Origin of the sequence: Pseudorhizobium flavum (assembly GCF_044142885.1) — a bacterium.
Taxonomy (GTDB): domain Bacteria; phylum Pseudomonadota; class Alphaproteobacteria; order Rhizobiales; family Rhizobiaceae; genus Neorhizobium; species Neorhizobium flavum.
On the sequence record NZ_JBIOKZ010000005.1, the window covers coordinates 1 to 56,040 of the forward strand.

The window sequence follows — 56,040 nt, forward strand, 5'->3', positions numbered from 1 at the left end:
AAGCGCAGCTTTTCTTCCATCGCGATCGGAACGATCAGCTCGACGTCAACCGTGACGTTGTCGCCAGGCATGACCATTTCCGTGCCTTCCGGAAGCGTCACGATGCCCGTCACATCCGTCGTGCGGAAGTAGAACTGCGGACGGTAGTTCGTGAAGAACGGCGTATGACGGCCGCCCTCTTCCTTCGTCAGGATGTAGGCTTCTGCCTTGAACTTCTTGTGCGGCTTGACCGTACCGGGCTTGCAGAGAACCTGGCCACGCTCGATGCCGTTACGGTCGACACCGCGAAGCAGCGCGCCGATGTTGTCGCCGGCCTGGCCCTGGTCGAGCAGCTTGCGGAACATTTCAACGCCCGTGCAGGTCGTCTTCGTCGTCGGACGGATGCCGACGATCTCGATTTCCTCACCGACCTTGATGACGCCGCGCTCGACGCGACCCGTGGCAACCGTGCCGCGGCCCGAGATCGAGAACACGTCTTCGACCGGCATCAGGAAGGGCTGGTCGATCGGACGCTCAGGCGTCGGGATGTAGGCGTCGACAGCGGCCATCAGCTCGCGGATCGCGTCTTCACCGATCTTCTTGTCCGAATCTTCCAGGGCAGCAAGAGCCGAACCCTTGACGACCGGAATGTCGTCGCCCGGGAAGTCGTAGGACGACAGGAGTTCGCGCACTTCCAGCTCGACGAGCTCGAGAAGTTCTGCGTCGTCGACCTGGTCGACCTTGTTGAGGAACACGACGATCGCCGGAACGCCAACCTGACGGGCAAGCAGGATGTGCTCGCGGGTCTGCGGCATCGGGCCGTCGGCAGCCGAGCAGACCAGGATCGCGCCGTCCATCTGGGCAGCACCGGTGATCATGTTCTTCACGTAGTCGGCGTGGCCGGGGCAGTCGACGTGCGCATAGTGACGGTTGGCCGTCTCGTACTCGACGTGGGCCGTCGAAATCGTGATGCCGCGCGCCTTCTCTTCAGGAGCGGCGTCGATCTGGTCATACGCCTTGAACTCGCCGAAGTACTTCGTGATCGCTGCCGTCAGCGACGTCTTGCCATGGTCAACGTGACCAATCGTGCCAATGTTGACGTGCGGCTTCGTCCGCTCAAACTTGCTCTTTGCCATTTCCGGCTCTCCGTTCTTTAGCCCCTTGCGGGAGAATGTTCTATGGGTTCAGAGGGATACCCCGGTCACTTCTGACCGGAGTACTTTGCCTGGATTTCCGTTGCCACGTTGGACGGGACCGGAGCGTAGTGGTCGAACACCATCGAGTACTGCGCGCGGCCCTGGCTCATGGAGCGCAGGCTGTCGACGTACTTGAACATGTTCGCAAGCGGCACGTGCGCGTTGATGACAATCGCAATGCCGCGCTGTTCCTGGCCCTGGATCTGGCCACGACGGGAGTTCAGGTCGCCAATCACGTCGCCGACGTAATCTTCCGGCGTGACAACCTCAACCTTCATCATCGGCTCGAGAAGCTGGGCACCAGCCTTCTTGGCTGCTTCACGGAAGCAGGCACGCGAGGCGATTTCGAAGGCGAGGACCGAGGAGTCGACGTCGTGGAAGGCGCCATCGATGAGGGTCGCCTTGACGCCGAGCATCGGGAAGCCAGCCAGCGGACCGGAGGACAGGACGCTCTCGATACCCTTCTGGACACCGGGGATGTATTCCTTCGGAACGGCACCACCGACGATCTTGGATTCGAAGACGAAATCTTCGCCATCCGGGTTCGGTTCGAAGACGATCTTGACGCGGGCGAACTGACCGGTACCACCGGACTGCTTCTTGTGCGTGTAGTCTTCTTCCGTCTGGCGTGTGATCGTTTCGCGATAGGCAACCTGCGGAGCACCGACGTTGGCTTCTACCTTGAACTCACGACGCATGCGGTCGACGAGAATGTCGAGGTGAAGCTCACCCATGCCGGCGATGATCGTCTGCCCGGATTCCTGATCGGTCTTGACGCGGAACGATGGGTCTTCAGCTGCCAGACGGTTGAGCGCGAGGCCCATCTTTTCCTGGTCGCCCTTGGACTTCGGCTCGATCGCGATCTGGATGACCGGCTCGGGGAACTCCATGCGCTCGAGGATAACCGGCTTCAGGGGATCGCAAAGCGTGTCGCCCGTCGTCGTTTCCTTGAGACCAGCCAAGGCAACGATGTCGCCTGCAAAGGCTTCTTCGATGTCTTCACGGCTGTTGGAGTGCATCTGCAGCATGCGGCCGACGCGCTCGCGCTTGTCCTTGACCGTGTTGAGAACCGAAGAGCCCTTCTCGAGCTTGCCGGAGTAGACTCGGGTGAAGGTCAGCGAGCCGACGAAGGGGTCGTTCATGATCTTGAACGCCAGCATCGAAAGCGGCTCGGAGTCGTCAGCGTGACGCTCGATCTCGGCTTCGGTCTTGAAGTCGATGCCCTTGATCGCAGGAATGTCGAGCGGCGACGGCAGGTAGTCGACAACCGCGTCGAGGAGCGGCTGAACGCCCTTGTTCTTGAACGCGGTACCGCAGAACATCGGGTGGAACTTCACGTCGATCGTGCCACGGCGAACGAGTTCGCGGATCTTGTCGTTGTCCGGCATGTCGCCGTTCAGGTAGGCTTCCATCGCTTCTTCGTCGATCTCGACAACCGTCTCGATCAGCTTCTCGCGATATTCCTCGGCCTTTTCCTTCATGTCGTCCGGGATCTCGACGACATCCCAGGCAGCGCCCAGGGACTCGTCGCGCCAGACGAGCGCGTTCATCTCGATCAGGTCGACAACGCCCTTGAAGTCGCTTTCAGCGCCGATCGGCAGCTGCATGACGACAGCAGTCGCGCCGAGGCGGGTCTTGATCATCTCGACCGAGCGGTAGAAGTCGGCGCCGGTCTTGTCCATCTTGTTGCAGAAGATCATGCGCGGAACATGATACTTCTCGGCCTGGCGCCAGACGGTCTCCGTCTGCGGCTCTACGCCGGCATTGGCGTCCAGCAGGGCGATCGCACCGTCGAGAACGCGCAGCGAACGCTCGACTTCAATCGTGAAGTCGACGTGGCCGGGGGTGTCGATGATGTTGAAGCGGCGCATCTTGCCGTCGCGACCCTTCCAGAAGGTCGTGGTGGCAGCGGACGTGATCGTGATGCCGCGCTCCTGCTCCTGCTCCATCCAGTCCATGGTGGCTGCGCCATCGTGAACTTCGCCGATCTTGTGCGACTTGCCCGTGTAATACAGGATGCGCTCGGTCGTCGTGGTCTTGCCGGCGTCGATATGCGCCATGATACCGAAGTTTCGGTAGTCTTCGATTTTATATTCGCGAGCCATAGGACTGCCTTTCGAAATTCGATCGGATGAAGATTACCAGCGGTAATGCGAGAAGGCGCGGTTGGCGTCGGCCATCTTGTGCGTGTCTTCGCGCTTCTTGACGGCGCTGCCACGGTTGTTGGCGGCATCCATCAATTCACCCGAGAGGCGATCGATCATCGTGGTTTCGTTGCGCTTGCGGGCTGCGGCGATGAGCCAGCGGATCGCAAGAGCCTGACGGCGCTCCGGACGAACATCGACCGGAACCTGGTAGGTTGCACCACCGACGCGGCGCGAACGGACTTCGACATGCGGAGCGACGTTGTCGAGAGCCTGGTGGAAGATTGCCAGGGGCTCCTGCTTCGCCTTGTTCTGCACGGAGTCGAACGCACCATAGACAATGCTTTCAGCCACGGACTTCTTGCCGTGGAGCATGATGGCGTTCATGAACTTGGTGACGACCAGATCGCCGAACTTCGGGTCCGGGTTGATCTCACGCTTTTCTGCACTGTGACGTCGGGACATACTTCTCGTCTCTCAAGAGTTGCAGGCGCTTTATCACGCGGAGAACCTCGCGCAGCGCCGAATAGAATGAAATCCGAAGGATTACTTCGGACGCTTCGCACCGTACTTGGAACGGCGCTGCTTGCGGTTCTTGACACCCTGGGTATCGAGGACGCCGCGGATGATGTGGTAGCGAACACCCGGCAAGTCCTTGACGCGGCCGCCGCGGATCATCACCACGGAGTGCTCCTGGAGGTTATGCCCCTCGCCCGGGATATAGCCGATGACTTCGAAGCCATTCGTCAGGCGGATCTTGGCGACCTTACGCAGAGCCGAGTTCGGCTTCTTCGGGGTCGTGGTGTAGACGCGGGTGCAAACGCCGCGCTTCTGCGGATTCTCCTGCAGAGCAGGAACCTTGTTGCGCTTTACCTGTGCCTGACGCGGCTTGCGGATCAGCTGGTTTACGGTAGGCATATAACCATCCCTTGCAAAATCTTCTTCCAAACCCTTTCGGGCCAATCTGATGCCGTCTCCGGCGGCGACACACACATTCATGCGCAAAACGTGGCCCTATCCGAAATCCGGATGGACCACAGAAGGCAGAGGACGCATTCCTCATGCGTCATGCGTGCAGCATTCGTGTCTTCAACGTGCGTCTGGAACCGCGTTTGAGACGTACTCCGGGACGAGTCGTTCCGGACGGACAAGCCTCACGTCGCTTCCGATGGTGGGGCGTTTACTGTTTTAGCCCCTCCCCGTCAAGACCGAGGCGGAAAATAATGGCTTTCAGCCTTCCAAGCGCCGGTCGACGACATAAAGTTAAGACTTCACACCGCATTGCGCAAGCGAGTGGGTGCAGCCCACCGTCGATACTTTGCGAAGGCCCGCGATGCGCCTACCATTCAGCCAACGAGGACTCAAGGTGAGTCCCGCTCGATAAATACCCCAACGGAGTTCAGTATGGTGACCGCCCCCGACAACGATAACAATCTGGAAGGACCAATGGTGTTCATCATCATCGGCAAGGCCTATGAGAGCAAAGACATGCAGGGTATTGACCTGCACATCATGCTGCAGGCGCCGGATGACGATTCCGCCGTACGCGAGGCGCTGAACGCCCTGTCGGAAGAGGGTTTCGTGGAAGCAGACCTGGACCAAATCGGCGTGCTGCAGGAAGTGCCGCTCGAAGAGCCGCATGCTTCCGCCTATCAGGGTGCGCTCGAGGGCGAAGTTGCCATTATCCGTTTTGCCCCATGAATCAGGAGCACCCGCCGGCGCGCCGGCGGGTGCCCAATTCATTCAAGCAGCATTTTCCCTTACTGGGAGGACGGGATGATGCTGATTGGCCTCGGGGTTTCGGCCGTCTCGGCCGGAAGGATCGGATAGGTGATTTCCGGAACCCTGCCTGTCAGCGAATTGAGGAACGCCACGATCAGGTCGATTTCCTCATCGGCGAGATTCTCGCCCAGTTGCGATTCACCCATAATCGCGACCGCCTGCTTCAGATCCCATACCTTGCCTGAGTGGAAGTATGGCGCGGTAACGGCGATGTTGCGCAGGGGCGCTGCGCGGAAGACGTAGGAATCGTCCGCCGTTTCCGTGACCATGAAGCGCCCCTTGTCGTTCTCCGGGAGAACATCGGCGCCGGGTCTTTCGACCAGACCGAAGGGGTAGTAGCCCTCACCACCGACATTGATGCCGGCATGGCAAGCGGTGCAGCCCTTGTCGATGAAAAGAGCCAGACCCTGCTTGGCTTCGGTGGTCATCGCATCGGTGTCGCCATTCAGGAAGGCATCGAAGGGTGCAGGCGTGATGAGCGTCGCCTCGAAGGCTTCTATCGCCTTGGCAAAGTTATCGAAGGTGACCGGATCTTCCTCATCCGGGAAGGCTGCCTTGAACCACGTGACGTAGTCGGGCATCGACTTCAGCATCGCGATGACGTTGTCCGGCGTGTTGGCCATTTCGACTCCAGCCTGGACCGGCCCTTTGGCCTGGGCCTTAAGGTCGTCGGCGCGGCCATCCCAGAACTGGGCGATGTTGAAGACCGCGTTCAGCGCCGTCGGCGAGTTGCGCGGGCCCTTCTGCCAGCCGTGGCCGATCGAAGTCTCCAGGTTGTCGTCTCCGCCCGTCGCCAGGTTATGGCACGAGTTGCACGAGAAGACGCCGGATGCCGAGACACGCGGGTCGAAGAAGAGGGCCTTGCCCAGTTCGATCTTTTCCGGCGTGATCTTGTTGTCCTTGACCGACGGAATCGTCGACGGCAGGGGTTTGAAGAGTTCGAGCGCGGTTTCCCTGAGATCTTCGGGAACCGGTTCGGCCGCGATTGCGGCTGTCGCCAGCAAGACGCCCAGGGCGACTGACGACATGAGCTTTTTCATTTGAGCCTCCGTTCTTGAGTGAACATGACTCAATCTAGAAGGCTTCCAAGGTAGCGCATTGCCATAGGTCAAGACTTCAGCGGTTGCTAATACTCCATCGGCCCCAGAATGCGAAAACGCCCGGCTGAGCCGGGCGTTTTTTGTTTTTCGAACGGATGATTACAACACCACCGATTACTCGGCGGGGGTGTTCTCGCCCGACAGTTCCTGCAGCATCGGCGTTGCGGCCGAAGCACCCGAGCTCTTGCGGCGCTCCTCGAGGATGAGGTCGTCGCGCGAGGTGGCGATACGGCGGATCTGGGTCATGGTGCCGCCCGTACCGGCCGGGATCAGGCGGCCGACGATGACGTTCTCCTTCAGCCCCTGCAGCGTGTCGGTCTTTCCGGCGATCGCCGCTTCCGTGAGAACCTTGGTGGTCTCCTGGAAGGATGCGGCCGAGATGAACGACGGCGTCTGCAGCGAAGCCTTGGTGATGCCGAGCAGGACAGGTTCGCCCGAGGCCGGCTTCTTGCCTTCCTCGACCAGCTGGTCGTTGACGTCGTCCAGTTCAATCCGGTCGACATTGTCCCCGACAATATACTGGCTGTCGCCCGCATCGGTGATTTCCACCTTCTGCAGCATCTGACGGACGATCACCTCGATGTGCTTGTCGTTGATGACAACGCCTTGCAGTCGGTAGACTTCCTGGATCTCGTTGACGAGGTAGGAAGCCAGAGCTTCCACGCCCTTGATCGCCAGGATGTCGTGCGGCGCAGGATTGCCGTCGAGGATGTAGTCACCCTTCTCGATGTAGTCGCCATCCTGAAGATGGAAGGGCTTGCCCTTCGGGATCAGATACTCGACCGGCTCGACACCATCTTCGGCAGGCTCGATCATCACGCGACGCTTGTTCTTGTAGTCGCGGCCGAGGCGGATCGTACCATCGATCTCTGCGATGATGGCGTGATCCTTCGGACGACGAGCCTCGAACAGCTCGGCAACGCGCGGCAGACCACCGGTGATGTCCTTGGTCTTGGCGCTTTCCATCGGAACACGCGCGAGGACGTCACCCTGGCTGACCTTCTGGCCGGGCTCGACGGACAGGATCGCGTCGACCGACAGCATGAAGCGGGCTTCGCCACCACGGGCGAGCTTCATGATGTTGCCGGATGCATCCTTGATGACGATCGCAGGCTTCAGGTCGGTACCGCGCGGCGTCGACCGCCAGTCGATGACCTGACGCTTGGTGATGCCGGTCGATTCGTCGGTCGATTCGGAGACGGAGATCGAATCGACCACGTCTTCGAACTGAACGGTGCCTTCGACTTCCGTCATCATCGGGCGGGTGTAAGGATCCCACTCGGCCAGACGCTGGCCGCGCTTGACCTTGTCGCCATCGTCGACGAACAGCTTGGAGCCGTAAGCCACCCGCTGCGAAGAACGCTCAACCCCGCGCTCGTCCAGAATGGTGATGGCCATGTTGCGGCCCATCGCCACCAGAACACCTTCCGAGTTGCGGAGGATGTTGCGGTTCTTGATCTGGACGGTGCCCTCGTAGGAGGCTTCGAGGAACGACTGGTCAACCACCGTTGCCGTGCCACCCAAGTGGAACGTACGCATGGTGAGCTGCGTGCCCGGTTCACCGATCGACTGTGCAGCGATGACGCCGACGGCCTCGCCCATGTTGACCGGCGTACCGCGTGCAAGGTCACGGCCGTAGCAGACCGAGCAGACACCCGTCTGGACTTCGCAGGTCAGCGCCGAACGGATGCGGATCGACTGGATACCAGCCTTCTCGATCTCGATGACATCGGGCTCGAGGATCATCTTGCCGGCATCAACGATCCGCTCACCCGTGACCGGATGATCGATGTCGTCAAGCGCCGTACGACCGAGGATGCGGGCTCCCAGCGACGCCACGACCTGGCCGGCATCGACGATGGCCGTCATCGTGAGGCCCCTCTCGGTGCCGCAATCGACCATGTTGACGATGCAGTCCTGCGCAACGTCGACGAGACGGCGGGTCAGGTAACCCGAGTTCGCCGTTTTCAAGGCGGTGTCTGCGAGACCCTTACGGGCGCCGTGCGTCGAGTTGAAGTACTCGTTCACGGTCAGGCCTTCCTTGAAGTTCGAGATGATCGGCGTCTCGATGATCTCGCCCGACGGCTTGGCCATCAGGCCACGCATACCGCCCAACTGGCGCATCTGGTTCGGAGAACCACGAGCACCCGAGTGCGACATCATGTAGATGGCGTTCATCGGCTTCTGGCGGTTGGTTTCCGGATCGAACTCGACAGCCTTGATGCGGGCCATCATGTCTTCGGCAACCTTCTCGGTCGCCTTGCCCCAGGCGTCGACGACCTTGTTGTACTTCTCGCCCTGAGTGATCAGGCCGTCGTTGTACTGCTGCTCGTATTCCTTCACCAGAGCTTCAGTGTCACCGACGATCTTCACCTTGGTTTCAGGGATGATCATATCATCCTTGCCGAAGGAGATGCCGGCCTTGCAGGCATTGGTGAAGCCGAGCTGCATGATGCGGTCGCAGAAGATCACCGTGTCCTTCTGGCCGCAGTGACGGTAGACCGTGTCGATCATCTTGGAGATGTTCTTCTTGGTCATTTCCTGGTTGCAGATGTCGAAGGGTACGTTCGGGTTCTTCGGCAGAAGCTCACCGATGATCATGCGGCCAGGGGTCGTCTCGTAGATCTTCGAGACAGGCTTGCCGTTCTCGTCGACCGTCTTGAAGCGGCCCTTGATCTTGGCGTGCAGGGTGACGACCTTGTTTTCCAGAGCGTGGTGCAGTTCGCCCATGTCGGAGAAGGCCATGCCTTCGCCCGGCTCGTTCTGGTTCTGGATCGACAGGTAATAGAGGCCGAGAACCATGTCCTGCGACGGAACGATGATCGGGGCGCCGTTCGCCGGATGCAGGATGTTGTTCGTCGACATCATCAGCACGCGGGCTTCGAGCTGAGCCTCGAGCGACAGCGGCACGTGAACGGCCATCTGGTCACCGTCGAAGTCGGCGTTGAAGGCGGTGCAGACGAGCGGGTGCAGCTGGATCGCCTTGCCTTCGACCAGGATCGGTTCGAAGGCCTGGATGCCCAGGCGGTGCAGCGTCGGCGCGCGATTTAGGAGGACCGGATGCTCGCGGATGACCTCGTCGAGGATATCCCAGACTTCCGGCTTCTCCTTTTCGACCAGCTTCTTGGCCTGCTTGACGGTCGAGGAGTAACCCTTTGCGTCGAGACGGGCATAGATGAAAGGCTTGAAGAGCTCGAGCGCCATCTTCTTCGGCAGGCCGCACTGGTGCAGCTTGAGTTCCGGACCGGTCACGATGACGGAACGGCCGGAGTAGTCGACGCGCTTGCCGAGAAGGTTCTGGCGGAAGCGGCCCTGCTTGCCCTTCAGCATGTCGGAGAGCGACTTCAGCGGACGCTTGTTGGCGCCGGTGATGACGCGGCCACGACGGCCGTTGTCGAACAGCGCGTCCACAGATTCCTGCAGCATGCGCTTTTCGTTGCGGATGATGATGCCCGGGGCGCGCAGTTCGATCAGGCGCTTCAGACGGTTGTTACGGTTGATGACGCGACGATAGAGATCGTTCAGATCAGAGGTCGCGAAGCGGCCGCCATCGAGCGGAACGAGCGGACGCAGGTCCGGCGGGATCACCGGCACAACCTTCATGATCATCCATTCCGGACGATTGCCGGACTCGATGAAGTTCTCGACGATCTTCAGCCGCTTCATCAGCTTCTTCTGCTTCAGATCCGACGTGGTGTCGGCAAGCTCGGAGCGCAGATCACCGGCGATCTTGTCGAGGTTCATGGAGGCGAGCATCTCGTAGATTGCCTCGGCACCGATCATGGCGGTGAACTGATCTTCGCCGAACTCGTCGACGGCGATCATGTACTCCTCTTCGGAAAGAAGCTGGTTCTCCTTCAGAGACGTCAGGCCCGGCTCCGTCACGATGTAGTTCTCGAAATAGAGAACGCGCTCGACGTCCTTCAGCGTCATGTCGAGCAGCGTCGAGATGCGCGACGGAAGAGACTTCAGGAACCAGATATGGGCAACCGGAGCGGCGAGCTCGATATGGCCCATGCGCTCGCGACGAACGCGCGACAGCGTGACTTCGACGCCGCACTTTTCGCAGATGATGCCCTTGTACTTCATGCGCTTGTACTTGCCGCACAGGCACTCGTAGTCCTTGATCGGGCCAAAGATGCGCGCGCAGAAGAGACCGTCGCGCTCGGGCTTGAACGTACGGTAGTTGATGGTCTCCGGCTTTTTGATTTCGCCGTAGGACCAGGAGAGAATCTTCTCGGGGCTCGCGATCGAGATACGGATCGAATCGAAGTGCTGTGCCGGCACCTGCGGGTTGAAAAGATTCATGACCTCTTGGTTCATGCCTATCTCCTTACGGGGCAAACGCCCTCAACTTGCGATCATGACCTTCCCAATTCCCGGGACGGAAAGTCTGTCGCTCAAAATGGTCATAGCCGCAGAATGCGGCGAAACTTCCCCTGCCCTTTCAGCCCTGGCCGAACGGGAGGAGAGCGGCGCGCGCCAGCCTGTAGCGCGCGCCCTGTCGGAGATTATTCGGCCGCGTCCGGCAACTGGCCTGCCTCGGCGTCAAGCTTCGAGTTTTCGAGCTCGACGGAGAGACCAAGCGAGCGCATTTCCTTGACGAGAACGTTGAAGCTCTCCGGAATGCCGGCCTCGAAGGTGTCGTCGCCGCGGACGATCGCTTCGTAGACCTTGGTACGACCAGCCACGTCGTCCGACTTCACGGTCAGCATTTCCTGCAGCGTGTAGGCAGCGCCGTAAGCCTCGAGAGCCCAGACCTCCATTTCCCCGAAGCGCTGGCCGCCGAACTGCGCCTTGCCGCCCAGCGGCTGCTGCGTCACGAGCGAGTACGGACCGATCGAACGGGCGTGGATCTTGTCGTCAACGAGGTGGTTCAGCTTGATCATGTACATGTAGCCGACGGTCACCTTGCGGTCGAAGGCCTCACCCGTCCGCCCGTCATAGAGGACGGACTGGCCGGAAGAATCGAGACCTGCCTTGCGAAGCATGTTCGAAACGTCAGCTTCATGCGCACCATCGAAGACCGGAGTGGCGATCGAAACACCGCGCTTGGACTGCTCGGCGAGCCGAACGAGCGAGTCATCGTCGAAGCTTGCGACTTCGTCGTTGGCCACGCTGGCATACACGTCCTTCAGCTCCCGCTTCAGGTCACTGATGTCGTTCGACTTCTTGTATTCCTCGAGCATCTCGCCGATGCGCTTGCCCATACCGGCGCAAGCCCAGGCGAGGTGCGTCTCGAGGATCTGACCGACGTTCATGCGCGACGGCACGCCGAGCGGGTTCAGGACGATGTCGACATGCGTACCATCTTCGAGGAACGGCATGTCCTCGACCGGAACGATGCGCGACACGACGCCCTTGTTGCCGTGACGGCCGGCCATCTTGTCGCCCGGCTGGATCTTGCGCTTCACGGCGACGAAGACCTTGACCATCTTCATGACGCCCGGGGGCATTTCGTCACCGCGCTGGACCTTCTCGACCTTGTCCATGAAGCGCTGTTCAAGGCGCGACTTGGATTCGTCGTATTGTCCACGCAGGGCTTCGATCTCGCCCTGGACCTTCTCGTCCTCGACCGCGAACATCCACCACTGCGACCGCGGGTACTCCGAGACGACGTCGTTGCTGAGCTCGACGCCCTTCTTGAAGCCCTTCGGGCCTGCGACCGACTTCTGGCCACGCAGCATGTCGATCAGACGACCGTAGACGTTACGGTCGAGGATCGCCTGCTCGTCGTCGCGGTCCTTGGCGAGCTGCTCGATCTCCTCGCGCTCGATCGCCATGGCGCGTTCGTCCTTCTCGACGCCGTGCCGGTTGAAGACGCGCACTTCGACGACGGTGCCGAAGGTGCCCGGCGGCATGCGCATCGAGGTGTCGCGGACGTCCGATGCCTTCTCGCCGAAGATGGCGCGCAGAAGCTTTTCTTCCGGCGTCATCGGGCTTTCACCCTTCGGCGTGATCTTGCCGACGAGAATATCGCCCGGCTGCACCTCGGCACCGATGTAGACGATGCCGGCCTCGTCGAGGTTCTTCAGCGCTTCTTCCGATACGTTCGGAATGTCGCGGGTGATTTCTTCCGGACCAAGCTTGGTGTCACGTGCCATCACTTCGAATTCCTCGATGTGGATGGAAGTGAACACGTCGTCCGACACGATGCGCTCGGAGAGCAGGATCGAGTCTTCGTAGTTGTAGCCATTCCAGGGCATGAACGCGACGAGCGCGTTACGGCCGAGGGCCAGATCGCCGAGGTCGGTCGAGGGACCGTCCGCGATGATGTCACCCTTGTCCAGAACGTCACCGACGGCAACCAGCGGGCGCTGGTTGACGCAGGTGTTCTGGTTCGAACGCTGGAACTTCTGCAGTCGATAGATATCGACGCCGGAACGGCCGGCCTCGAGATCTTCCGTGGCGCGAATGACGATACGGGTCGCATCGACCTGGTCGACCACGCCGCCACGACGGGCAGCGATGGCAGCACCGGAATCACGCGCGACGACCGGCTCCATGCCGGTACCGACGAACGGAGCTTCGGCGCGAACCAGCGGCACGGCCTGACGCTGCATGTTCGAGCCCATGAGAGCGCGGTTGGCGTCGTCGTTTTCCAGGAACGGAATGAGAGCGGCGGCAACCGAGACCAACTGCTTCGGCGAGACGTCCATCAGGTTGATGGTGTCGCGCGGGGCAAGCATGACTTCACCGGCATGACGGCAGACGACGAATTCCTCGACGAAGGAGCCATCGCTTGTCAGTTCCGCATTCGCCTGGGCAACGTAGTACTTCGCCTCTTCCATGGCGGAGAGGTAAAGCACGTCGTTGGTGACCTTGCCGTCGACGATCTTGCGGTACGGGCTTTCGATGAAGCCGTACTTGTTGACGCGGGCGAAGGTCGCAAGCGAGTTGATCAAACCGATGTTCGGGCCTTCCGGCGTCTCGATCGGGCAGATACGGCCATAGTGGGTCGGGTGAACGTCGCGAACCTCAAAGCCTGCACGCTCACGCGTCAGACCACCCGGGCCAAGAGCCGAGAGACGGCGCTTGTGGGTGATTTCCGAAAGCGGGTTCACCTGGTCCATGAACTGCGACAGCTGAGAGGAGCCGAAGAATTCGCGGACGGCGGCAGCAGCCGGCTTGGCGTTAATCAGGTCCTGCGGCATGACGGTGTCGATCTCGATCGACGACATGCGCTCCTTGATCGCACGCTCCATGCGGAGCAGGCCGAGACGGTACTGGTTCTCCATCAGCTCGCCGACGGAACGAACACGACGGTTGCCGAGGTTGTCGATGTCGTCGATCTCGCCCTTGCCGTCACGCAGCTCGACCAGCATCTTGACCACGGCCAGGATGTCTTCCTTGCGAAGCGTGCGGACGGTGTCCGGAGCGTCGAGGTCGAGACGCATGTTCATCTTCACGCGGCCAACCGCGGAGAGGTCGTAGCGCTCCGCATCGAAGAACAGCGAGTTGAACATGGCTTCGGCCGATTCCATGGTCGGCGGCTCGCCCGGACGCATGACGCGGTAGATATCGAAGAGCGCTTCCTGACGGTTCTCGTTCTTGTCCGCGACGAGCGTGTTGCGGATATAGGCACCGACGTTGATGTGGTCGATGTCGAGGATCGGGATCTCGGTAAAGCCGAGGGCCATCAGGTCCACCAGGTTGCCCTTGCGTTCGCCGGACTTGGCATCGACTGCCATCTCCAACTCTTCGCCGGCTTCCATGTAAACTTCGCCCGTTTCCGGGTTGACGATGTCTTCAGCAACAAAGTTGCCGACGAGGTCTTCGTCGCTGGCGCGGAGGGCCTTCAGACCCTTGTCGGTCAACTGACGAAGGAGGCGCGGCGTGAGCTTCTTGCCGGCTTCCACGACCACTTCGCCGGTGTCGGCGTCGATCATGTCGGACAGAGCCTTGGCGCCCTTCAGCGTCTCGGGCTGGAACGGAATCCGCCAGCCGTTGCCGTCACGGACGTAGTCGGACTTCGTGTAGAAGGTCGACAGGATCTCTTCGCCGTCCATGCCGAGCGCCATCAGCAGCGACGTCGCCGGAATCTTGCGGCGGCGGTCGATACGGGCGTAGACGATGTCCTTGGCGTCAAACTCGATGTCGAGCCAGGAACCACGGTAGGGAATCACGCGGGCAGCGAAGAGCAGCTTGCCGGAAGAATGGCTCTTGCCCTTGTCGTGGTCAAAGAAGACGCCCGGCGAACGGTGCATCTGCGAGACGATGACGCGCTCGGTGCCGTTCACGATGAACGTACCGTTGTCGGTCATGAGCGGCATGTCGCCCATGTACACGGACTGTTCCTTGATGTCCTTGATGGACTTCGCGCCGGTATCCTCGTCGATATCGAACACGATCAGACGAAGCGTCACCTTCAGCGGCGCTGCATAGGTGAGATCGCGCTGGCGGCACTCCTCGACGTCGAACTTCGGCGGCTCGAATTCATAGGAGACGAATTCAAGCATCGAGGCGCCGGAAAAGTCGGTGATCGGGAACACCGACCGGAAGACTGCGTTCAGACCTTCGTCCGGACGGCCACCTTCTGGCTCTTCCACCATGAGGAACTGATCGTAGGACGCCTTCTGAACCTCGATGAGGTTCGGCATCTCAGTGACTTCGGGGATCTTACCAAAAAACTTGCGTACGCGCCTGCGACCATTGAACGTAAGGGTCTGAGCCATCGTCGCTCCTTCAAAAATGCATCCGGGCCTACAACGGACGGGATTCGCTGGCCAGTCGATCCCGTCAACATGGGTGTCAAACTCGTCCCGCTTTTCGAACTGCCGGCCGGATTGCCGAGCCTTTCGAACGGGGACCATCCTCTTGAGAACCCATTACCCAAAAGCCGTTTCACGGGCTTTTGGGTAATAAGTTCAGGGGAATGAGCGATGGGAGAGGACTGTCGTCCCCTCCCGCCGTATTCCGATATTACTTAACGTCGACCTTGGCGCCGGCGTCCTCAAGCTTCTTCTTGAGGTCAGCAGCTTCAGCCTTGGAAACGCCTTCCTTGACAGCCTTCGGAGCGCCTTCGACGAGGTCCTTGGCTTCCTTGAGGCCGAGGCCGGTGATGCCGCGGACTTCCTTGATGACGTTGATCTTGTTGGCGCCGGCATCGGTGAGGATGACGTCGAACTCGGTCTTTTCTTCTTCGGCAGCAGCCGGAGCAGCACCACCGCCAGCAGCAGCAACAGCTACCGGAGCAGCGGCAGAAACGCCCCACTTTTCTTCGAGCATCTTGGACAGCTCGGCAGCTTCCAGGACGGTCAGCGAGGAGAGGTCTTCAACGATCTTTGCGAGATCAGCCATTTTCATATTTCCTTTTGTGTTCGGTTCGAACTGGTTCGATAATTACAGCGAAAAACCGCCTTACGCGGCTTCGTCCTTCTTTGCGTAGGCCGCAAACACGCGAGCAAGCTGAGCTGCCGGTGCCTGAACAACCCCAGCGATACGCGTCGCCGGCGTCTGGATCATGCCCAGCAGCTTTGCGCGCAGCTCGTCCAGCGAAGGCAGGGTCGCAAGCGACTTGACTGCATCGGCGCTGAGCGTGGTTGCTCCCATGGAGCCGCCCAGGACAACGATCTTGTCGTTGGTCTTGGCGAAATCCATGACGACCTTCGGAGCGGTGATGGGATCTTCGCTGTAAGCGATGAGCGTCTGACCCTTGAACAGGTCCGACATCCCTTCCGACTCCGTGCCCTGAAGAGCGATCTTGGCCAGACGGTTCTTCGCGACTTTGACGGTGCCGCCAGCAGCGCGCATCTTCGAACGAAAATCGTTCATCTGCGCAACTGTGACACCAGCATAGTGGGCCACGACAACCGAACCGGAAGCCTTGAAGACTTCGTTCAGCTCCGTGACAAATTCGCGCTTTTCCGCTCTTTCCACTGTCTGTCTCCAGTTGACGGGACCGCAATCCTGCAGGCCCCATCGGTTTGCCTTTGCCCCAAGGGATCTCTTAATCAAGATCCCAAGCGACGCTTGAGGATCCTGTCCCCCCGCACTGTCGCCGAAGCGGCTCCAGGCACAAGGCACACAAGGCTCGAACCGAACATCCAGACGCGAAGTCTGCGATGAAATCCGTTCTTACCCGTCTCATGCAGGCAAAGTGATTAAGGATGAACCACCTGCAATCTCGGACAGGAAATCCAGGTTTCCCTGGACATTCCCGGCCCCAAAGGACCGGGAATTCTTAGCCGGAGCCGCAAGCGGCCCCGCTTGTTCGTCTCAGGCCGTAACCGTCGACGGATCGATCTTGACGCCCGGACCCATGGTCGAGGAGATCGCCACGCGCTTGACGTAGTTACCCTTGGCGCCGGCCGGCTTTGCCTTGATCACGGCGTCAGCGAAAGCCTTGATGTTCTCTTCGAGAGCCTTGGCGTCGAAGGAGGCCTTGCCGATGCCGGCATGAACGATACCAGCCTTTTCGACGCGGAACTCGACAGCGCCGCCCTTGGACGCCTTGACGGCACCCGTGACGTCCATGGTGACGGTCCCGACCTTCGGGTTCGGCATCATGCCACGTGGCCCAAGAACCTTACCGAGACGACCGACGAGCGGCATCATGTCCGGCGTGGCGATGCAGCGATCGAAGTCGATCTTGCCACCCTGGACGATTTCCAGCAGGTCTTCCGCACCGACGATGTCGGCGCCGGCTGCCTTGGCTTCGTCAGCCTTGGCACCACGAGCGAAGACGGCGACGCGGACATCGCGGCCCGTGCCGTTCGGCAGGTTGACGACGCCGCGGACCATCTGGTCGGCGTGACGCGGATCGACGCCGAGGTTCATCGCAATCTCGATGGTTTCGTCGAACTTGGCGACTGCCCGTTCCTTGACGAGGGAAATCGCATCCGACAGCGCGACCAGCTTCGTCGGATCGATGCCTTCGCGGATCTTCTGAATACGCTTTGCGAGCTTAGCCATGATCAAGCCACCACTTCCAGGCCCATGGAGCGGGCGGAGCCCTCGACCATTGCCATTGCGCCTTCGATGTCGGCTGCGTTGAGATCCTTCATCTTGGCCTCGGCGATCGTACGCACCTGGGCCTTGGTGATCGTGCCGGCCTTGCCGCCCTTGCCGGGCGTCTTCGAACCGGACTGAATCTTCGCTTCCTTCTTCAGCCAGTAGGTCACCGGCGGCTGCTTCATCGCGAAGGTGAAGGACTTATCCTGGTAATAGGTGATGACGCACGGAATCGGCATCCCCTTTTCCATTTCCTGCGTGGCGGCATTGAATGCCTTGCAGAATTCCATGATGTTAATGCCACGCTGACCAAGTGCGGGGCCAATCGGCGGGGACGGGTTTGCCGATCCTGCCTTGACCTGCAGCTTGAGCTGGCCTGCAACTTTCTTAGCCATTTCTCTCTGCCTTTCTACTCTGACCGGTGTCCCGGCCGATGACTGCCGGCAAGGCCGGCGGCTGCGGTTGCGTGGTCGGATCGGTTAAGGCCCGGCTTCAGGCCGCCGTCTCCCACGCGGTTCGGAGAGTTGCCCCTCCTTGCGATCAGACCTTCTCGACCTGAGCGTATTCCAGTTCAACCGGGGTCGCGCGACCAAAGATCGAAACCTCGACCTTGAGGCGCGAACGCTCCTCGTCGACATCCTGAACGGTGCCGTTGAACGAGGCGAACGGACCGTCGGATACCCGAACCTGCTCGCCGATTTCGAAGCTGATCGAGGACTTGGGACGCTCGACGCCTTCCTGGACCTGGCCCAGGATGCGCTCTGCCTCGAAATCCGGGATCGGAACCGGCTTCGAATCGGACCCAAGGAAACCCGTCACCTTCGGCGTATTCTTGATCAGGTGATAGGCTTCGTCGGTCAGGTTCGCCCGCACCAGCACATAGCCGGGGAAGAACTTGCGCTCCGAATCGACCTTGCGGCCGCGACGGACCTCCACCACCTTCTCGGTCGGCACCAGGATCCTTTCGAACAGATGATCAAGGCCCTTCTGGCGCGCCTTGTTCTCGATGTCCTCGGCAACCTTCTTCTCAAAATTCGAATATGCGTGGACGATGTACCAACGCGCCGCCATCTTCATCTCCACAATCAATTGCCGATGTTCAGCACAAGGCCGATCAGCCAGCCGATAAGCTGGTCAGCAGCAAAGAAAAACAGCGCAGCGAATATGACCATCAGCAGGACCATCGCAGTGGAGATCATCGTCTCCCGGCGCGAAGGCCAGGTAATCTTGGAGGCCTCGGAGCGAACCTGCTGCAGAAACTGTACTGGGTTGGTCTTGGAAGCCATCGATGTCCACGCCATTACGGCACGTAAAGCTGATCTCGTTCAGCCCCACGCACCGCGTGTCTGTTTTGCCCTACATAGACTCCCATTCCCGCTTTCACAAGAGGGAATCGATGTCCGATGAAATTCGCCAGTCGCATGACCGACAGCCCCGCCCTTCGACACCGCCGCGACGGTCCGCGCAACGGAAGGACTGGCAGGGGCAGCCGGGCTTGAACCGACGACCTGCGGTTTTGGAGACCGCCGCTCTACCAACTGAGCTATACCCCTTGATCATCCCCGCGACGCATCGTGCCGCCGGAACACGCGGCTTAATATTCAACTTGCGTGGCAATGACAAGCATTATTCGCGGCAAAAAATCCCTGCCCCGGACTTTCTTCCCTAGCCCGATATCACCGGCCGGTGAAGCGCCTCGCGCTGCCCGCCCCACGAAAAAAGCCCCGCCTTTGCCGGCGGGGCTTCACTATTTCCCGTGAGGGAAAGGTCGATTACTCGATGATCGAGGCGACGATGCCGGCGCCGACGGTGCGGCCGCCTTCGCGGATGGCAAAGCGCAGCTTTTCTTCCATCGCGATCGGAACGATCAGCTCGACGTCAACCGTGACGTTGTCGCCAGGCATGACCATTTCCGTGCCTTCCGGAAGCGTCACGATGCCCGTCACATCCGTCGTGCGGAAGTAGAACTGCGGACGGTAGTTCGTGAAGAACGGCGTATGACGGCCGCCCTCTTCCTTCGTCAGGATGTAGGCTTCTGCCTTGAACTTCTTGTGCGGCTTGACCGTACCGGGCTTGCAGAGAACCTGGCCACGCTCGATGCCGTTACGGTCGACACCGCGAAGCAGCGCGCCGATGTTGTCGCCGGCCTGGCCCTGGTCGAGCAGCTTGCGGAACATTTCAACGCCCGTGCAGGTCGTCTTCGTCGTCGGACGGATGCCGACGATCTCGATTTCCTCACCGACCTTGATGACGCCGCGCTCGACGCGACCCGTGGCAACCGTGCCGCGGCCCGAGATCGAGAACACGTCTTCGACCGGCATCAGGAAGGGCTGGTCGATCGGACGCTCAGGCGTCGGGATGTAGGCGTCGACAGCAGCCATCAGCTCGCGGATCGCATCTTCACCGATCTTCTTGTCCGAATCTTCCAGGGCAGCAAGAGCCGAGCCCTTGACGACCGGAATGTCGTCGCCCGGGAAGTCATAGGACGACAGGAGTTCGCGCACTTCCAGCTCGACGAGCTCGAGAAGTTCTGCGTCGTCGACCTGGTCAACCTTGTTGAGGAACACGACGATCGCCGGAACGCCAACCTGACGGGCGAGCAGGATGTGCTCGCGGGTCTGCGGCATCGGGCCATCGGCAGCCGAGCAGACCAGGATCGCGCCGTCCATCTGTGCAGCACCGGTGATCATGTTCTTCACGTAGTCGGCGTGGCCGGGGCAGTCGACGTGCGCATAGTGACGGTTGGCCGTCTCGTACTCGACGTGCGCCGTCGAGATCGTGATGCCGCGCGCCTTCTCTTCAGGAGCGGCGTCGATCTGGTCATACGCCTTGAACTCGCCGAAGTACTTCGTGATCGCTGCCGTCAGCGACGTCTTGCCATGGTCAACGTGACCAATCGTGCCGATGTTGACGTGCGGCTTCGTCCGCTCAAACTTGCTCTTTGCCATTGAATGCTTCCTGTGGACTGATGTGGACCCGGCGCGCGGGTTTGGTGTGGCCGTTTAAGGCTTTCGCTCAAGATGCGCAAGACATAATTGCTTGCGGCCGCGGCTGCGGAGAAGGAGACCTCACCGTCGCCTGCGCAGGGGCGCTAGGGGCTGGCCGCAAGAACCTTGAAGCCCTCAGCTTCGAACAGGGCGCCCGCCTCGGCTGACTTGAGAAATTCGAGGTAATCGGCCGAAGCCGAACTTCCGCCCTCCTTCAGCAATGCCACCGGATAGACGACGGGCGGATAGGTATCTTCGGGAAAGATCCCCACCACGGCGACACCCGGATCCGCCTTCGCGTCGGTCTCGTAGACAATGCCGTAAGGGGCTTCCCCGCGGGAGACATATTGGAGGGCGGCGCGAACATTCTCTGCCCCGGCGACTCTCGATTCGACCACATCCCACACACCCAGCGCCTGCAGGGCAGCCTTGCCATAGCGGCCAGCCGGAACGGCATCCGGCGAAGCCATGGCAAGCCTGCCATCACCGAGGAGGCCCAGGAGGTCGAAGCCTGGAGCGATTGTGACGCTCGCCGCGCCGCTGGCTGCGATCAGAACGATACGGTTGCCGAGAAGATCGGTGCGGCTTTCGTCCTGGATGAGATCCCGTTCCTCAAGATAATCCATCCATTCGGCATCCGCTGAGATGAAGACATCCGCGGGCGCGCCCGCTTCGATCTGCTTCGCGAGTGCCGAGGTGGCGGCATAGGAAATGCTGGTCCGGATACCGCTTTTTTGGGTCCAAGCTGCGCTTACCGCGTCGAGCGCGTTCTTCATGCTGGCCGCAGCGAAGATGGTCACGCGCTGCTGCGCCGCCGCCTGCCCCGGAAGTGCTAGCTGAAGGCAGAGGATGGATATGATGACGCCAAGAACAAGACCAAGTTTCCGCTTGTTCGGCATAGCGCTCCGCCTTGTCGTGACACTGTGACACCGCGCCACCTTATGGGGCATCCACGGCAGACGGAAGGCCTCATCCACCATCCATCGGCCAAATGCCCACCGCAAGATGCGCCCATAGACCGAGCGCTGCGAGTGCAACGGCGGCCGATATGAGCAGCCTGCCACGACCGCTGCTCGCAAGGCGAAATCCGAACTCGATCGAGAGCCAGCCGGTGCCCAGGACCGCTGCGGCCGCCCCGAAGTCTTCCGCGCCCCAGTTCACCTCCGAAGTGAAGCGCATGGCGATCATCGGGACGAGCAGCAACAGAGCCGAGAGGATCAGGAATACCATCCGATACCGGCTTCGATGCCTTTCAGATCGGATATGCTCCTGCATCACGCCCTCCATCCGATACCACAGCGTTGGACACTCCTGTGGCAAATCCAAGGAAGCGCCGCAAACAAGCAGCAGAAGCCCTGCGGTCGTACACTTTAACAGTTGATGATGGGGAAGCTGGAGCGGGTAGCGGGAATCGAACCCGCGTATTCAGCTTGGAAGGCTGCTGCTCTACCATTGAGCTATACCCGCGGGGTGGCCGATCCGGTGACGAATGGTGGAGGGAGTTGGATTTGAACCAACGTAGGCTGAGCCAACGGATTTACAGTCCGTCCCCTTTAACCACTCGGGCATCCCTCCATATCCGTCGGGATCGTAACCAAGCTCGCTGGATCGATGCGCCGGGCTTCGATCTGCGCCGCGTATATGACGGCCCGCTCGCCGTCTGTCAACACGCCTCAGGCCTCAACTCCGCGAAAAAAATCCCGCCTCCTTCGAGGCTTATCGCGGGGGTCACGACTATGCTCCGGAAGCTGCCAACGCTATAAGGCCGCATGAGCAAGAATGACAAAGACGACAAGTCCGGCCGCGACAGCCACTATGCCACTCTTCGACGGGCGGTAAGGGATGCGAAGCGGGAACGTGGCGAGATTCCCACCCCAGACCCGCGCAAGAACCGCCGCAAGGACGCCGCCTGGGCGCCGCCCCAGCTTCAGCCCGACCAGGTCTTTCTCTACGGTCTGCACACGGTGCGCGCAGCACTTGCCAATCCGCAACGGAAACTCATCAGGCTTTCCGTCACGCAAAACGCGCTGGCCCGCCTCGACATGGGAGACGCTGCGTCTCTTCCCTGCCCGGTCGACCTTGTCCAGCCTCAGGACCTCGACAAGGTGCTGGGCCCGGATGCCATCCATCAGGGGGTGATGCTGGAGACGCAGCCGCTGCCCGTTCGGCGGCTTGAAGCTTTGAAGGACAGCCCTCTCCTGCTGGTGCTCGACCAAGTCACCGATCCACACAATGTCGGGGCGATCATGCGTTCTGCCGTCGCCTTCGGGGCCGGCGCGCTTGTCACCACCCAGAGACATAGCCCGGTGGAATCAGGCGTTCTTGCGAAATCGGCCTCAGGTGCACTGGAACTCATTCCCCATATCCAGGTCACCAATCTTGCCGATGCCCTGAACGAACTCCACGCGCTCGGCTTCCAGACCGTCGGCCTCGATTCCGAAGGCCCGCAGCCGCTGGAGGAGACCCTTGCCGGAGACAAGATAGCCTTGGTCTTGGGCTCGGAGGGCAAGGGCTTGCGCCACAAGACGCGTGAAACCGTCACTGCGCTGGCCCGCCTCGACATGCCGGGAGAGATCAAGTCGCTCAACGTGTCGAACGCCGCAGCGGTCGCCCTTTATGCGACGCGGATGCATCTGGCCCGTAGTAGATCGTGAACCCCGCGAACCTGCTGTGACTGCTGGTCGCGATGGGCCCGCATGACAATGAAGAGCCAGGAATTGCGCGAGAGCCGGCAGCACCATGACGAAGCTCATTGATCTCTTCACATCCGCTGCGCTCGATGCCGGCCGCGCGATCCTCGAGGTCTACCGGGCGGGCCCCACAACCAGCTACAAGGCCGATTGCTCCCCGGTGACGGAAGCGGACGAGCAGGCCGAGCGCATCATCCTCGAGGCGCTTCGTCAGGCTGTTCCCGACATCCCGGTCATTGCCGAGGAGGCGGTTGCCGCCGGACGCATTCCGGCCATTGGCGGCGGCCCCTTCATCCTGGTCGATCCGCTTGACGGCACGAAGGAGTTCATCGCGGGTCGCGATGAGTTTACGGTCAACATTGCCCTCATCAGGTCCGGTGTGCCGGTCGCAGGCGTCGTCTACGCCCCCGCGCTCGGCATCGTCTATACGGGCGATGGCGATGTGGCGTACCGACTGACGATCGGGGCAGACTTCAGTGTCGACGCGAGGAAGTCGATCCGTGTTCGTGAGGCCGCGCCTTCGATGGTCGCGGTCGCCAGCCGTTCCCATAGCACGCCGGAGACGAAGGCGTTCCTGAAGGCCAACAATATTGCGGAGACCTGCGCGATCGGATCGTCGCTGAAATTCTGTCTGGTCGCCGAAGGGCAAGCGGACATCTACCCGCGGCTCAGCCGGACTATGGAATGGGACACGGCGGCCGGCGATGCCGTGCTCCGGGCTGCCGGTGGCACGACCACGACGCTGGACGTAAAGCCCCTCGTCTACGGGAAGACGCAGCAGACGGACAACATCGACTTCGCCAATCCCTATTTCATCGCCCGGGGCGGCTTGCAGAAGAGCGGGTTTGTCACTCGATCCGTCGACCCAGCACCCTGACGACAGGCGCAGCCGCGCCTCAGTCCACCTGCCCGCCGCCGAACCTGCTGATCAGCACGTCGCGCATCCTGTCCATTGATGGCTCCGGTGCCTGCGGAGAGGGTGTCATGCCGATAGAGAAACCATCGGCCTTGAAACTGTCGACGAGGGCACGGTCACGGCTGACGATGTGGATCGGTACGGATCGCGATGCATCCGGGCCGGTGATCAGCGCGGCGGGCTGATGGTCTCCCAGGACCACGAAAACGGCATCCCGGCCGAAATGGCTGATATAGGATCCCAGAGTTTCCAGCGCGTAGTCAATCGTCGCGATATAATGCCGACGAACCCGATCCTGATCCGCCCACACGACCGCCGGTGGATCGCCACTCTCCGCCTGGCCGTCGAAGATCGCCCCATCGCCGACTGAATTCCAGTCGACCAGCCGGGGGATCGGCGTCCATGGAGCATGGCTCGATATGAGCGCGATCTCCGCCATCACAGGCACGCCCGCGTCCCTTGCCGGCGAGCGGGCGAGGCTTTCGAAGGCAGACAAGGTGTACTGGTCCGGCATTGTCACCCAGTTGAACGGCTTGCCGCGGTAGCCGAGGTCCTTCGCCGCCAGGATCTCGTCGTAGCCGTAATAGGCAGCCTCCGGCCAATCCATGGTGATAGCAGGCATGACGGCCACCGTTCGCCACCCCGAATCGCGGAACATCCGGTTGAGGCTCGGCCGGTCACTGGTCATCAGCCGATCATAGCGCGCCTGACTATCGGTCCAGAGCCCCGAGAGAAGCGTGCCATGGGCGAGCCAGCTGAGACCCGCCACGGTCGGTGACCTCGTCCAGCCGCTCGCAGATGCGAAGCCGGCCTCGGAAAGCTGCCGCTCGACACCCTCCAGCCTCGGACCGATCAGCGGGCTGTAGCGCGGATCCTCGATCGCGCTTCGCCCGTAGGATTCGATGAAGACAAGGATCAGGTCGCGCCCCTTGATACGGTCGAAGGACGGCGCTCCGGCGGGATATCCCGCGTCCTCATGCAGCTCCGACTCAAATGCTCGAATATCGGCAACTGATCGAGCCACCGATGACAGCCGCTCTCCGAGATAGTCCGCCACGCGCAATTGAGCCACAGCATCAGCGCCGGCGCGGACATTCGCCGCCTGCAGCACGACGCCAGCAACCAGCAGCAGCGCGAAAACCGCAACCGCTGTCTTTCGGACTTGGTCCGACAGGTTCGTGATCCGGATGCACGCCCAGGAGAAGGCCAGCACCAAGGCAGCCAGGGAGGCGACGGCGCCGCCGATCGAGACGGCAGCAGTGAACGTGCCGACCGAGCCGGACAGCAGGTTCCATCCGTCAAAGATCATCTTCAGGTCGAGATAGGGATTGAAGCGGCGCTGGAATGCCGAGAGGACCGCAAGGTCGCCGATCTTGAGAAGCAGAAGGCAGAAGACCACGGTCGTCGAGAGAACCGCCACCCCGATAGCCATCCTCCTCGGCAGCAGCAGCAAGGCAAGAGCCAGTAGCGGTATTTCTATCGGCAGACGCAAGGCGCGGGTGGGCTGGATGCCGCCCGGCGTATCCGGCATCACGCACGCCACGAAAGCGATCGCGACGAAAATCGTCATTGCCAGGGCGGCTCGCCATCCACGAATTTGGTGTATCGTGCCGGTCCGGTTCATCCGAACGCTCCTCCCGCTCGTATACCACCCCGAGCATCACTCCACCAGAGCAGGATCATGAACGACGAAGGAGGCAATCGATAGCCATGCGAATACTGAAGGTGGTCGCGATGACTGCAGGTCTCCTGCTTCTGCCTCTCCTCGTCCTTGCCGTCGATCCTGCGAGCCTCGCCGAGGCTCTCGCAGGCGTGCCGCCAGGCCATGCACTCGTCGCCATCATTATCGTCCAGGTCCAGATCCTGCTTTCCGCGCTGCGCTGGCGCTTCACCGCCTCCCGGCTCGGTCACCCCATGCGGCGAGCCACTGCCATACGGGAATACTATCTCGGCGGCATCCTCAACCAGACCCTCCCAAGCGGCATCGCCGGCGACGCCGTCCGCGCATATCGCAGCAGCGGCGACGCCGCCGGTGATTGGAAGCGGGCAACCGCAGCTGTCGTGCTGGAGCGGCTCTCGGGGCAGCTCGCGTTTTTGCTGCTGACGGTCGTGGGATTGCTGAGCTGGGTGGTGCTGTTGCCGCAGGACAGCATTCCGGACCTCTGGGCACTGATCGCCGCCGGGCTGGCGGGCGTCCTCGCAATCGTAGCGGCGTTTTTTCTGGTCAGACCTCTCAGGGCGTGGAGTGTCCAGCACCTCCCTGACCTTTCGGCGGTCTTCTGGAAAGACCGAGCCTTCGCGGTCCAGGGCGGACTGAGCACCCTGATCGTGACAAGCTACGTGGCGGTTTTCGTCATTGCATCCGATGCGGCTGGCGCACCACTCCCTCTCGCCGGAGCATTCGCGATCATTCCGCTCTGCCTGCTGGCGATGCTGGTGCCAGTGGGTATCGGCGGGTGGGGAAGCCGCGAAGCGGCCGCAGCGGTGCTTTGGCCGCTCCTGGGATACACGAGCGCCCAGGGCCTTGCTGCGAGCCTTCTTTACGGTGCCTTCTCGCTCGCCGGTGCCGCGCTCCCAGGCCTGATCGTATACGGCACGTCGGCGCTTGGCGGCTGGAGGCGGGGTGCAGGAATCGTCCGATGAGATCACGTAGCCAACCGCGCATAGACATCGCCTGACGGATCTCCCGGCGCCAGCGAAGAAAGGTCATTGAGAAGCGCCGCGGCGTCACGCCATTCTTCGTTTTCAAAGCGGTGTCTCTCGCCGACCACGCGATTGAAGCGGTAGCTGCCGAGCTTCTCAAGCAACCCGATGACGTCATGCGCGATTTCGGGCAGTGCCGGAATATATTCGAACGCGACGAGGCGGATCGGGCTTGAAAGTCCGCGGAGGATGTCGGCCTCAGCGCCCTCCACGTCGATCTTGCAGAAGGCCGGAATTCCATATTTTTCGATCAACCGGTCCGGCGTCGTCATGGGGACGACGACTTCATGGTCCCAGACCACGTCGCGAAATCCCTCGGCATGGCTGACACTCTCGACGAACCGCTCCGACACGGTGGATACGGTGGGATGACGACGTGAGATGCGCAGCCTCGCCTCACCTTCCGTCGCGCCCACGGCCGCGCGCTCGAATCCCTTCAAGCGGCTGGCGAGATGCTTCTCGATCATGTCGGCGAACACGGGCTGCGGCTCCACGGCCACGACCTCTGCCCCCAGAGACAGCAAGGTCCTGCTTCGGCTGCCCACATGCGCGCCGATATCGAAGACAAGATCCCCGGGCTTGATGATCCCGCTGTAGAACCGCCTCAGTTGCACCCGGCGCCAGGGCTGGCCGTAGTAGACCACCAGCGAGCGCGCGACACCGATTGCCGTATCAAGGCCTGCGGCGACGCTCACCTTCCCACCTCTGGATCGCGCAAGAGGTAGAGGCAGTCGACCGCGAACGAGTAGATGAGCAAGAGGAGCGCAACAGCGGCCAGCCAGACGGATATGGGTGCCATCACGCCTGGAACGAGGATCAGGCAGAGCGCGGCAACCTGGACCACGCAGACGAACTTGCGCCGTAGCGATGGCGGCAGAGGTGCCGTCAGACTGGGCACGAAGTACTGCGCCATCATGAAAGCGTAGCGAAGCAGGCCTATCAGAACAACCCACGCCCCCGCCTTATCGAGGATGAAAACAGCGGCTGACAGGCAGAGGATAAGGAAGGCATCGACTTCCATGTCGAACCTTGCGCCAAGTTCCGACTCCTGCCTCTGGAGGCGTGCGAGGTATCCGTCGAAGCCATCCAGCGTAAGCGCCACTGTCACGAGGAGCACGAGGGCCCATGAGGCATTCTCAGGAGCATTGGGAACGATCACTGCGGCAGCGACCAGGCTGACGATCGCCGATCTGATTGCGGTCACCGTGTTCGCGAGACCGAAGCTGTCGAAACGGTGACGGTGCAGGCTTCCGATCACAAGGGCGAAAATCACAAGAAGCAGTACGGCAGCGGCAATGACTGTGGCGCTGCCGAGCGACAGATGGAATGAGATCGCCGAGTAGGCAACAATCGCACCCAGAAAGACACCGCCAAGCACCGCCAGAGCGTTCACACGAAGCGCGTGGGACGGTCCGGCTGCCGCAGCCGAGATCCGTATGGCGGATCCCTCCTTTGACCACATCATGCCTACTCCGCTGCCAGAAGGGCCTCGATGTCCAGCATATGGCCGGCCCGATCCTTCTTCGTCTGCAGATAAGCCGCATTCTGCACGGTGACCTCTCCCGTTACCGGGACACGGCTTTCCACCTCGATACCTGCGCGACGAAGTGCGGCGATCTTCGTCGGGTTATTCGTGAACAGCACGATCTTCTCGATACGCAGCATTCGCAGCATCGCCACCGCGGCCTCGTAGCGGCGATGGTCGACATCATAGCCGAGTTCGGCATCGGCATCGATGGTGTCGAGCCCGCGGTGCTGGTACCCGTAGGCGCGCATCTTCGCACCAATACCGGTGCCCCTTCCCTCCTGGTCGAGATAGAGAAGCACGCCGCCGCCCGCGGCCTTCATGGAGGCGAGACCGTTGCGCAGCTGGTCGCCGCAGTCGCACTTGAGCGAACCGCAGAGGTCGCCGGTCACACATGAGGAGTGTATGCGGACCGGGACCGGGCGCGCCAGATCTGGATTGCCGACGACGATGGCTATCTGGTCCTTCTGGGCCAATCCTCCGCGGAAGATTACGAAGTGGGCGTCGCCAAGGTCCCTAAGCGGCACGCGGGTCCGGACAACGATCTCAAAGTTCTGGCGTGCAGCGCCGGCCCCTTCCAAGAGAGAGTGATCGAGCTTACAGCAGGCAGCGAATTGATGCTCGACTCCTGTTACGTCGGCGCAAACCATGGCGGGCAAGAGCAGCGCCAGACGGGCAAGCTCAGCGGACATGCTCATCAGTCGGTCAGCCGTCTGCCACTCGTCGGGTGCCGATGCCCCAAGCCCATAGGCCAATTGCGACGCCTGCTCGAAGGAAATGCCGGCAAGCGGAACAGCGACGTCCTGAGCGGTACCCGGCATGAGGCGCATTGCACGATGTGAGGTCAGCAGGAGCGCATGTCTGGCACCGACCGCATCGGCGAACTGGTCGTAGACAGCCGGTGCCACGCCATCGAGCGCAAGGGCAGCAAGACTGCGTGAGCCATCGCTGAGCAAAACCGGGCGACCGTAGCGCAGTTCCGCAACTGCACGCTCGACCTGAACTGCGGGCGAGGCAAGCTGAAAACCCTGTTCGACGAATGACATCGGTGAAAATCCTTCCCAAAACGTCCAGTGCCAAGCTCTACGCGCAGAGCCCTTGGCCGGATCAATCACTTATTCGGCACCGGCCGATCCCCTCCGACGTCTTGTCAGATCGCCTCGGCAGAACAAGATAACGCGCTCACCACGGTTCGGGTCCTTGAGCACTACCAAGATTGCAAGCCGCACCTACTGGGTGCTCAAAATGGTTGCAGGCGACGCCGGCGACCCCGTGCAAGCGCGGTCCAGAGGCCGGCGTGAGAGGAGAGATGGATGAACTCGGGTGTTTCGCCTGCGGTGGGTACGGAAATGCACTCTGCTCGTGCCCTTTGGTTCACGGCCGCTGGCGCATGTGAACTGAGGCATGAGCCACTGGAGCCGCCCCTCCCTGGCCAGGCCCTCGTACGCACGCTCTTCAGCGGCATCAGCCGGGGCACTGAGAACCTCGTCTTCAGCGGCCGCGTACCGGTCAGCGAATTCGAACGCATGCGGGCACCTCACATGGCGGGCGAGTTCCCCTTCCCGGTCAAGTACGGCTACTCCCTCGTGGGGAAAGTCAAGACGGGCAGCGCACCTATGACCGGCCAGTTCGTCTTCTGCCTTCATCCGCACCAGGACCTCTTGGCGATCGATGAATCCGAGTTGCTTGTCCTTCCGGATGGGTTGCCGCCGGAACGGGCCATACTGGCCGCGAACATGGAGACAGCCCTCAACATCGTCTGGGATGCAAATATCCTGCCGGGAGACCGGGTCGCCGTTTTCGGTGCCGGCGTGGTCGGCACCCTGGTTGCCTACCTCACGTCACGAATCTGCGGCACCGAAGCCGTGCTGATCGATCCCAACCCCTCACGGCGAGCGCTTGCCGAACATCTCTGCCTGGACTTCTCGACGGGGACCAACGTGGCTGGAGAATTCGATGTGCTGGTGAATGCGTCCGGGTCGGCCGCAGCACTTGCGCAAGCGATCGACCTTGCCGGACAGGAGGCACGTATCGTTGAGGCAAGCTGGCACGGGAATGAACCGGTCAGCATCCCGCTCGGCGGCGCTTTTCATGCTCGCAGGCTCACGCTTGCCAGTTCGCAGGTCGGTTCGGTACCGCCAACGCGGCGGGTACGGTGGAGCCCAGCGCGTCGCCTCGCCAAGTCTCTCGACCTCCTGCTCGACGACCGGCTGGACGCGCTGATCTCCGGCGAGACGCCTTTCTGCGAGATCGAAAGCGCCTATCCCGCCATCCTCGCCAATCCGGACACCCTCTGCCACCGTATCCATTACTGAATAGCCACGGAGTTTCAGAAGCATGTTCGCCGTCGAAGTCCGCGATCACATCATGATCGCCCACAGCCTTCCCCGTCCCGTTTTCGGCCCTGCACAGGGCATGCATGGCGCCACCTTCGTGGTCGATGCGGCCTTCTTCACGCGCGATGTGGACGAGAACGGGTTGGCGGTGGACATCGGCGCTGCGACGACGGTTCTCCGCGAAGTCCTGGCGCCGCTCAACTATCAGAACCTCGACGAGCTCCCCTTGTTTGCGGGGAAGGTCACAACGACCGAAGTCATCGCCAAGCACGTCTTCGATCAGTTGGCGGCCGCAGTCGCGGGCGGAAAGCTCGGGGAAGGAAGCCACCGGATCTGCCGGTTGAAGATTACCCTGCACGAGTCGCACGCCGCACGTGGCTGGTACGAGGCCGATCTTTGAGCCGGACGATCGCTTTCGCCTTCCCAGGTGATCTGGCGTTGAAGACCGGCGGCTATGCCTATGACAGGCGCGTCATAGACGGTCTTCGCAACCGCGGCTGGGACGTTCAGTGCCTGCCGCTTGGTGATGGGTTTCCCAATCCCTCGCTGGAAACCAAGGCACTGGCGGAGGATCTGCTATCGCGCTTGCCGGATGGCGCGCAAGTCGTGGTCGACGGTCTCGCTTTCGGTGTGCTCGACACATGGGCCGAACGCGAGAGCAAGCGTCTGCGAATCGTCCCTCTCGTTCATCATCCCCTCGCCCTTGAGACCGGCCTGGACGCAGAGCAGCAACAAGATCTCGCAGCAAGCGAGCGAAAGGCAATCGCCTGTGCGGAACATGTCATCGTGACGTCGTCGATGACGGCGCGGGAATTGACATCCAGATATGGCGTGCCATCCGACAAGGTCACGGTGGCGATACCAGGCACCGAACCCGGGGCCCCCGCCAGAGGTGAAGGTGACCCCGCGCATATCGTGTCAATCGGCACGCTCATACCGCGCAAGGGCCATGATGTCCTGATTGCAGCGCTCAAGCGGATCGAGCACCTTTTCTGGACTGCCACCATTGTCGGTAGTCACAATCTCAGCCCCAGAACGGCGCGGGAAATCGAGGAGCAGCTGGGAGAGAGCGGGCTTGCCGAGCGCGTCAACCTTGCCGGCGAAGTTGCCGATGTCAGGCCGGTGCTGGCGAGCGCCGACATATTCACTCTGGCGAGCAGGTTCGAGGGTTATGGCATGGTCTTTGCCGAAGCCCTTTCCCACGGCCTGCCCATCGTCGCATGCCGCACCGGCGCCGTTCCCGACGTCGTGCCTGAAGAGGCGGGCATACTGACCGGCATCGACGATATCGATGCCTTCGCCGCGGCACTCGGTAGCCTGGTAGCGGACATGGAACTGCGGCAACGAAAAGCCGAAGCGGCCCGGCGTGCGGGCGCGCTCTTGCCTAACTGGGACAGGACCGTCGACATCATCGCCGACAGATTGGAGACACTTCCGTGAGCGGTTTCGACAAGGACTGGCTGGCGCTGAGAGAAACGGCCGATCAGGCCACCCGCGACATGGGGCTGGTGGAAGAACTTGCGACTTATCTCCAGGGAATGGACCGTCCGTTCATCCTCGATATCGGCTGCGGCACAGGCTCAACCCTGAGAAGCCTCAAGGATCATCTCCCCCGTTACGCCGGGTGGCTTCTGCTCGACTATGATCCCCTGCTTTTGGAGGAGGCGTCGCGGCGGGCCGGGACGAATGCCCATGTCACGTTTCGCCAGCATGACCTCAACGACATCAACGCCCTTCCGTTGGAAGGGGTGAGTGTCGTCACGGCGTCGGCGCTCTTCGATCTTTGCTCGGACGGTTTCTGCGCCGCGCTTGCGGACCGTCTCGCAGCGGCCGGTTGCGGGCTCTATGCCGCACTGAACTATGATGGCGTCATGCGGTGGTCGCCAGAACATCCGCTCGACGGGCAGATGACTGACCTTTTCAACCGCCACCAGCGGACCGACAAGGGGTTCGGGCCGGCACTCGGACCCGACGCGACCGCATGTCTTGCCAAGCACCTGAAGGCCCGTGGATTTACCGTAACGACGGCCGAGAGCCCGTGGCGGCTGGACCAGAGCAGTGCTGCTCTGCAGACCGAGTTCCTGGGAGGCTTGCGTCAGCCCCTTCTGGAGGCGTCTGAACTTCCGGACACCACAATCGACAACTGGTTGGACTTTCGCTTGGCGGCCATCGGCACGCCGGGGGCCTCATGCCTGATTGGCCACTGCGATCTCCTCGCCCTGCCCGGCTGAGGCTTCGCTTGACCGGAAAACGCAGTCGAACAGGATGTCGCTACCGAGATTGTAGACATCTGTGGCGGGGCGATGGGCGCCTGCAAGCTTCTCGATGGGCGGCAGGCTGATGCCTATCGGGCCTGAGCCGATGATGATCGGGGAAATGGCCACGTGCAGCCGGTCGACGAGGCGGGCGTCGATGAAGCGGGCTATCGTCCGGGCACCGCCCTCCACCAGCACGCGGTGCAGGTTTCGCGCCGCCAGCGCGTCGAGCATGTCGCGGGGATCGAGGCCGCCAGCCTTAGGCTCCAGGTTGACGATCTCGGCATGGGGAATTTCGGCACCGGATGCGCTCGCGCTTCTGAACACGATCACAGGTGCACCGCCGTCGTGGAACAGGCTTTCGGATCCCTTTAACGTTGCGTGGCAATCGACGATCACGCGAACCGGTGACAAACCCTTGACCATTCTTACCGAGAGGCTTGGATCGTCCGCGATGACGGTTCCCACTCCGACGATCACGGCGTCCACCAGTGCCCGGCATCGATGAAGATGCGCCAGGCCGTCCTCACCCGAGATGTCGCGGGCGTCGCCTGCCGGTGTCGCAACCCTGCCGTCAAGCGACTGGCCCACCTGCGCCAGCACGAAGCGGCCGGGCGCACCGGCTATCGGGCCATAGAGGCGGTAGGCAAGGTCACCGGCGACTGCCTCCCCGGTTCCCTGCCGGAGGGCCAGCAGCCCCGACCACGTTGCCTCGCTCATTTCCAGATTGAACATCCCGCTCCCTAAAGCATCCTGTACAGCGTGTTGTCGCGCCGTATCACATGATGAAGCAGCACCGCGCCGATATGCAACGCGAAAAGCGCCAGAAGGCTCCATGCGCTGACCTCGTGAATCGTAGAGAGCGTCCACGCGATGTCGGGAGACTTGCCGAGCGGGCTCCAGACCGGCACGAGCCCGAACCAGACGAGCGGGAAACCGTGGGCATTGGTGGCGAGAAAGCCGCTGATCGGCATGACGATCAGGAAGATGTAGAGCAAGGCGTGAACGACTGTCGCCGCGACCCGTTCGACCACCGGCCCCTCGCGTTGCGGCGTGCGCGTGACCAGCTTGTTGCCGACCCGAACCAGCATGATCCACAGGACCAGAAATCCGAGGCTTTCGTGGACCAGATAAAAGTCGAGCGTCACTTCCTTCTTCGTGAACTGGATGAAGAAGCCGAGCGGCCAGGTTGTGAGCACCAGCACCGCGACGAGCCAATGAAGGATACGCGACGTCGCTGGATACTGCTCGACGCGGATGACGGCCTCGGCGGGGGGAGCGGAGTCGGAAGGGATACGGACATCATCGGTTCTGGACACGGCTAGCCTCCAACGGGCCGGCCGCTCCGGCGCCTAACCGATTGGCACCGAGACCTGCAGAGCCCAATGCAGGCAGTTTCAGGCGAGCCAGCCACAAGCGCAACCAGAAAACTTGGGTTCGCGATCTGAAGAGAAAAGTGGTGCCCCCGGCAGGGTTCGAACCCGCGACCCCCTGATTACAAATCAGGTGCTCTACCAACTGAGCTACAAGGGCAATCCAGTGCAGCGGGAGTTAGCATATTCTGCTTTCGTGTAAAGCGCAAAAACCAGAAAGAGACCGCCGATCGTGACGAACCCGAGCCCTGCCGTACCGCATCCTGCAGGCAAAGCCCTTGTCGAAAAAGGAATTTCTCCGCTAGGTATGCCGGCATCACGAGGGTTACCCATGTCGAGTACAGCCAGCAGCCTCTCCTTTTGCGCTTCCTCTGCACCGGAGGCGATGGCGGCCCGAGACGAACTCATCCGGATCTACGGCAACAGCCCGGTCGAGGAGGCGGATGTCATCGTCGCGCTCGGCGGCGACGGCTTCATGCTGCACACGCTGCACGGGACTATCAATTCCGGCAAAGCCATCTATGGCATGAACTGCGGATCGGTCGGCTTCCTGATGAACGACTACCGCACCGAGGACCTGCGCGAGCGGATCGAGTCGGCCGTCGAGAACGTGCTGCATCCGTTGCAGATGAAGACCACCAATGCCGACGGCACGAGTTCCATCGCGCTTGCCATCAACGAGGTCTATCTCTTCCGGCAATCCTATCAGGCCGCCAAGCTGCGGGTGGAGATCGACGGTCGCGAGCGACTGGCGGAGCTCATCTGCGACGGTCTGATGGTCGCGACCCCTGCGGGTTCGACCGCCTACAACCTTTCCGCCCACGGGCCGATCCTGCCGCTGGAGGCGCCGCTGCTGGCGATGACGCCGGTCAGCCCCTTCAGGCCCCGCCGCTGGCGCGGCGCACTGCTGCCCAATCATGTGCAGGTGGACATCCACATCCTGGAGCCGGAGAAGCGCCCGGTGAACGCCGTCGCCGACAACATGGAGGTGAAGTCGGTGCTGCGCGTCCAGGTGGCGCAGTCGGAGGAGATGACGGCCCGCATCCTCTCCGACCCCGACCACACTTGGTCGGACCGGATCCTGGCCGAGCAGTTCAGCAACTGAGGCAAAACGGAAAGGGCGCCCTCAGTCGCCCTCTCCTATTCGCTACGTCAAGGTCGGTCAGTCCACGTCGGCAACGGCGGCATCGGGCTTGCCGCTGATCCGGTGCGCCAGGGCCGCTTCCATGAACTCGTTGAGGTCGCCGTTCAGGACGTCATCGGGAGCAGAGCTCTCGACGCCGGTGCGAAGATCCTTCACGAGCTGATAGGGCTGGAGCACGTAGGACCGGATCTGGTGGCCCCAGCCGATATCGGTCTTCGAAGCAGCTTCGGCATTGGCGGCCTCCTCGCGCTTCTTCAGCTCGGCCTCGTAGAGGCGGGCGCGCAGCATGTCCCAGGCTTTCGCACGGTTCTTGTGCTGCGACCGCTCCTGCTGGCAGGCGACGACGATTCCCGTCGGGATATGCGTGATGCGGACGGCCGAATCGGTCGTATTGACGTGCTGGCCGCCGGCACCCGATGAGCGATAGGTATCGATGCGGCAATCGCTCTCGTTCACCTCGATGTTGATCGAGTCGTCGATGACGGGATAGACCCAGATCGACGAGAAGGAGGTATGGCGCCGCGCGTTGCTGTCATAAGGCGAGATACGGACCAGCCGGTGAACGCCCGATTCGGTTTTCATCCACCCATAGGCGTTGTGACCCTTGACCAAGATCGTGGCGGACTTGATGCCGGCTTCTTCGCCTTCATGGACCTCCAGAACCTCGACCTTGTAGCCCTGGCGCTCGGCCCAGCGGATATACATGCGAAGCAGCATGTTGGCCCAGTCCTGGCTCTCCGTGCCGCCGGCGCCGGAATGGACTTCGACATAGGTGTCGTTGGAATCAGCCTCGCCGGAGAGCATCGCCTCGACCTGCCGTCGATTGGCCTCCGTTCTCAGCGCCTTCAACGCATCCTCGGCATCCTTGACGATCGCCTCGTCGCCTTCCTCTTCGCCCATCTCGATGAGCTCGATATTGTCGGAAAGCTGCTGTTCCAGCGCCCGTACACCGCCGATGGAATCGTCGAGTTGCTGGCGCTCGCGCATCAGTTTCTGTGCCTCGGAGGCGTCGTTCCAGAGGTTCGGATCCTCTGCCTTGTTGTTCAACCAGTCCAGTCGTCTTACCGCCTGGTCCCAGTCAAAGATGCCTCCTCAGCAGGCTTACGGCCTGCTTGATTTCGTCGACTACACTGATGATTTCAGCCCGCATGGCTTGCTTCTTGCTCTCTTTCGGAATTGGAAGACGGGGTGGACATAGTTGCGCCGGCGGCGGATGTAAAGGCCGCGCCGGCATGCTCTGCATCCAGTGTCAGAAGAGACCAGCGGCGCCGGACGTCACGGCCTGATGAGCCTGCGGAGAGGTCTCAAGGATCTCTTCCGGCGGCAGGTATTCGGTATCGCCGATCACCGCGAATACATCCGCGGGTCCAGTACCGGGCTTGAACGCCTCGACGATCGTGTCGGGCTCACCCTCGAAGGCCATCATGCCGGTCGTGCGGTTGACGGGGATGAACTGCATGCCCTCCGGCACGTGGAACTTCTCCGGCGGCGTGCGCTTGACCGCTTCTTCCATGAATTCCGCGAAGACAGGGGCAGCGAGCGAACCGCCGGTTGCCCCGCGTCCAAGCGGTGCAGGCGTGTCGAACCCGATGTAGACGCCAGCGACGAGGTTCGGCGTATAGCCAACGAACCAGGCATCCTTCTCGTCATTGGTCGTGCCGGTCTTGCCTGCAACCGGACGATCGTCGATCTTGATCTTGCCGGCCGCGGTTCCGCGCTTCACGACGCCTTCCATCATCGACGTGATCTGGTAGGCCGTCATCGGGTCGAGAACCTGCTCGCGGTTGTCGACGAGGATCGGCTCGTCCTGCCCCGTCCAACCCGAGGCGTTGCAGCCGTCGCAGGTGCGCTCCTCGTGGCGGAAGATGGTCTTTCCATAGCGATCCTGGATCCGGTCGATCACGGTCGGCTTGATCTGCTTGCCGCCGTTGGCAAGCACGGCATAGGCGGAGACCATGCGCAGAACCGTGGTCTCGCCGGAGCCGAGCGACATGGCGAGAACTGGAAGCATGTCGTCATAGATGCCGAAACGCTCGGCATATTCGGCGACGAGCTCCATCCCCATGTCCTGAGCCAACCGGACAGTCATCTGGTTACGGGACTTCTCGATGCCGAGCCGGAGGGTCTGCGGGCCGGCGGAGCCGCCGCCGTAGTTCTCCGGTCGCCACACCTTGCCGCCCGCCACCATCTCGATCGGCGCGTCGAGGATAACGGAAGCGGGCGTATAGCCGTTGTCGAGCGCGGCGGCATAGACGAACGGCTTGAACGACGAACCGGGCTGACGCATCGCCTGGGTGGCACGATTGAACTCAGACTGGGCATAGGAGAAGCCGCCGACCATGGCGAGAACGCGACCCGTATTCGGGTCCATTGCCACGAAACCGCCCTGAACCTTCGGCGGCTGGCGAAGGCGATAGGCACCCTCTTCGTCGGCCAAAGGTTCCACGAAGACGACGTCGCCCGGCTGCAGCACACCTTCGGGTGACTTGGTCGTCTTGCGCTCGCCCTTGGCGTCGCGGAACGCCCACTTCATGTCCTTGGCAGCGATAACGCCTGTCTCACGACCTTCGCCGACCTTGCCGCCGGCATCCAGGGAGGGCTGCAGCACGATGTCGACTTCCTCGGAGGAGACGGCCTTCACCATGGCGAGCCTCCATTCGGGTATGTCGCGAAGACCCGGCACCTTGGCAAGTTCCGTCGCCCAGTCGCCGGCCGCGTCTATCTGCGTGACCGGACCATGGAAGCCGCGGCGCTCATCATATTCGACCAGGGCGCCGTTCAGCGCCTTGCGCGCCAACACCTGCAGGTCCGGATCAAGCGAGGTCCTTACCGAAAGCCCCCCGCCGTACAGCGTATCGTCGCCATACTTCTCGATAATCTGGCGCCGAACCTCCTCGGCGAAGAAATCAGACGCGAACAGATGCGTGCCTCCGCGACGCGGCTGAACGCCCAATGGCTGCTTCTTCGCTTCATCCGCATCGGCACGCGTGACGTAGCCGTTTTCCGCCATGCGGTCGATGACCCAGTTACGGCGCTCGATCGCGGCCTGTTCCCTGCGGAAGGGATGGTAGTTGTTCGGACCCTTCGGCAGCGCTGCGAGATACGCCGCCTCGGCGATCGTCAGCTCCGTCACCGACTTGTCGAAATAGGTGAGCGCTGCGCCGGCGATGCCATAGGAGTTCAGGCCGAAGAAGATCTCGTTCAGATAGAGTTCGAGGATCTTGTCCTTCGAATAGGTCTGCTCGATCCGGAAGGAGAGAATCGCTTCCTTGATCTTGCGATCGATGGTCTGGTCGTTGCTGAGCAGGAAGTTCTTCGCGACCTGCTGCGTGATCGTCGACGCGCCCTCAGGGCGGCGGCCGGACGCCAGGTTCTGGAAGTTGTTGACGACGGCGCGCGCAAGGCCAGCCGGATCGATGCCGGGATGATTGTAGAAATTCTTGTCCTCGGCGGACAGGAAGGCTGCCTTGACACGATCGGGAACCGCCTGGATAGGCAGGAAAAGTCGCCGTTCGCGCGCATATTCCGCCATCAGCGCACCGTTGCCCGCATGAACACGGGTCGCAACAGGAGGTTCGTAGGCACTGAGAACTTCGTAGTCCGGTAGATCCCTGGCGACGCCGACGAGGTACACCGCGGCGACCACGGCGACGCCCAGAAACAGGACCGACGCCAATCCAAAGAAATACCCGATAAGTCTGATCATATTGAAGCTACCGCTCGGCTTTCACTCGGTGCCCGGACACCATCGCATGATTACGGGGCTTTTGCACGCTGATCCGGCCAGCGCAAGTCGACATTGGTTCGCCAGTCGATTCACACCCCCGGCCCATCGGGACTAACGGCGGGAATGTGAGCAAAATAGGGCCCTTGCGGCCGATCCCACCGGGAGACGGCGCATGTGGCAGACCGGCATCAGGCTTCAACCACCGCCCGCAAAGACCCGGTCCCTGTAGCGCAGGACAGCATCGACCAGAAGGTCGCTTACCTTCGCGCGCCATTTCTCGTCCGCCAGCAGCTTCTCGTCCTCGGGATTCGACAGAAAACCGAGCTCGAGAAGAACGGAGGGGATGTCAGGCGCCCTCAGAACCTGAAAACCCGCATAGCGGTGGGCATTGTTGATGAGCCCCACCTGCCCTTCGAAAGACTGGATGACGTTGTTGGCGAGCGTGACGGAAAGCACCTGCGTCTCCCGTCGCGTCAGGTCGAGCAGGATGTCGGCAACCTCGGGCGGTTCGTCCTTGAGGCGTACGCCCGCCAACTGGTCCGAAAGGTTTTCGCGCGCGGCAAGGTTCTCCGCCATGCGGTCCGAGGCGCGGTCCGACAGAGTATAGACGGTCGCTCCTCGGATATCCTTTTGACTGAGCGTATCGGCGTGCAGGGAGAGAAAGAGATCAGCCCCCGCCTGGCGGGCAAGTGTGACCCGCTCCGAGAGGGAAAGGAAGCTGTCGCCGTTCCGCGTCAGGACTGCCCTCACTCCGGGCCTGTCGGCAAGCCGCTCGGCCAGAGCCTGTGCGAATGCGAGAGTGATGGCTTTTTCGGGCGTCTTCGTAACAGCGCCGATCGCTCCGGTGTCTATCCCGCCATGGCCGGCATCCACAGCCACGACGAAAGACCCGTCATCCGCCTGCGATGCGACCTCATCCGGCATTTGACCGGTGCCGCCCTGCCAAGCCTGCTGACCGACCAGCTTCGCAAACACGTCAGGAGTTGTCATCTCGGCATCGAGCACAAGCCGGAACTCCCCATTCTCCCCTTGCTGCACTTCTGCAAGGCTGAGCTGGACCGGACGCTCGGCGGTCAGGACAATCCGCGCGCTTTCTTCATCCATCGCCCCGTAGCGGATATCCTCAAACAATCCCCGAGCCGCAAGGTCTTCGCGGGGGAAGCCGAATGCCGTGGCCGGCAGATCGACGACCACCCGTTGCGGCGAGTCAATATAGTGGACGGAGAAGTCGGGCTTTTCCTCGAAATCGATGACGACGCGCGTCCTGGCTTCATCCCCGGCAATGCGGGCGGCAAAGGCGAGCAGCGGCCGCGAGCTACCCGTCTCGGCGAGCACCGGGGACGGGACGAGCGCGGCAAGCAGCAAGCCAATGGCCATCACAGCGATTGAACCGATTCGCACAAACAACTGCCTCTCCTGCACCCCGTATCCCGCCTGCTAGCGCATGACGATGCCGATCGCCCTGCGGATGACCGGAATTCGCATCGAAGGATACCACGATGGTACCTCGACATCTGGCCCGCCAGCACTGGCGAATCAACCACTTCCAGTAGCCTTCTCATTTAATCCACAATAAGGCGGCCCTGGCTTTTCCCTTGCTATTATGTCGCAGAAACCATACAAGGCGGATGAGGACTAAGGTGTTGACGGGATAGTCTTCCGGCAGGCCTGCCAGCCCCAGGGACCTGGCGCCGAAACCGGACAGTCATCCGCCGTCTGTACACTTTGATCCTGATACGCAATCTTCCCGGCAGTGGCCGGAACAATACCGGATGGCATGCCATCCACGCTCACATGGAGCACCTCACCGGGCCTCGAGCCTAAGATATCGTCGTTCTCGTTTGGACTTTTATGTTGCGGCAAGTGTTTCAGAACCGGGATACCCTGAGGGAGCCAGAAGCTCTGTCAGCCGTCCGGGCGTCGTCGCAAGCGCATCCTGCGGGAACCAATTTTTCCGGCGCAATCACCATCCTGCATGAAAGGCCTGTCCGTGCGGCAGGCTTTTTTGCACCTGCTCGGCTGCGCCGAGGAGCAGAATATACATGGCAGACAAAATGCTCATCGACGCGTCTCACGAAGAGGAGACGCGGGTAGTCGTCGTTCGCGGCAACCGTATCGAAGAATTCGATTTCGAATCCCAACACAAGAAACAGATCCGCGGCAACATCTATCTGGCAAAGGTGACGAGGGTTGAGCCCTCGCTTCAGGCCGCGTTCGTCGATTATGGCGGCAACCGCCACGGCTTCCTGGCTTTCGCCGAGATCCATCCCGACTATTACCAGATCCCTCTCGCCGACCGGCAGGCGCTGATGCAGGCCGAAGAAGAGGAACAGAAGAAGATCGCCGAAGACGAGGCGAACGACCCTGCCGACGCCCCGCAGCCGCAGCCGCAGGCGCAGGCGGACGATGCGACGCTCGACACTTCGCAAAGCGAAGCCGGCTCCGAGGCTGCCGAGGCCAGCCCGGGCGAAGAGGTCGCCGCCGAAAAGCCGAAGGCCAAACCGCGCCGCAGCCGCTCCCGCAAGAAGACGGCGGAAGCCGAATCGGCCGACGCCGCAGAAAGCAGCGAAGGCACGGACGAGGACAAGGACACGCCGACTGAAATGGCGGCGATGGTCGAAACCGATTCGATCTCCGAAGACGTCCGCGGTCGCCGTCACTCCGACGATGACGACAGCGATGATGGCGAGAAGGAGGAAATCGAATCGGTCGGCGCCGAAGATGCGATGGAAGAGGTTCCCGATCGCGTCGTCCGCAAGCCCCGCAAACAATACCGTATCCAGGAAGTCATCAAGCGCCGCCAGATCCTGCTGGTACAGGTTGCCAAGGAAGAGCGCGGCAACAAGGGCGCGGCCCTGACGACCTATCTCTCGCTTGCCGGCCGTTACTCGGTGCTGATGCCGAACACCGCGCGCGGCGGGGGTATTTCCCGCAAGATCACCCAGCCGCAGGACCGCAAGCGCCTGAAGGAAATCGCCCGCGAACTGGAAGTGCCGGAGGGCATGGGCGTGATCGTCCGCACCGCCGGCGCCAACCGCACCCGCGTCGAGATCAAGCGCGATTTCGAATACCTGATGCGCCTGTGGGAGAACGTCCGGACGCTGACGCTCAATTCCACCGCGCCGTGCCTCGTCTACGAGGAAGGCTCGCTCATCAAGCGGTCGATCCGCGACCTCTACAACAAGGACATCTCGGAAATCGTCGTCGCCGGCGAAGAAGGCTATCGTGAAGCCAAGGACTTCATGAAGATGCTGATGCCGAGCCACGCCAAGGTGGTCCAGCCTTACCGCGACCTGCATCCGATCTTCTCGCGCTCGGGCATCGAAGCACAGCTCGACCGGATGTTGCAGCCACAGGTGACGCTGAAGTCCGGCGGTTACCTGATCATGAACCAGACCGAGGCGCTCGTCGCCATCGACGTCAACTCCGGTCGCTCGACCCGCGAGCACTCCATCGAGGAAACCGCCCTTCAGACGAACCTTGAGGCGGCCGAGGAAGTCGCACGCCAGCTTCGCCTGCGCGACCTTGCCGGTCTGATCGTCATCGACTTCATCGACATGGAAGAAAAGCGCAACAATCGCGCTGTCGAGAAGAAGCTCAAGGACTGCCTGAAGAACGACCGCGCCCGCATCCAGGTGGGGCGCATCTCGCATTTCGGCCTGCTCGAAATGTCGCGCCAGCGCATTCGTGCCAGCGTGCTGGAATCGACCACGCAGATCTGCACGCACTGCGGCGGCACTGGCCATGTTCGGTCTCAGTCGTCGGTTGCGCTTCATGTACTGCGCGGCGTCGAGGAGCACCTGCTCAAGAATACGACTCACGACATCACGGTGCGCACCACGCCGGAGACTGCGCTCTATCTTCTCAACCAGAAGCGCAACACCGTCGTGGATTACGAGAAGCGTTTTGGCGTGTCGATTTACATCGAGTCCGATGAGGGAATCGGCTCCAGCCACTTCGCCATCGACCGCGGCGAGCCGGTGGAGAACCCCGTCAGGATCGAAAGCCTGATGCAGTTCGCCGCCTTCCCCGTGGAGGAGGACGATGACGACATCGTCATCGAGGAGGATGAAGAAGACGAAGAGGCGGGTAATGCCAACGCTGCCCCGGCTACGGCTTCCTCGGCCCAGGGCGAAGAGCAGAACGGCCGCAAGCGCAAGCGTCGGCGTCGCCGGCGCGGCGGCAAGGGCGGAGACCGCCAGGAAGGCGTAGCCGCTTCAGAGGCCGACGACAGCGATTCGGACGCCGAAGAAGGCAGCGATGCGGATGATTCCGAAGCCGGCACCGAAGCCTCCGAGGGTGCGGAAGGTGATGAAAACGGACGCCGCAAGCGCCGCCGCCGGGGCAAGCGCGGTGGTCGGCGCAATCGGCCGGAGGACGGGATGGAGACATCCGCATCCGACGAGGCCGATGACTCGGGCGATGAGTCCGGCGCCGAGGACGAGGCAGTTCCTGAGGTAGTCGCGACGGAAATCTCGACCGGTGAGACGGCGGCTGCTGAAACCACCGCTGCAACCGAGGCGGTGGAGGAAGTACCTGCTCCCGCCAAGCCCCGCCGGAGTCGGAAAAAGGCAGTGACTGCTGAAGTCACGCCCGCCGAAGCCGAACTTGAGATCGTTGCCGAGGCCGCAGAGCCCGTAGCCGAAGCGAACATTGCCCCCCAGGTCGATGCCGCTCTTGGCGAGGAAGCTTCGCAAGCTGATGCTCCGTCGGAAGAAGAACAGAAGCCTGCACGTGCCAATCGGGCGTCCAACATCAGTTCATCGGACCCCGTGGTGAAGAGCTCGGAGCCTGCCGGTGATGAATCGGACGGTGAGCCGCCGAAGCCGAAGAAGGCCGGCTGGTGGCAGCGACGCGGTTTCTTCTGAGACTTCCCTGTCCTCGCTAATCAGATGGCCGCCTCACGGCGGCCATTTCCTTGAAGGGCGTCGGCAACGCAGAAGTGATCGTCAGCAGCTGGAACATTTCTGATTTTTTGTTCCTGTAGCGACCGCGCTTGGCTTAGCTTTGCCCCAAATCGCGGATATTCCCGCCGCAACACCCATCTCACGAGGTAGATCCATGCTTGCCCGCTCCAAGACCCTAGCACTCGGTTCGATGCTGATGACCGCATTGTGGCTGACGCCGGCGCTCGCTCTCGATGAGGATGAGAAGAAGGAGATGGGGCAGTTCATCCGCGAGTATCTGCTTGAAAATCCGGAAGTCATGCTGGAGGTTCAGGCTGCCCTTGAGGCGAAGCAGCAGTCGCAGCGCCTGGAGCAGGCTGGTCAGGCGGTTGCCGCCAATCACGACGCGATCTTCAATTCGCAGGACGATATTGCGCTTGGCAATCCCGATGGCGACGTCACCGTCGTGGAGTTCTTTGATTATAACTGCGGCTACTGCAAGCGGGCTCTGGCCGACATGGAAAGGATCCTTGCTACAGATCCAAAGGTCCGTTTCGTTCTGAAGGAACTGCCGATCCTCGGGCCGGACTCGCTCGACGCGCATCGTGTCTCCAATGCCGTACGTCTCATCGCGCCTGAAAAATACGGCGAATTCCATCGTGCCCTGCTTGGCAGCACCGGCACGGCCACAGAGGAAAGCGCCATCGAGGTCGCGGCAGCCCTCGGGATCAGTGAAGCGGACCTACGCAAGTCGATGGCAGAGAACCCGAATGACCAACTCGTTCGCGACGCCTACACACTGGCCACCAACCTCGGGGTGACGGGTACGCCGACCTACATCGTCGGCAATGAGGCCCTGTTCGGGGCCGTTGGCGACGATGCGCTCCAGGAGAAGATCGCCAACGTCCGCGCCTGCGGAAAAAGCACCTGCTAGCCTCCAATTGCAGAACGATGCACACAGGGAAAGCCGGGCGTTTCAGGCCGCGGGGGCTTTTCCTCGCTAGTCTTGGGAGCTATAGGTGGCGCTCAATTTTGGTGGAACATCGAAAAAGATGAGCAAGACGGTCTTTGTCCTGAACGGGCCCAATCTCAACATGCTCGGCAAGCGCGAACCCGGCATCTATGGCGGCAAGACGCTGAAGGACGTGGAGGCCGACTGCATTTCCGCTGGCCGCGAGCTTGGACTGGACGTGGACTTCCGTCAGAGCAACCACGAGGGCGATCTGGTCAGCTGGCTGCATGAGGCGGGCGAGCACTCGGTCGGCGTGGCGATCAACGCCGGCGCCTATACGCACACGTCGGTTGCCCTGCACGATGCCATCAAGGCAATAACGGTGCCCGTGATAGAAGTGCACATCTCCAACGTTCATGCGCGCGAGGAATTCCGTCATCACTCGAAGATCGCGCCGGCATGCAAGGGCGTGATCTGCGGCTTCGGCCCGACCAGCTACATCCTGGCGCTGCACGCCTTGAAAAGCATCACTGACTGACAAGATAACAGAACAACAGGAATTGCCATGTCTGAGAAGAAGAACGGTATCGACAAGGGATTGATCCGCGATCTCGCGAACATCCTCAACGACACCGACCTCACCGAGATCGAAGTCGAGCAGGACGATCTGCGCATCCGTGTCTCCCGCGCATCGGCAACGCAGTACGTTCAGGCGCCGATCGCCCACCACGCCCCTGCTCCCGCAGCAGCGCCCGCCGCGGCCGCCGCAGCGCCGGCAGCAGCAGCGCCAGCCGCCCGTGACAACAGCAACGCGGTCATGGCACCTATGGTCGGCACCGTCTACCTCTCCCCAGCGCCGGGCTCCCGCCCGTTCATCGAAGTCGGTGCAACGGTCAAGGAAGGGCAGACCCTTCTCATCATCGAAGCGATGAAGACCATGAACCAGATTCCCGCCCCGCGCTCCGGCAAGGTGACGGAAATTCTGATCAACGATGCGCAACCGGTCGAATACGGCGAGCCGCTCGTCGTCATCGAATAGGACCGCCAATGATCTCGAAAATCCTCATAGCCAATCGCGGCGAGATTGCGCTTCGCGTTCTGCGCGCCTGCAAGGAACTCGGCATCGCAACCGTCGCGGTCCATTCGACTGCGGACGCCGATGCCATGCATGTACGGCTGGCCGACGAGAGCGTCTGCATCGGCCCGCCGCCGTCGCGTGACAGCTATCTCAACATCCACCAGATCGTCGCGGCCTGCGAAATCACTGGCGCGGACGCCGTTCATCCAGGCTACGGCTTCCTGTCGGAGAACGCCAAGTTCGCCGATATCCTCGAGGCGCATGGCATTACCTTCATCGGACCGACGGCCGAGCATATCCGGCTGATGGGTGACAAGATCACCGCCAAGCAGACGGCAGTCGAACTGGGAATTCCCGTCGTTCCCGGATCGGATGGCGAGGTGACATCGGAGAACGTGCTGGAGACGGCGCGCAAGATCGGGTTTCCGGTGCTGATCAAGGCTACGGCCGGCGGCGGCGGCCGCGGCATGAAGGTGGCCAAGACGGAGGACGATCTTCAGGAGGCCTTCGATACGGCACGCTCGGAAGCCGCAGCCGCTTTCGGTAATCCGGCCGTCTACATGGAGAAGTATCTCGGCAAGCCGCGGCACATCGAAGTGCAGGTCGTTGGTGACGGGGAAGGCAATGCCATCCATCTCGGCGAACGCGACTGCTCGCTGCAGCGCCGCCACCAGAAGGTCTGGGAAGAGGCAAATTCCCCTGCCCTCAACGTCGAGCAGCGGATGAAGATCGGCCAGATCTGCGCCGACGCCATGAAGAAGATGAAATACCGGGGCGCCGGGACCGTCGAGTTCCTCTACGAAAATGGCGAGTTCTACTTCATCGAGATGAATACGCGTCTTCAGGTCGAGCATCCGATTACCGAGGCGATCACCAACATCGATCTGGTTCACGAGCAGATTCGTGTCGCTTCCGGCGCCGGCCTTTCGGTGACCCAGGACGAGATAACCTTCTCGGGCCACGCCATCGAGTGCCGCATCAATGCCGAGGACCCGCGCACCTTCGTGCCGTCGCCCGGCACGATCACCCATTTCCATGCGCCCGGTGGCCTTGGCGTGCGCGTCGACTCGGGTGCCTATGCCGGATACAAGATCCCGCCCTATTACGACAGCCTTATCGGCAAGCTGATCGTGCACGGCCGTACCCGGGTGGAATGCATGATGCGTCTGCGGCGGGTTCTCGACGAGTTTGTCGTGGACGGCGTGAAGACGACCCTCCCCCTTTTCCAGGATCTGGTGTCCAATCAGGATATCGCCAACGGCGAATATGATATCCATTGGCTGGAACACTATCTGGCGCATCACAAGGCGCATTAGGAGGGACATGGTCGGGCGGCGCGGCAGATATTATCCGGCGATCACACCGGATATCCTTCTGCGCGCCTATTCAATAGGCCTCTTTCCGATGGCAGAATCGGCGGACGACCCGGAGATCTTCTGGGTCGAGCCGGAGGTCCGTGGTGTCCTCCCCCTCGACCAGTTCCACGTCTCCCACAGCCTTGCCAAGAAGATGCGCAGGAAACCCTTCGACATCCGCTTCGACAGCGCGTTCGAACAGGTGATCGAGAAATGCGCCGAGCCTGCCGGAGACCGCCCGAGCACCTGGATAAATGCGACCATTCGCAAGCTCTATTGCGAGCTTCATGCCATGGGCCATGCCCATAGCGTCGAGGCGTTCGAGGGCGCGGAGCTCGTAGGAGGGCTTTACGGCGTCTCCCTTGGCTCTGCCTTCTTCGGCGAGAGCATGTTCTCCCGGCGGACCGATGCCTCAAAGATCTGCCTGGTACATCTGGTCGAGCGACTGAAGGCGGGAGGCTTTACGCTGCTCGACACCCAGTTCACTACCGAGCATCTTAAGACCTTCGGCGCCATCGACATCCCGAAGGACGATTACCTGGAGAAGCTGAAGAAGGCGGTGGAGTCGCCGCATCTGAAATTCTAGGTTCAGTTCGTGGCTTCCGGGGCCGGAACGTCCGATTCCTGCTTGCAGCCGGTCAACCAGACGTCATAGATCGGATGTTCCACGGCGTTGAGGCCTGGGCTGTCTGCGAACATCCAGCCTGTGAATACCCGCCGGATCTTGCGGTCGAGGGTGATCTCGTCCACTTCGATGAAACCGTCCACCCTCTGCGCTTCCGTCTCGTCCCGAGAATAGCAGACCTTCGGCGTTACCTGCAGCGCGCCATACTGGACCGTTTCATCGATATAGACGTCAAAGGTGGTGATGCGACCGGTGATCTTGTCGATGCCGGCGAAGACCGCGACCGGATTGGAGATGCGAGCCGCCGAGACGGAGGTGACGCAAGACGCCGACGCAGCCGCTGCAAGAAGGCAAATGGTCAGCTTGCGCATGATATTCGTCATCGATGATGGTCCCATTCTGCGTCGCGCCTCAGGGCTCCCAAGGCGGCCTCAAGGCGCCTCTTCGGCCTAGAGGCCGAATGTGGCCAAAACAGGTGTCAGCTTCCCGGGCTCCAGGCGTCGTAGTCGCCGGTGACGCGAGCGCGTTCGCCGGCACCTGCAAGCGAGCCCTTGGGGCGATAGGCGCCGGAAGTACCGGTGAGATTTGGCTTGTGCCCCTTCTCCCATTCGCGTGGCTGATAGGTCTCCTGGGACGGCGCAACATTGGTGCGATGATGCATCCAGCCATGCCAGCCCGGCGGAATCGCCGATGCCTCTGCCGGACCGTTGAAGATGACCCAGCGGCGCGGCACGCCGAAGGAGGTTTCGGGACCCTCGTAGTAGACGTTCCCGAATTCATCTTCCCCGATCTTCGTGCCGGAGCGCCAGGTGAAGAAGCGCGTTCCGATTGTCTGTCCGTTCCACCAGGTGAATATCTGCAGCAGGAGATTTTTCATGTGTTCTTCGTCAGCTCTGGCAAAGGCATTCGCACGGCGTGCGACCGAGGATTTATCCGACCGCTTATGCAACCTGCGGCGCGCCATGTCCAGCGATTCCGGTTGGCGCGAGCCGCGTCAAAGCTTCATCTTGAACCCGAAGTGGCTCTTGGCGAAACCGAGGCGCTCGTAGAAGCGGTGCGCGTCTTGCCGCGCCATGTTGGACGTCAGTTGCACCAGCCGGCACCCGCGGCGCCTCGCTTCGGAGACCGCGTAGTCTATCATCATGGCACCGATCCCCTGGCCGCGCGTGTCGGCGCGAGTCTGGACCGCCTCGATGACCATGGAAAGGCCACCTCTGCCCGTCAGCGTCCGGTTGAACATGATCTGGAACGTACCGACGATTTCACCGCCGCGTTCGGCCACGAAAAGTCGCTCGTTGGGCGAGAGATCTATCGCGGTGAAGGCCTTGAGGTAATCCTCGTAGGCTTCCGCATCGGTCGTGTCGCCATGACCACCCACGGCATCGGAAGCGAAAATCGCGATGAGAGCTGGAAGGTCGCTCTCGAGGGCCTGCCGGATCAGCACATCCTTCTGCACAAGGCCGCTCACAGGTTCCGAAGGGACTTCTCGAGAACGACCGCGGGCAGGCCGGAGTTAGGGCCGCCCCATTCCTCCATGCGATCCACCTCGGAAAAGCCCAGCCGCTCATAGAAGGAGATCGCGCGGAGGTTCTGCAGGGCTACCTCGGTGCGCATCACCTCTGCATAGGGAAAGCAGGTTTCAAGTTCGGCGAAGATGTCGCGGCCGATGCCGTCACCCTGGCAGGATGGCCTGACGTAGAGCTGGTGCAGCATCACCGTCTTTTCCATCTTCGGGTACATGGCCGCATAGCCGAGCCCGCCGAGCTTCCGACCATCGTCTGCCAAGAGGAATTCACCGTCCTTCCGGACGATCCTGGCGCGGATGGCTGCAGGGGAGTGCCAGCTGCCGATCAGTTGCGCAACCTTCTCGGGACCATAGAAGGCGTCATAGGTGGCATGAAAGGTCTCTGCGAGAAGGGCGCGGATCTGCTCCACGTCTCCTTCTGCTGCTGTGCGGACAAAGAAGACCATGCGGCCTATTCCTCGATCCCAAGCTTCGCCTTCACCAATGCCTGAACCGCCTGCGGGTTGGCCTTGCCCCCCGTTGACTTCATCACCTGTCCGACGAACCAGCCGGCCAGTGCAGGCTTGGCCTGGGCCTTGGCCACCTGGTCCGGATTGGCGGCAATGATCTCATCGACGGCCGCCTCGATGGCGCCGGTGTCGGTCACCTGCTTCATGCCGCGCGCTTCAACGATCTCGGCAGGATCGCCCCCCTCGTTCCAGACGATCTCGAAGAGGTCCTTGGCGATCTTGCCGGAGATTGTCTCGGCCTTGATGAGGTCGATGATGCCGCCAAGCTGATCGGGTGAAACCGGAGTCTCTTCAATCGCTTTTCCGGCTTTGTTCAAGGCACCCAGCAAGTCGTTGATGACCCAGTTCGCAGCCGTCTTTCCGTCGCGGCCGGCGGCAACTGCCTCGAAATAGTCGGCAATCGCCTTCTCCGACACGAGAACCGAAGCATCATACACGGAAAGACCGAGCTCGCGCACGAAACGCTCCTTCTTGTCGTCCGGCAATTCGGGCAGGTGCTGCTTCAGTTCTTCCACGAAGGCGTCGTCGAACTCGAGCGGCAAGAGGTCCGGGTCGGGGAAATAGCGATAGTCGTGCGCCTCTTCCTTCGATCGCATGGAACGCGTCTCGCCCTTGTTCGGGTCAAAGAGCCGGGTCTCCTGATCGATGCTGCCGCCGTCCTCCAGGATACCGATCTGGCGGCGCGCCTCGTATTCGATGGCCTGACCGATGAAGCGGATGGAGTTGACGTTCTTGATCTCGCAGCGCGTTCCGAAGGGCTCGCCCGGGCGGCGGACGGAGACGTTGACGTCGGCGCGCATGGAGCCCTCGTCCATGTTGCCGTCGCAGGTGCCGAGATAGCGAACGATCGAGCGAAGCTTCGTCATGTAGGCCTTGGCCTCGTCCGAAGACCGCATGTCGGGCTTGGAGACGATCTCCATCAGCGCCACGCCGGAGCGGTTCAGGTCGACGAATGACATGGTGGGGTGCTGGTCGTGCATCGACTTGCCGGCATCCTGCTCCAGGTGCAGGCGTTCGATGCCGATTTCCACATCCTCGAAGTTGCCCTGCCGGTCGGGGCCCAGAGAGATCACGATCTTGCCTTCGCCGACGATCGGATCCTTGAACTGCGAGATCTGGTATCCCTGCGGCAGGTCGGGATAGAAGTAGTTCTTGCGATCGAAAACCGAGCGCTTGTTGATCCTCGCCTTCAGACCGAGCCCGGTACGGACGGCCTGGCGCACGCATTCCTCGTTGATGACGGGAAGCATGCCGGGCATGGCGGCGTCGACGAGCGAGACGTTCGCATTCGGATCCTTGCCGAACTCCGTCGAGGCGCCCGAGAAGAGTTTGGACTTCGAAAGCACCTGAGCATGCACCTCCATGCCGATGATGACTTCCCAGTCCCCCGTGGCACCGGGAATGAGACGCTTCGGATCGGGCGTGCGGACATCGACAATGGTCATGGAATGCTCTTGAAATGGTCTTGTTGGGGTAGTTGGTGAGGTAGAGCAAATGGGGCGGTGGCGCAAGCGCAGGCACCTTCCCCGGGAGCAACATCGTGCGCGCTTGGCGGAAACTTAACCAGCGCGTGCCACGATAGCGAGATGCAACCGGCATCACTTACACTTGTCCTCTACCTTCTCCTGAATGTTGCGGTGTTCTCCGTCTACTGGTGGGACAAGCGTGCCGCAGTCGAAGGCAGGTGGCGCGTGCGCGAAAGCACTCTGCTGCTGCTGGCTCTTATCGGCGGCAGCTTCGGGGCGATCCTTGCGCAGCGGCTCTTGCGTCACAAGACGCGCAAGGAGCCGTTCCGGACGATCCTCGCGCTGATTGCCTCGCTTCATGTCGGCCTGAGCACGTTCCTGGCCGGGCTTTGGATAGTTGCACCCGAAGCCGTCGCCGCCTTCTTCCGAGGCCATGTGTATCAGTAGGCGGGCCCGTAGGTTCCCGCTGCCTCCTCCACGAGAACCTTGGTGAGCCCGACGGTCTGCACCTCGCGATCGAGCTTCGGGGAGTACGTGGCGCTCAGCCAGTTGATGCGATAGCCGTGCTTCTCGAAGAACGCCACCGCCTCGTCGTTACGGGCGTGTGTCTCGATGCGGGCAGTGTCGAAGCCCTGACGCACGATGTCTGACTCGATCGATGCCAGCAGCGCGCTACCGAGGCCATGGCGCTGGTACGGCGGATCGATCCAGAAGTCGGAGATCAGCTCGTCCAGCTTTTCCCGTGCCCCCCAGCCGGCTATGACGCCACCCTGCTCGATCACCGAAATCGTCAACCAGGCGGACCGTGTGAAAGTATCGAAGGCCAAGCGCGCATTGTCGCGGATGCCTGCCATCTCGCCGACACTGCTCATTGCCTTTTCCCAGGCGCGCAGGCCGATCTCGCTCAGCGTCCCGGTCTCGTCCTCACGCGCGTTGCGAATGCTCGCCATGGCCGCCCCTGTTTGCAGCCACTAGATCACTGAGTCTGGCGTTTTGCCAAGTGGGCAGGCTGCCACAGACCGTAAAGCTTGACTTGAAGCGGCGGCCTCTCTAGCCATTGAGCATCCTTATTGGAGTTTGGATGTCTACTCAGTCTGAGTCCCGCTGAAGGGCCGGCGCGCTCCACAGCACGCCTGGCCCCGCAAGAACGAACCATCGACGTCTCCGTGACGCCGGTACCGTTTTTGTGCGCCCACCTCGTGGGCGCCGTTCAGGATCTCAGACAATGGACATATCGCGCGCAGAACAGCGCATTCTCCACCTGCTTGCCCAGGGCGGCAGGATCGAACTCGTCCGTAACGACAACCGAAAGGTCGAAAAGCTGCAGCTCTTCACCCGCGAAGGCTGGATGTTCAGCGGGCTCGACATCGTTACGTTCCGCAAGCTGAAGCAGAAGAAGGCAATCCGCTCGACCGGCGGCATGCCCTACCGCATCACAGAGCGTGGTCTGGTGCTGGTGAGAGCGGAACAGAACAACAGGTGAAGATGAAGCCGGCCTCCAGAAGGAGGCCGGCTTCTCAACGTGATACCTGGCTTACCACCATTTCTTCGGCGTGAAGCGGCCGGCGGCCTGTTCGATGACATGCGCGGTCTTGAACAGCGTTTCTTCCTCGAACGGCTTTCCGATCAGTTGCAGGCCGAGCGGCAGGCCCTTGTGGTCGAGACCGGCGGGAACGGCGATGCCCGGCAGGCCCGCCATGTTCACCGTCACCGTGAAGATGTCGTTGAGGTACATTTTTACCGGATCGGCAGCGAGATCCTCGTCCGCGACCCCGAAGGCCGAGGATGGGGTGGCGGGCGTCAGGATGGCGTCGACGCCGGCATCGAAGACCTGCTCGAAATCGCGCTTGATCAGCGTGCGAACCTTCTGGGCCTGCAGGTAATAGGCGTCGTAGTAGCCGGCGGAGAGCACATAGGTGCCGATCATGATGCGGCGCTTGACTTCCTTGCCGAAGCCGGCGGCGCGCGTCTTCTCGTACATGTCGACGATGTCCTTGCCGTCGACGCGCAGGCCGTAACGGACACCGTCATAACGGGCAAGGTTCGAAGACGCCTCCGCCGGTGCGACGATGTAATAAGCCGGAAGCGCGTACTTCGTGTGCGGCAGGGTGATGTCGACGATCTCGGCACCGGCATCCTTCAGCCAGGCGACACCCTGCTGCCAGAGCTTCTCGATCTCCTCCGGCATGCCTTCGACACGATATTCCTTCGGGATGCCGATCCGCATGCCCTTCACCGACTGGCCGAGCGAGGATTCATAGTCCGGAACCGGCAGATCGACGGAGGTGGTGTCCTTGGCATCGACGCTTGCCATCGACTTCAGGAGGATTGCGGCGTCGCGCACGTCGCGGGCGATCGGTCCGGCCTGGTCCAGGGAGGACGCGAAGGCGACGACGCCCCAGCGCGAGCAGCGGCCATAGGTCGGCTTGATCCCAACGGTTCCGGTGAAGGCTGCCGGCTGGCGGATGGAGCCGCCGGTGTCGGTCGCGGTGGCGCCAGCGCAGAGATGCGCGGCAACGGCAGCGGCAGACCCACCGGACGAGCCGCCCGGCACGAGCTGCTGATTGGAGCCTTCCGCCCGCCATGGGTTGATGACCGGACCGTAATATGAGGTCTCGTTGGAGGAGCCCATGGCGAACTCGTCCATGTTAAGCTTGCCGAGCATCACCGCGCCGTCGTTCCAGAGATTCTGGGTGACGGTGGATTCATACTTGGGCTGGAAGCCGTCGAGGATGTGCGAGCAGGCCTGAGTATGGACGTCGCGCGTACCGAACAGGTCCTTGATGCCGAGCGGAATGCCTTCGAGCGCGCCGGCCTTGCCGCCCGCAATCCGCTCATCCGACGCCTTGGCCATCTCTAGCGCCTTGTCCGGCGTTACCGCGACATAGGCATTGATCGCCTCGTTTGCTGCCTGGATGGCGTCGACATAAGCCTGCGTCAGTTCGACGGCCTTGATGTCCTTGGCCTTCAGCTTGTCGCGTGCTTCGGCAATGGTGAGGCTGGTGAGTTCGGTCATTTTCTCTATCGCTCAGCGGGTATGTCGGGAATGGTCGGAGGACAGCAGGTGCGGCTACTCGACGACCTTCGGGACGAGGAAGAAATTGCGATCGGTGGCTGGTGCGTTCGCGACGATATCATCGGCCTTGCTGCCATCGGTGACGTCGTCGGTGCGCTTGCGCATGACCATCGGCGTCACCGACGTCATCGGCTCGACACCCGTGACGTCGACTTCGCCAAGCTGTTCAACAAAGCCGAGGATGCCGTTCAGTTCGCCAACCATGCGCTCCGCCTCGTCATCGCTGACGGCAATGCGGGCAAGACGCGCGACGCGCTTGACTGTGGCGAGATCGACGGACATGGCATTGGCTCCGGGCAAGAATTTCCTACCGCTATAATGGCCACGTCCGCCGTTCGCAACGGGGAAGCGGATAATCAGAAGCTGAGCGTCGTCCCCGTCGCCGGCGCTTCCACGCGGGTCCGTGTGCCCTCCATCCCCTTCACGAACTTCTCCGCTGTCTGGTCGATGATCGGGAACGAACCGTAGTGGCAGGGGATTGCATGCTTGAAGTCGAAGAAGCGCTGGCACGCCAGCGCTGCAACGGCGCCGCCCATGGTGAACCTGTCGCCGATCGGAACCAGGCCGATATCCGGCTGATGCAGTTCGTTGATCAATCCCATGTCGGTGAAGATGTCGGTATCGCCCATGTGCAGCACGGACGGCTCGTCGTCAAAATGCAGCATGAGGCCATTGGCGTTGCCCAGGGAATGGGAGACGCCATCCTCCGTGATCTGCGCCGAGGAATGGTGCGCCTGGGTGAACGTCACCGTGAAGCCGTCGAAGGAGATCGTGCCGCCGGTGTTGCCCATGTCGACCTTCGCCACACCCTTCTTGCCGAGCCAGGCCGCGAGATCGGCATTGGCCAGAACGACGGCGCCGGTTTCCTCTGCGAGAGCAATGGTATCCCCGACGTGATCACCATGGCCGTGGGTGAGAAGGATATGGCTGATGCCTTCGGCTGCGTCCTTGGCATCCAGGCCGGCAAAGGCCGGATTGCCGGTGAAGAAGGGGTCGATCAGGATCTTTGCCTTGGGCGTTTCGATGCGGAAGGCGGAATGGCCGAGCCAGGTGATCTTCATGAAAAGTCTCCTCGTACGTGATGCGAAAACTGGCGGAAATGCTAAAGAGATATCCCACCGGCGCCCAATTGGAAGCGGCGCCATGCCTGTTTCTACGCAAAGGATGCAAAACGGATGACGGTGCTGACGATCGAGGAACTGGCTGGAACGCTTCAGAATAGCCAGGCGATCGCGGGCCTCGATCTGGGCACGAAAACCATCGGTATCGCCATGTCCGACCTCGGTCGCCGTTTTGCCTCGCCCAGACCCGTCCTCAAGCGAACCAAGTTCACGAAGGATGCCGAACTGCTGCTGGCCTTTGCGGAGAAGGAAAAGGTCGGCGCCTTCATCATCGGCCTGCCCATGAATATGGATGGGTCTGCGGGGCCGCGGGTCCAGGCGACGCGGGCCTTCGTGCGTTCGATGGGGGACAAGACGGCCTTACCCTTCGTCTTCTGGGACGAGCGACTGTCGACGGTGGCAGCGGAGCGCGCCCTGCTGGAAATGGATGTCTCGCGGGCGAAACGCGCCGAACGAATCGATTCGGCGGCCGCGAGCTTCATCCTTCAGGGAGCTCTGGACAGGCTATCCTCACTCGGAAGAGCGTCCGACGCCGATCGCTCCTGACGCGCGCGCCACCAGGCAGCAATCTTCCTGCGTCGCCGGAAGGCGATGATCGCGAAGACGATCAGGCTGTCGACAACGATCGCACGCGCCA

The 56,040-nt window shown here is 61.6% G+C and carries 53 protein-coding genes and 4 tRNA genes (1 of these 57 only partly in view); 18 read left to right on the forward strand and 39 right to left on the reverse strand.

The genetic code is table 11. The features are described from left to right. The 4 genes from tuf (ACEPP2_RS11100) to rpsL form a co-directional block, all read right to left on the reverse strand. On the reverse strand, window positions 1-1,115 hold a 1,115-nt coding region (gene tuf, locus ACEPP2_RS11100; RefSeq protein WP_395516657.1), incomplete at its 3' end, for an elongation factor Tu. Window positions 1,116-1,180: 65 nt separating this feature from the next. Beyond that, window positions 1,181-3,280: an elongation factor G gene (gene fusA / locus ACEPP2_RS11105; RefSeq protein ID WP_142587110.1), complete on the reverse strand. Its 2,100-nt coding sequence runs from the start codon at window positions 3,278-3,280 to the stop codon at window positions 1,181-1,183. Between the two features lie 33 nt (window positions 3,281-3,313). Further along, complete coding sequence (gene rpsG, locus ACEPP2_RS11110) at window positions 3,314-3,784, reverse strand: 30S ribosomal protein S7 (protein WP_052638109.1); 471 nt, start codon at window positions 3,782-3,784, stop codon at window positions 3,314-3,316. An 81-nt stretch (window positions 3,785-3,865) separates the two neighbouring features. After that, window positions 3,866-4,237: a 30S ribosomal protein S12 gene (rpsL, locus tag ACEPP2_RS11115; protein ID WP_003507760.1), complete on the reverse strand. Its 372-nt coding sequence runs from the start codon at window positions 4,235-4,237 to the stop codon at window positions 3,866-3,868. A 486-nt stretch (window positions 4,238-4,723) separates the two neighbouring features. Here rpsL and ACEPP2_RS11120 point away from each other — a divergent pair, with 486 nt between their 5' ends. Continuing rightward, the gene (locus tag ACEPP2_RS11120; protein WP_052638107.1) at window positions 4,724-5,020 is read left to right on the forward strand and encodes a hypothetical protein; all 297 of its coding nucleotides are present in this window, start codon (window positions 4,724-4,726) and stop codon (window positions 5,018-5,020) included. Window positions 5,021-5,079: 59 nt separating this feature from the next. Here the strand turns inward: ACEPP2_RS11120 and ACEPP2_RS11125 are convergent, their stop codons facing one another. The 15 genes from ACEPP2_RS11125 to ACEPP2_RS11195 all read right to left on the reverse strand — a co-directional run bounded on the left by ACEPP2_RS11125 (window position 5,080) and on the right by ACEPP2_RS11195 (window position 21,716). After that, entirely contained in the window at window positions 5,080-6,141 is a 1,062-nt protein-coding gene (locus tag ACEPP2_RS11125) for a cytochrome-c peroxidase (RefSeq protein ID WP_142587108.1), read from the reverse strand. Window positions 6,142-6,315: 174 nt separating this feature from the next. Next, window positions 6,316-10,524 (reverse strand): DNA-directed RNA polymerase subunit beta', encoded by a 4,209-nt coding sequence (gene rpoC / locus ACEPP2_RS11130; RefSeq protein ID WP_052638105.1) that lies wholly within the window; start codon window positions 10,522-10,524, stop codon window positions 6,316-6,318. 188 nt (window positions 10,525-10,712) lie between these two features. Then, the gene (rpoB, locus tag ACEPP2_RS11135; protein ID WP_395516658.1) at window positions 10,713-14,876 is read right to left on the reverse strand and encodes a DNA-directed RNA polymerase subunit beta; all 4,164 of its coding nucleotides are present in this window, start codon (window positions 14,874-14,876) and stop codon (window positions 10,713-10,715) included. A 247-nt stretch (window positions 14,877-15,123) separates the two neighbouring features. Next, window positions 15,124-15,501 carry a 50S ribosomal protein L7/L12 gene (gene rplL / locus ACEPP2_RS11140; protein ID WP_052638101.1) on the reverse strand — a complete coding sequence of 126 codons (378 nt, stop codon included), beginning with the start codon at window positions 15,499-15,501 and terminating at the stop codon, window positions 15,124-15,126. A 60-nt stretch (window positions 15,502-15,561) separates the two neighbouring features. Next, window positions 15,562-16,080, reverse strand: coding sequence for a 50S ribosomal protein L10 (rplJ, locus tag ACEPP2_RS11145; RefSeq protein WP_077546166.1), 519 nt, complete (start codon window positions 16,078-16,080; stop codon window positions 15,562-15,564). Between the two features lie 339 nt (window positions 16,081-16,419). Beyond that, a complete protein-coding gene (rplA, locus tag ACEPP2_RS11150) occupies window positions 16,420-17,115 on the reverse strand; it encodes a 50S ribosomal protein L1 (RefSeq protein WP_142587105.1) in 696 nt (231 codons plus the stop codon). Window positions 17,116-17,117: 2 nt separating this feature from the next. Further along, window positions 17,118-17,549 carry a 50S ribosomal protein L11 gene (gene rplK / locus ACEPP2_RS11155; protein ID WP_052638095.1) on the reverse strand — a complete coding sequence of 144 codons (432 nt, stop codon included), beginning with the start codon at window positions 17,547-17,549 and terminating at the stop codon, window positions 17,118-17,120. 145 nt (window positions 17,550-17,694) lie between these two features. Next, complete coding sequence (nusG, locus tag ACEPP2_RS11160; RefSeq protein WP_281979143.1) at window positions 17,695-18,225, reverse strand: transcription termination/antitermination protein NusG; 531 nt, start codon at window positions 18,223-18,225, stop codon at window positions 17,695-17,697. Between the two features lie 14 nt (window positions 18,226-18,239). Beyond that, a complete protein-coding gene (gene secE / locus ACEPP2_RS11165; protein ID WP_052638091.1) occupies window positions 18,240-18,440 on the reverse strand; it encodes a preprotein translocase subunit SecE in 201 nt (66 codons plus the stop codon). 191 nt (window positions 18,441-18,631) lie between these two features. Further along, a tRNA-Trp gene (locus ACEPP2_RS11170) sits at window positions 18,632-18,707 on the reverse strand. A gap of 219 nt (window positions 18,708-18,926) precedes the next feature. After that, window positions 18,927-20,102: an elongation factor Tu gene (gene tuf, locus ACEPP2_RS11175; RefSeq protein WP_152340366.1), complete on the reverse strand. Its 1,176-nt coding sequence runs from the start codon at window positions 20,100-20,102 to the stop codon at window positions 18,927-18,929. 143 nt (window positions 20,103-20,245) lie between these two features. Continuing rightward, entirely contained in the window at window positions 20,246-21,040 is a 795-nt protein-coding gene (modA, locus tag ACEPP2_RS11180; protein WP_395516659.1) for a molybdate ABC transporter substrate-binding protein, read from the reverse strand. Window positions 21,041-21,110: 70 nt separating this feature from the next. Then, window positions 21,111-21,371 carry a hypothetical protein gene (locus tag ACEPP2_RS11185; protein WP_395516660.1) on the reverse strand — a complete coding sequence of 87 codons (261 nt, stop codon included), beginning with the start codon at window positions 21,369-21,371 and terminating at the stop codon, window positions 21,111-21,113. Window positions 21,372-21,534: 163 nt separating this feature from the next. Further along, a tRNA-Gly gene (locus tag ACEPP2_RS11190) sits at window positions 21,535-21,608 on the reverse strand. 23 nt (window positions 21,609-21,631) lie between these two features. Then, window positions 21,632-21,716: transfer RNA gene (locus tag ACEPP2_RS11195), tRNA-Tyr, on the reverse strand. 194 nt (window positions 21,717-21,910) lie between these two features. On the opposite strand from ACEPP2_RS11195, the gene rlmB reads away from it, so the two are divergent. Together rlmB and cysQ are read left to right on the forward strand one after the other, a co-directional pair. Continuing rightward, window positions 21,911-22,795, forward strand: a complete 885-nt coding sequence (rlmB, locus tag ACEPP2_RS11200) for a 23S rRNA (guanosine(2251)-2'-O)-methyltransferase RlmB (RefSeq protein WP_142587099.1) — start codon at window positions 21,911-21,913, stop codon at window positions 22,793-22,795. Between the two features lie 85 nt (window positions 22,796-22,880). Beyond that, window positions 22,881-23,708, forward strand: a complete 828-nt coding sequence (gene cysQ, locus ACEPP2_RS11205; protein ID WP_395516661.1) for a 3'(2'),5'-bisphosphate nucleotidase CysQ — start codon at window positions 22,881-22,883, stop codon at window positions 23,706-23,708. 19 nt (window positions 23,709-23,727) lie between these two features. Here cysQ and ACEPP2_RS11210 read toward each other — a convergent pair whose 3' ends face one another. Next, the gene (locus tag ACEPP2_RS11210) at window positions 23,728-25,317 is read right to left on the reverse strand and encodes an LTA synthase family protein (RefSeq protein WP_395516662.1); all 1,590 of its coding nucleotides are present in this window, start codon (window positions 25,315-25,317) and stop codon (window positions 23,728-23,730) included. A gap of 140 nt (window positions 25,318-25,457) precedes the next feature. Between ACEPP2_RS11210 and ACEPP2_RS11215 the strand changes: the two genes are divergently transcribed. After that, window positions 25,458-26,390 (forward strand): lysylphosphatidylglycerol synthase transmembrane domain-containing protein, encoded by a 933-nt coding sequence (locus ACEPP2_RS11215; RefSeq protein ID WP_395516663.1) that lies wholly within the window; start codon window positions 25,458-25,460, stop codon window positions 26,388-26,390. Between the two features lie 2 nt (window positions 26,391-26,392). Here the strand turns inward: ACEPP2_RS11215 and ACEPP2_RS11220 are convergent, their stop codons facing one another. Genes ACEPP2_RS11220 through ribA form a run of 3 tightly spaced genes read right to left on the reverse strand, consistent with a single transcriptional unit; the run spans window position 26,393 to window position 29,021 of the window. Further along, window positions 26,393-27,145, reverse strand: a complete 753-nt coding sequence (locus tag ACEPP2_RS11220) for an FkbM family methyltransferase (RefSeq protein WP_395516664.1) — start codon at window positions 27,143-27,145, stop codon at window positions 26,393-26,395. Further along, entirely contained in the window at window positions 27,142-27,915 is a 774-nt protein-coding gene (locus ACEPP2_RS11225) for a CDP-alcohol phosphatidyltransferase family protein (protein WP_235864214.1), read from the reverse strand. Before ACEPP2_RS11225 ends, ACEPP2_RS11220 begins: the two co-directional genes overlap by 4 nt. A 2-nt stretch (window positions 27,916-27,917) precedes the next feature. After that, on the reverse strand, window positions 27,918-29,021 hold the full coding sequence (gene ribA, locus ACEPP2_RS11230) for a GTP cyclohydrolase II RibA (RefSeq protein WP_077547224.1): 1,104 nt from the start codon (window positions 29,019-29,021) through the stop codon (window positions 27,918-27,920). A 267-nt stretch (window positions 29,022-29,288) separates the two neighbouring features. On the opposite strand from ribA, the gene ACEPP2_RS11235 reads away from it, so the two are divergent. Genes ACEPP2_RS11235 through ACEPP2_RS11250 form a run of 4 tightly spaced genes read left to right on the forward strand, consistent with a single transcriptional unit; the run spans window position 29,289 to window position 32,542 of the window. Beyond that, window positions 29,289-30,290, forward strand: a complete 1,002-nt coding sequence (locus tag ACEPP2_RS11235; protein ID WP_077547223.1) for a zinc-dependent alcohol dehydrogenase — start codon at window positions 29,289-29,291, stop codon at window positions 30,288-30,290. A 22-nt stretch (window positions 30,291-30,312) separates the two neighbouring features. Beyond that, entirely contained in the window at window positions 30,313-30,711 is a 399-nt protein-coding gene (locus tag ACEPP2_RS11240) for a 6-pyruvoyl trahydropterin synthase family protein (protein ID WP_077547222.1), read from the forward strand. Continuing rightward, window positions 30,708-31,751, forward strand: a complete 1,044-nt coding sequence (locus tag ACEPP2_RS11245) for a glycosyltransferase family 4 protein (RefSeq protein ID WP_395516665.1) — start codon at window positions 30,708-30,710, stop codon at window positions 31,749-31,751. Before ACEPP2_RS11240 ends, ACEPP2_RS11245 begins: the two co-directional genes overlap by 4 nt. Then, window positions 31,748-32,542, forward strand: coding sequence for a methyltransferase domain-containing protein (locus tag ACEPP2_RS11250; protein WP_395516666.1), 795 nt, complete (start codon window positions 31,748-31,750; stop codon window positions 32,540-32,542). Before ACEPP2_RS11245 ends, ACEPP2_RS11250 begins: the two co-directional genes overlap by 4 nt. Here ACEPP2_RS11250 and ACEPP2_RS11255 read toward each other — a convergent pair. The 3 genes from ACEPP2_RS11255 to ACEPP2_RS11265 all read right to left on the reverse strand — a co-directional run bounded on the left by ACEPP2_RS11255 (window position 32,498) and on the right by ACEPP2_RS11265 (window position 34,099). Then, window positions 32,498-33,301 carry a RibD family protein gene (locus tag ACEPP2_RS11255; RefSeq protein WP_077547219.1) on the reverse strand — a complete coding sequence of 268 codons (804 nt, stop codon included), beginning with the start codon at window positions 33,299-33,301 and terminating at the stop codon, window positions 32,498-32,500. The genes ACEPP2_RS11250 and ACEPP2_RS11255 overlap by 45 nt on opposite strands. A gap of 8 nt (window positions 33,302-33,309) precedes the next feature. Further along, on the reverse strand, window positions 33,310-33,885 hold the full coding sequence (locus ACEPP2_RS11260) for a cytochrome b (RefSeq protein ID WP_395516667.1): 576 nt from the start codon (window positions 33,883-33,885) through the stop codon (window positions 33,310-33,312). A 138-nt stretch (window positions 33,886-34,023) separates the two neighbouring features. Next, a tRNA-Thr gene (locus tag ACEPP2_RS11265) sits at window positions 34,024-34,099 on the reverse strand. A gap of 171 nt (window positions 34,100-34,270) precedes the next feature. On the opposite strand from ACEPP2_RS11265, the gene ACEPP2_RS11270 reads away from it, so the two are divergent. Beyond that, window positions 34,271-35,044: an NAD kinase gene (locus tag ACEPP2_RS11270; RefSeq protein WP_395516668.1), complete on the forward strand. Its 774-nt coding sequence runs from the start codon at window positions 34,271-34,273 to the stop codon at window positions 35,042-35,044. A 57-nt stretch (window positions 35,045-35,101) separates the two neighbouring features. Here the strand turns inward: ACEPP2_RS11270 and prfB are convergent. The 3 genes from prfB to ACEPP2_RS11285 form a co-directional block, all read right to left on the reverse strand. Further along, a protein-coding gene (prfB, locus tag ACEPP2_RS11275) for a peptide chain release factor 2 (RefSeq protein WP_395516669.1) occupies window positions 35,102-36,233 on the reverse strand; the annotation gives its coding sequence in 2 pieces (ribosomal slippage) (window positions 35,102-36,163 and window positions 36,165-36,233; 1,131 coding nt in all). A 99-nt stretch (window positions 36,234-36,332) separates the two neighbouring features. Next, window positions 36,333-38,789, reverse strand: coding sequence for a penicillin-binding protein 1A (locus tag ACEPP2_RS11280; protein ID WP_395516670.1), 2,457 nt, complete (start codon window positions 38,787-38,789; stop codon window positions 36,333-36,335). 216 nt (window positions 38,790-39,005) lie between these two features. Further along, complete coding sequence (locus ACEPP2_RS11285) at window positions 39,006-40,187, reverse strand: N-acetylmuramoyl-L-alanine amidase (protein WP_395516812.1); 1,182 nt, start codon at window positions 40,185-40,187, stop codon at window positions 39,006-39,008. A gap of 665 nt (window positions 40,188-40,852) precedes the next feature. Here ACEPP2_RS11285 and ACEPP2_RS11290 point away from each other — a divergent pair. From ACEPP2_RS11290 to aat, 6 genes are all read left to right on the forward strand, one after another. Then, window positions 40,853-43,678: an Rne/Rng family ribonuclease gene (locus tag ACEPP2_RS11290; RefSeq protein WP_395516671.1), complete on the forward strand. Its 2,826-nt coding sequence runs from the start codon at window positions 40,853-40,855 to the stop codon at window positions 43,676-43,678. A gap of 229 nt (window positions 43,679-43,907) precedes the next feature. Next, window positions 43,908-44,630: a DsbA family protein gene (locus ACEPP2_RS11295; RefSeq protein ID WP_395516813.1), complete on the forward strand. Its 723-nt coding sequence runs from the start codon at window positions 43,908-43,910 to the stop codon at window positions 44,628-44,630. Between the two features lie 118 nt (window positions 44,631-44,748). Next, a complete protein-coding gene (gene aroQ, locus ACEPP2_RS11300; protein ID WP_077547214.1) occupies window positions 44,749-45,186 on the forward strand; it encodes a type II 3-dehydroquinate dehydratase in 438 nt (145 codons plus the stop codon). 27 nt (window positions 45,187-45,213) lie between these two features. Continuing rightward, window positions 45,214-45,687, forward strand: a complete 474-nt coding sequence (accB, locus tag ACEPP2_RS11305) for an acetyl-CoA carboxylase biotin carboxyl carrier protein (RefSeq protein WP_077547213.1) — start codon at window positions 45,214-45,216, stop codon at window positions 45,685-45,687. Window positions 45,688-45,695: 8 nt separating this feature from the next. Continuing rightward, entirely contained in the window at window positions 45,696-47,042 is a 1,347-nt protein-coding gene (gene accC / locus ACEPP2_RS11310; RefSeq protein ID WP_142587076.1) for an acetyl-CoA carboxylase biotin carboxylase subunit, read from the forward strand. 7 nt (window positions 47,043-47,049) lie between these two features. Next, window positions 47,050-47,667 carry a leucyl/phenylalanyl-tRNA--protein transferase gene (gene aat / locus ACEPP2_RS11315; RefSeq protein ID WP_152340388.1) on the forward strand — a complete coding sequence of 206 codons (618 nt, stop codon included), beginning with the start codon at window positions 47,050-47,052 and terminating at the stop codon, window positions 47,665-47,667. Between the two features lie 2 nt (window positions 47,668-47,669). Here aat and ACEPP2_RS11320 read toward each other — a convergent pair whose 3' ends face one another. From ACEPP2_RS11320 to gatB, 5 genes are all read right to left on the reverse strand, one after another. After that, window positions 47,670-48,077, reverse strand: coding sequence for a DUF2155 domain-containing protein (locus tag ACEPP2_RS11320; RefSeq protein WP_395516814.1), 408 nt, complete (start codon window positions 48,075-48,077; stop codon window positions 47,670-47,672). Between the two features lie 107 nt (window positions 48,078-48,184). Then, window positions 48,185-48,583, reverse strand: a complete 399-nt coding sequence (locus tag ACEPP2_RS11325) for an NADH:ubiquinone oxidoreductase subunit NDUFA12 (RefSeq protein ID WP_395516672.1) — start codon at window positions 48,581-48,583, stop codon at window positions 48,185-48,187. 117 nt (window positions 48,584-48,700) lie between these two features. Further along, on the reverse strand, window positions 48,701-49,174 hold the full coding sequence (locus ACEPP2_RS11330) for a GNAT family N-acetyltransferase (RefSeq protein ID WP_395516673.1): 474 nt from the start codon (window positions 49,172-49,174) through the stop codon (window positions 48,701-48,703). Further along, the gene (locus tag ACEPP2_RS11335; RefSeq protein WP_142587071.1) at window positions 49,171-49,677 is read right to left on the reverse strand and encodes a GNAT family N-acetyltransferase; all 507 of its coding nucleotides are present in this window, start codon (window positions 49,675-49,677) and stop codon (window positions 49,171-49,173) included. The genes ACEPP2_RS11330 and ACEPP2_RS11335 overlap by 4 nt, the downstream gene beginning before the upstream one ends. Before the next feature lie 5 nt (window positions 49,678-49,682). Continuing rightward, window positions 49,683-51,185, reverse strand: a complete 1,503-nt coding sequence (gene gatB / locus ACEPP2_RS11340; protein ID WP_395516674.1) for an Asp-tRNA(Asn)/Glu-tRNA(Gln) amidotransferase subunit GatB — start codon at window positions 51,183-51,185, stop codon at window positions 49,683-49,685. A 141-nt stretch (window positions 51,186-51,326) separates the two neighbouring features. Between gatB and ACEPP2_RS11345 the strand changes: the two genes are divergently transcribed. After that, a complete protein-coding gene (locus tag ACEPP2_RS11345) occupies window positions 51,327-51,653 on the forward strand; it encodes a DUF1294 domain-containing protein (RefSeq protein WP_395516675.1) in 327 nt (108 codons plus the stop codon). On the opposite strand, the gene ACEPP2_RS11350 is transcribed toward ACEPP2_RS11345, so the two are convergent. Then, complete coding sequence (locus ACEPP2_RS11350) at window positions 51,647-52,156, reverse strand: GNAT family N-acetyltransferase (protein ID WP_281977497.1); 510 nt, start codon at window positions 52,154-52,156, stop codon at window positions 51,647-51,649. The two genes, ACEPP2_RS11345 and ACEPP2_RS11350, sit on opposite strands and share 7 nt — an antisense overlap. A gap of 275 nt (window positions 52,157-52,431) precedes the next feature. Between ACEPP2_RS11350 and ACEPP2_RS11355 the strand changes: the two genes are divergently transcribed. Then, window positions 52,432-52,689 (forward strand): YjhX family toxin, encoded by a 258-nt coding sequence (locus tag ACEPP2_RS11355; RefSeq protein ID WP_281977498.1) that lies wholly within the window; start codon window positions 52,432-52,434, stop codon window positions 52,687-52,689. A gap of 51 nt (window positions 52,690-52,740) precedes the next feature. Here the strand turns inward: ACEPP2_RS11355 and gatA are convergent, their stop codons facing one another. From gatA to ACEPP2_RS11370, 3 genes are all read right to left on the reverse strand, one after another. Further along, window positions 52,741-54,222, reverse strand: coding sequence for an Asp-tRNA(Asn)/Glu-tRNA(Gln) amidotransferase subunit GatA (gatA, locus tag ACEPP2_RS11360; RefSeq protein ID WP_395516676.1), 1,482 nt, complete (start codon window positions 54,220-54,222; stop codon window positions 52,741-52,743). Window positions 54,223-54,276: 54 nt separating this feature from the next. After that, window positions 54,277-54,564, reverse strand: a complete 288-nt coding sequence (gatC, locus tag ACEPP2_RS11365; protein ID WP_077547205.1) for an Asp-tRNA(Asn)/Glu-tRNA(Gln) amidotransferase subunit GatC — start codon at window positions 54,562-54,564, stop codon at window positions 54,277-54,279. A 74-nt stretch (window positions 54,565-54,638) separates the two neighbouring features. Next, window positions 54,639-55,343, reverse strand: a complete 705-nt coding sequence (locus ACEPP2_RS11370) for a metal-dependent hydrolase (RefSeq protein ID WP_077547204.1) — start codon at window positions 55,341-55,343, stop codon at window positions 54,639-54,641. A gap of 114 nt (window positions 55,344-55,457) precedes the next feature. Between ACEPP2_RS11370 and ruvX the strand changes: the two genes are divergently transcribed. Continuing rightward, entirely contained in the window at window positions 55,458-55,949 is a 492-nt protein-coding gene (gene ruvX / locus ACEPP2_RS11375; protein ID WP_077547203.1) for a Holliday junction resolvase RuvX, read from the forward strand. Here the strand turns inward: ruvX and ACEPP2_RS11380 are convergent. Further along, window positions 55,889-56,040, reverse strand: partial view of a DUF6105 family protein gene (locus ACEPP2_RS11380; protein ID WP_077547202.1) — the 3' portion only. Its footprint extends 178 nt past the window's final position; only the last 152 of its 330 coding nucleotides appear in the window; the start codon falls outside the window, past its right edge; its stop codon occupies window positions 55,889-55,891. The genes ruvX and ACEPP2_RS11380 overlap by 61 nt on opposite strands.

Bases quoted from the DNA above. Each gene is read 5' to 3' on its own strand.
- ACEPP2_RS11295 (WP_395516813.1), top strand. From the start codon at position 43,908: ATGCTGATGACCGCATTGTGGCTGACGCCGGCGCTCGCTCTCGATGAG.
- ACEPP2_RS11350 (WP_281977497.1), bottom strand. From the start codon at position 52,156: ATGGCGAGCATTCGCAACGCGCGTGAGGACGAGACCGGGACGCTGAGC.
- aroQ (WP_077547214.1), top strand. From the start codon at position 44,749: ATGAGCAAGACGGTCTTTGTCCTGAACGGGCCCAATCTCAACATGCTC.
- accB (WP_077547213.1), top strand. From the start codon at position 45,214: ATGTCTGAGAAGAAGAACGGTATCGACAAGGGATTGATCCGCGATCTC.
- gatB (WP_395516674.1), bottom strand. From the start codon at position 51,185: ATGACCATTGTCGATGTCCGCACGCCCGATCCGAAGCGTCTCATTCCC.
- ACEPP2_RS11285 (WP_395516812.1), bottom strand. From the start codon at position 40,187: ATGGCCATTGGCTTGCTGCTTGCCGCGCTCGTCCCGTCCCCGGTGCTC.
- ACEPP2_RS11355 (WP_281977498.1), top strand. From the start codon at position 52,432: ATGGACATATCGCGCGCAGAACAGCGCATTCTCCACCTGCTTGCCCAG.
- ACEPP2_RS11240 (WP_077547222.1), top strand. From the start codon at position 30,313: ATGTTCGCCGTCGAAGTCCGCGATCACATCATGATCGCCCACAGCCTT.
- rpoC (WP_052638105.1), bottom strand. From the start codon at position 10,524: ATGAACCAAGAGGTCATGAATCTTTTCAACCCGCAGGTGCCGGCACAG.
- rplL (WP_052638101.1), bottom strand. From the start codon at position 15,501: ATGGCTGATCTCGCAAAGATCGTTGAAGACCTCTCCTCGCTGACCGTC.
- ACEPP2_RS11335 (WP_142587071.1), bottom strand. From the start codon at position 49,677: ATGGTCTTCTTTGTCCGCACAGCAGCAGAAGGAGACGTGGAGCAGATC.
- ribA (WP_077547224.1), bottom strand. From the start codon at position 29,021: ATGTCATTCGTCGAACAGGGTTTTCAGCTTGCCTCGCCCGCAGTTCAG.
- ACEPP2_RS11320 (WP_395516814.1), bottom strand. From the start codon at position 48,077: ATGCGCAAGCTGACCATTTGCCTTCTTGCAGCGGCTGCGTCGGCGTCT.
- ACEPP2_RS11345 (WP_395516675.1), top strand. From the start codon at position 51,327: ATGCAACCGGCATCACTTACACTTGTCCTCTACCTTCTCCTGAATGTT.
- tuf (WP_152340366.1), bottom strand. From the start codon at position 20,102: ATGGCAAAGAGCAAGTTTGAGCGGACGAAGCCGCACGTCAACATCGGC.
- ACEPP2_RS11235 (WP_077547223.1), top strand. From the start codon at position 29,289: ATGAACTCGGGTGTTTCGCCTGCGGTGGGTACGGAAATGCACTCTGCT.
- ACEPP2_RS11125 (WP_142587108.1), bottom strand. From the start codon at position 6,141: ATGAAAAAGCTCATGTCGTCAGTCGCCCTGGGCGTCTTGCTGGCGACA.
- ACEPP2_RS11370 (WP_077547204.1), bottom strand. From the start codon at position 55,343: ATGAAGATCACCTGGCTCGGCCATTCCGCCTTCCGCATCGAAACGCCC.
- rplK (WP_052638095.1), bottom strand. From the start codon at position 17,549: ATGGCTAAGAAAGTTGCAGGCCAGCTCAAGCTGCAGGTCAAGGCAGGA.
- rlmB (WP_142587099.1), top strand. From the start codon at position 21,911: ATGAGCAAGAATGACAAAGACGACAAGTCCGGCCGCGACAGCCACTAT.
- rpoB (WP_395516658.1), bottom strand. From the start codon at position 14,876: ATGGCTCAGACCCTTACGTTCAATGGTCGCAGGCGCGTACGCAAGTTT.
- ACEPP2_RS11270 (WP_395516668.1), top strand. From the start codon at position 34,271: ATGTCGAGTACAGCCAGCAGCCTCTCCTTTTGCGCTTCCTCTGCACCG.
- fusA (WP_142587110.1), bottom strand. From the start codon at position 3,280: ATGGCTCGCGAATATAAAATCGAAGACTACCGAAACTTCGGTATCATG.
- gatA (WP_395516676.1), bottom strand. From the start codon at position 54,222: ATGACCGAACTCACCAGCCTCACCATTGCCGAAGCACGCGACAAGCTG.
- secE (WP_052638091.1), bottom strand. From the start codon at position 18,440: ATGGCTTCCAAGACCAACCCAGTACAGTTTCTGCAGCAGGTTCGCTCC.
- modA (WP_395516659.1), bottom strand. From the start codon at position 21,040: ATGCCGAACAAGCGGAAACTTGGTCTTGTTCTTGGCGTCATCATATCC.
- aat (WP_152340388.1), top strand. From the start codon at position 47,050: ATGGTCGGGCGGCGCGGCAGATATTATCCGGCGATCACACCGGATATC.
- ACEPP2_RS11120 (WP_052638107.1), top strand. From the start codon at position 4,724: ATGGTGACCGCCCCCGACAACGATAACAATCTGGAAGGACCAATGGTG.
- cysQ (WP_395516661.1), top strand. From the start codon at position 22,881: ATGACGAAGCTCATTGATCTCTTCACATCCGCTGCGCTCGATGCCGGC.
- ACEPP2_RS11280 (WP_395516670.1), bottom strand. From the start codon at position 38,789: ATGATCAGACTTATCGGGTATTTCTTTGGATTGGCGTCGGTCCTGTTT.
- ACEPP2_RS11225 (WP_235864214.1), bottom strand. From the start codon at position 27,915: ATGATGTGGTCAAAGGAGGGATCCGCCATACGGATCTCGGCTGCGGCA.
- ACEPP2_RS11215 (WP_395516663.1), top strand. From the start codon at position 25,458: ATGCGAATACTGAAGGTGGTCGCGATGACTGCAGGTCTCCTGCTTCTG.
- gatC (WP_077547205.1), bottom strand. From the start codon at position 54,564: ATGTCCGTCGATCTCGCCACAGTCAAGCGCGTCGCGCGTCTTGCCCGC.
- rpsG (WP_052638109.1), bottom strand. From the start codon at position 3,784: ATGTCCCGACGTCACAGTGCAGAAAAGCGTGAGATCAACCCGGACCCG.
- ACEPP2_RS11210 (WP_395516662.1), bottom strand. From the start codon at position 25,317: ATGACGATTTTCGTCGCGATCGCTTTCGTGGCGTGCGTGATGCCGGAT.
- ACEPP2_RS11185 (WP_395516660.1), bottom strand. From the start codon at position 21,371: ATGGTATTCCTGATCCTCTCGGCTCTGTTGCTGCTCGTCCCGATGATC.
- rpsL (WP_003507760.1), bottom strand. From the start codon at position 4,237: ATGCCTACCGTAAACCAGCTGATCCGCAAGCCGCGTCAGGCACAGGTA.
- ruvX (WP_077547203.1), top strand. From the start codon at position 55,458: ATGACGGTGCTGACGATCGAGGAACTGGCTGGAACGCTTCAGAATAGC.
- accC (WP_142587076.1), top strand. From the start codon at position 45,696: ATGATCTCGAAAATCCTCATAGCCAATCGCGGCGAGATTGCGCTTCGC.
- ACEPP2_RS11290 (WP_395516671.1), top strand. From the start codon at position 40,853: ATGGCAGACAAAATGCTCATCGACGCGTCTCACGAAGAGGAGACGCGG.
- nusG (WP_281979143.1), bottom strand. From the start codon at position 18,225: ATGGCGGCGCGTTGGTACATCGTCCACGCATATTCGAATTTTGAGAAG.
- ACEPP2_RS11255 (WP_077547219.1), bottom strand. From the start codon at position 33,301: ATGTTCAATCTGGAAATGAGCGAGGCAACGTGGTCGGGGCTGCTGGCC.
- ACEPP2_RS11325 (WP_395516672.1), bottom strand. From the start codon at position 48,583: ATGAAAAATCTCCTGCTGCAGATATTCACCTGGTGGAACGGACAGACA.
- rplA (WP_142587105.1), bottom strand. From the start codon at position 17,115: ATGGCTAAGCTCGCAAAGCGTATTCAGAAGATCCGCGAAGGCATCGAT.